Below are 57,671 nucleotides of genomic sequence, written 5' to 3' on the forward strand. Positions count from 1 at the left end.
CACAAAAAAAGACTGCTGTCTTGCTTTTTGGCAAGATCGCAGCCTTTTTTCTTGGGGACTTTTTTTACAGCCCCTTTGTTATATTTCAAAGACGCATGGAATATTCCCGTAGGTCTATTTCACCTGATTTTCTTTTATTATCCTGCCACGCTCAAAAGCACAAGCATTCTCAAGCGTTGTGCGGCTTATGGCGGCTAGGGCTTCTTCGGTGAAAAAGCCCTGATGAGAGGTGACGATAACGTTAGGAAAAGACAGAAGCCTTGCGGTCACGGAGCTTTCTAGGATATCCTCCTGTCGGTTTTCAAAGACGTTCTCTGTTTCTTCCTCATAAACATCAAGACCCACTCCGTGGAATTTTCTGCTTCTGATACCTTTTATAAGGTCTTCGGTATTCACAAGCGCACCTCGGGAGGTATTTACGAAAACAACATTCTCTTTCATAAGGGAGATAGTTTCAGTATTGATAAGATGATAGCTTGATTCTGTCAGTGGGCAATGGAGCGAGATAAGGTCGCTTTCTCTCAGGACTTCGCTAAGGGGATAATATTTCACGAAGTCAAGGTCAGGGTTTTGATAAACGTCATAAGCTATAACACGCATACCAAAGCCGTGGCATATCCTGCACATTGCCGCACCTATCCTGCCTGTGCCTATTATACCAGCGGTCTTGCCATGGAAATCAAGTCCCATAAGACCATTCAGGCTGAAATTGTTCTCTCTTACCTTTATATAGCCCTTGTGTATTCTTCTTGTGACTGCAAGCGCAAGCGCCATGGCGTGTTCTGCCACGGCTTCCGGAGAATACCCAGGCACTCTAAGCACTGTTATGCCGTATTTATCGGCGGCTTTTATATCAACATTATTATAGCCTGCACATCGCATAAGAAGAAGCTTTACACCGTGTTCATGGAGCCGTCTAAGCACTGAGCCTGTTATCGTTGAGCTTACAAAGGCACACACGCCCTCACAGCCCTCGGCAAGCCTTGCTGTGTCTTCCGTCAAGTCGGCTTCAAGGTAAACGCTTTCTATATCGGGATAGTTTTTTCGCTGCTTTTCAAATGAATCTATATCATACTGCTTTGCGTCATAGAATATTATTTTCATGAAAACTCCTCCAAATTTTAAAGTATTCCAGTTTACGCTTGTATTTTTTGCAGCTGTTTATAAAAATATACGGTTTTTGCCTTAATAAGATAAAATTATCAAAGGTTGACAATTGTGCATAAATAGGATATAATATAGGTATCGGTATGTAAAAATATACTTTAAATATACTTTAAATGCCTGTTTTCTACAGAAAGGATATGATGCCAATGTCACAATTTTCGGAACTTCTCAAAGAATACATAAAGAAAAAAGATATTACTATAAAAGCCCTTGCCGAAAAATGTGGTATCGACAGAACATATCTTCATAAGATACTCAAAGGTGAAAGGAAAGTGCCAAGCGTAGATTTTGTAGAAAATATAAGCTTGCAGCTCATGCTTTCCACAGAGGATAAAAGCAGGCTCATGGAGCTTTATAACATTTCTGAGATGGGGGAAGATGTCTACAATCGCCGTAAGCAGGTGTCAAAGATAATACACGATATGGCAAACACCAACATGGAAGATCCTGACGCTCTGACTTTCAAGACAGAAGTTGATATTGACTCTGTGCCTGAGATATCCATCTACACCGACAAACGTGAGCTTAGAAAAAACCTGCAGGTGCTTATATGCAGCGATGTTCATAACGGTTCTGACATTCAGGTCATCGCTCAGCCAACAGAGTTTCTTACCAATCTGCTGTCCATTGCCGCAGAAGGCAGCGAGTCTGCCATAAATCATCTGTTCTTCTTTGACAACACCTCAGGTGAAAAAAACACCGCAAAATACAATCTGGATATTTTTCCGTTCATATGTCACCTTGCGCAAAAGCATGAAAAATATGAGGCTTTTTATTATTATGAGGGTGCGTCGGCATATTTCAACTCCACGAACATCATGCCAAACATAATGATAACGAATAATTTTCTGATCAGAACAGACAGCGATTATTGCGAGGGAGTTATATACAGATCTAAGCCTATGGTAGAATTTTATATGCGGCAGTTTGAAAAGTTCAAGACAAAATGTGCAAAGCTTCTCGACCACGCCGTGGATATTTTGGAATATGTTTACTTTTGGTACGATGACAACGCAAATTTCATCGGCGTAGATTTTCAGCCATGCACCATGCTTTGTCTTACAGAGGATATATACAACGCCCATGCACTTTTGCCAGCTGACGCAAAGAAATTTGTAAAAGCAAAGCTCACCATGGGCAAGAAGGCTCTTTCTGAACACAAATTTGTAAATCTGTTCAGTGAAAAGGGTCTTGCAGAGTTTATGACGACGGGAGAGATTTTTGAGCTTCCGAGAAATTCATATACTTTTCCCACTCTTGCAGAACGCAAGATAATGCTACAGATAATGATATCGCTTTGTGAAAACGGCATGGCAGACTACAGGATAATAAAGAACGACTATTTTGCGGTGTCGAAAAATCTTTGTATCAACATTTCTGACAACACAAGTCTTAACATCATTGCCAGAAACAACTGCTTCTCTGATTTTTCTTATTTGAAGATAAGCGAAACGAGCCTTGTTCAGGCTTTCTGGGATTATTTTCAGCACTTTATAGATTCTGACGCTGTTTGCTCACATGAAGAAACTATCGAGATACTCAGGTCTTATTTGTAAAAAAACGGGCGACCAAAAGCCGCCCACTGTAATGATATTATTTAAGCTGTTCACGCATTAAAGTGAGCAGCTTTTTTTCTCGCCTTGACACCTGCACCTGCGACATACCAAGTTGTTTTGCCGTTTCCATCTGAGTTTTATTCTGAAAATATCTCAGGTATATAAGCTTTCTATCCTCCGCTTCAAGGGAAGCTATGACCTGACGGAGAGAGAGCCTGTCAGCAATTTCTATGTCAGGAGCATCAACAGGGATATCTATTTGTCCGTGGCGGTCGTCTTCATCTGAGCTTTCAGTAAGACTAACAGGGGGCAGGGCGACATTCATGGCTAGAGTAACGGCTTCTTCGCTTTCTCCTGACAGCTCACAAAGCTCGCTTACTGTAGGTTCTCTCCCCTGCTGTATGGAAAATCGCTCACGCTCTCTTACAAGGCGCATGGAAAGCTCTTTTATGCTCCGTGACACTTTTATCGTGCCACCGTCACGGAAAAGCCTTTTTATCTCCCCTAATATCACTGGCACTGCATAGGTGGAGAATTTCACACCACGGTCGCTGTCAAAGGCTTTCGCAGCTTTTACAAGACCTATACAGCCTGCACCGTAGAGGTCGTCATACTCTATGCCACGATTGCGGAAGCGGTTTGCGCACAGGTGAACAAGCCCCAGATTTTCTTCTGCAAGAGGGGTCTCGACTATGCTGCTCATTTTATACTCTTTCTTTCAAGGTTTTTTCAAGGATAAGGGTAGTTCCTTCTCCAAGCTTGCTGCGCACCTTCACTTTATCCATAAAGCTTTCCATGACCGCAAAGCCAAGGCCTGCTCTTTCCTCCTCAGGTGCAGTGGTGAAAAGCGGCTGCATGGCCTGCTCGATATCGGCGATACCGCAGCCCTTATCCCTTATTTTTATGTAGACGTGTCTGTTCTCGAATATCCTTATCTGCATGAATATCTCCCCTAGGGTGTTTCGGTATCCGTGGACAATGGCGTTTGTGACTCCCTCTGACACTGCGGTCTTGACATCTGCAAGCTCGTCGATCTGAGGGTCAAGCTGAGTAAGGAAACCGCTGACTGCAACTCTAGCAAAGCGCTCATTTTCAGAATAGCTGGGAAAACTGACTTTCATTTCATTAAGGGGTTTTCGTTTCAATTTTATCACTCTCCTTTGTTTTGTCATCGGGGCTTTCATTCTGTTCCTGAGCTGCTTTCTTCTCTTGTATATACGGGGTCATATCCGTGACTATCTTTGTGAGTCTGTGCATACCTGCAAGCTGCAAGACCTTTCGGATATAAGCAGGAGGCGACGCCACTATCACCTCGCCACCCATTTCTGACATTATCCTGTATCTGCCCATAACAAGTCCGATGCCTGAGCTATCCATAAAAGTCACCTGAGAATAGTCGAGGATAAGGGTAAGAGGGTTATGGCTTCTAATGGCTTTATCTATCTCTCCCCTGAAATATTTTGCTGTATGGTGGTCGATATCGCCGCATATCTCTGCCACAAGAGTTCTGGCTGACGGATAGTTTTTTATCTCCACATTCATGCTTTATCATTCCTTTCATCTTTTCGTTTTATCCGCTGAAAATATATTATCACTTACAGTGGGATTTTTTTGTCGCATTATCGTATGGGTGAAAAAAGCAGGAACACACTTTTTTGTGTGTCCCTGCCTAGGAAAATTATTATGTTCTATGCTTATGTATTAAAGTCCGTTAGGATTATTCTTAATGAAGTTCCAGCTATCTGCTGTCATTTCATCAAGACCATATTGAGCTTCCCAGCCAAAGACCTTCTTTGCCTTTGCTGTATCAGCATAGCAGGTTGCGATGTCGCCTGCACGTCTTGGCTTTACTACATATGGGAGCTTCTTTCCGCAGGCTTTTTCAAAGCTGTGAAGAACGTCATAAACGCTTGAGCCTTTTCCTGTGCCGAGGTTTACGGCTTCAACACCCTTGTTTTCCATTACATACTTGACTGCGCAAAGGTGACCCTTAGCAAGGTCAACAACGTGGATATAATCTCTTACACCTGTTCCGTCAGGGGTATCGTAATCGTCACCAAACACACCGAGCTTTTCAAGTTTTCCTACTGCTACCTGACAGATGTAAGGAAGCAGATTATTTGGTATACCGTTAGGGTCTTCGCCGATAAGACCGCTCTTATGTGCGCCGATAGGGTTGAAGTATCTAAGAAGTGAAACTGACCAGTCGTTGTCGGAAACATAAACATCTCTCAGTATCTGCTCTATCATTACCTTTGTATAGCCATAAGGGTTTGTTGCTGATGTAGGCATATCCTCAGTGTAAGGAGCTTTGTTTACAGGGCCGTAAACTGTTGCGGAAGATGAGAAAACTATCTTCTTACAGCCGTATTTCCTCATTGCCTTGATAAGCATGAGAGTGCCTGTGATGTTGTTGTGGTAATATTCAACAGGTTTCTGAACAGATTCGCCAACCGCTTTAAGACCTGCAAAATGTATAACAGCGTCTATCTTGTTTTCTTCAAATATCTTCTCAAGTGCTGCAAGGTCAAGAAGATCTGCCTCATAAAAAGCAAAGTCCTTGCCTGTTATCTTCTTTATTCTGTTAAGAGCCTCCGGCTTTGAGTTTGAAAAGTTATCAACTATAACTACTTCATAGCCTGCTTCAAGAAGCTCAACGCAGGTGTGGCTTCCGATAAATCCTGCTCCGCCTGTAACGAGTATTTTTGCCATATTCTTTACCTCCCAAATATGTCAGGTTTTTTCTTACACTTACATTATACCATATTTTCACGTTTTTGCAATACCATTTTTGTTTCAAACGCATGGATTTTTGTTGCAAAGAGAATAAAAATATGCTATCATATCTATAACAGACCATCTCACAGAAAGGAACACACAGAATGAATACAGACCGCCATTCCTTTAAATCAGACCAGACGGACGCACTTTCACTGTCAGTATACAACGTGGGTTATGAAAAATGTCAGGGGCTTCACAGTTGGGGAAGCGGCGTTCGTGACCATTATCTTATCCACCACATCATAAGTGGCAAGGGCGTATACAAAACACCGCAGGGAGAGTATCACCTTAGCGCAGGGGACACCTTTCTCATTTACCCCTACACTGTTATAACATACACTGCCGACAAGAACGACCCATGGGAATACTACTGGGCAGGCTTCAACGGTTCTGACGCTGAATTTATCCTTGATCGTGCAGGCTTCACAAGAGAGTGTCCCGTTATCTCCGCAGACTTTGGAAGCGAGCTTAAAGACAGTCTTGAACGCATTTATCGTCTTAGCGGAAACAGAAGCTCAGACCTTGTGAAAATGACAGGTCAGCTTTACATCACGCTGGGCATTCTTATGGAACGCTCGGGAAGTCAAAGCCGTTCGGGGAGCACCGCAAAGGGATATGTCACAAAGGCGAAAAACTACATTGCACACAACTACACCCTTGGGATAGGGGTCGAGAATGCCACCGATTTCGTTGGCGTGAGCCGTGCCACGCTATATCGAGCTTTCATGGAATACGAGGGGCTTTCTCCTGCACAGTATATAACTGATTTCCGTGTGAACGCCGCCTGTCGTTTGCTGGAAGAAACTGAGCTTCCTGTGTCGGCTGTGGCAAGGTCGGTAGGGTATAATGACAGCCTTTATTTTTCAAGGATATTCCACAAGACAAAGGGCATGTCACCTACGGAATACAGGGCTGACGCTTTGTGTACAAAAGGTGAAAACAAGGCGTTTTCGGTTGACAAGGGTATATAAATGAGATATAATAAATAGGTATAATCAGCTACGAAAGGGTCTTAAACAATGAATTTCTTTATGGTCGGCTCGTTTTTCATGCTTTTCATGCTAAACGCAGGCTGGACTTCTAATTACGTTATAAAGCTTGCAGGCTTTTTATTTTTCGCAGTGGGAACGGCTGAGGCTGAAGAACGCACTGACGCTTTCGCACATCTTAAAAAGCCTGCTTACACTTCTTCCGCTATGTGCGCTCTTGCGGTGGTATGTCAGCTTCTATTGAAACTTCTCTCCCCTGCGGCAATGGCGGCGAACGTTATAAGCATTTTGCTGTCGGCGGCAACTGTCTATATGTCACTGAACCTTATGAGAATGTTCCTTGTGGCGCTTGACAGCCACAGAGAGCTTGTGGAAGACGTTTCAAACATTGTAAGGCTTCAGGGCAGTTTCAACAAACTTGCTCTTATGACGTTTATTTACTTTGGGGGCGACCTGCTCAACAGGCTAATACCAATAGAGTTCGTCACCACCCTTGCAGGCGTTATTGCGGCAATAGCAAAGATACTTGTGTATATTTTCCTGCTCATCATGCTTTACAACTTCAACAAGCTGAGGACAGATTATGAAAAACGCCGTGAAAGAGAAAACAAATAAGGATATTTCAAGAACGTCATGTTCACAAATGGCGTTCTGTTTTGTGTATAAAGGCAACAAAGAATAGGAGAACGAAAAATGCTATCAATAATAATACCAAGCTATAACGAGGAGGGCAACGTTGCAAAATGTGCTTCTGTTGTTTCAAAGCTTCTCAGCGAAAACGGTATAGACTATGAGCTTGTTTTTGTAAACGACGGCTCAAAGGACAGAACATGGGATATAATCTCAAACCTTGCACGCAATGACGAGCATATCGTGGGCGTGAATTTTTCAAGGAATTTCGGCAAGGAGAGCGCAATTTTCGCAGGACTTGAAACTGCAAAGGGCGACGCTTGCGTTCTGCTGGACTGTGACCTGCAGTTCCCGCCTGAGGTCATAATCGAGATGTACAACATCTGGAAAAACAATGACGTTGACATTGTTGAGGGCAGAAAAAATTCCCGTGGAAAGGAAAACCCTGTATACAAATTTTTCTCTCTGTGGTTTTACAAGATGATAAACAAGTCAAGCGGACTCGACATGGAAGCGGCTTCCGATTTCAAGCTTCTTGACAGGGCTGTGGTAGATTCACTGAATGCAATGCCTGAAAGACTGACGTTTTTCAGAGCAATGTCAAGCTGGGTAGGCTACAAGACGGAGCGTGTATATTTTGACGTTGCTGACAGAGAGATAGGCGAATCAAAGTGGTCTGTAAAGGGGCTTTTCAAATTCGCCATAAACAGCATAACCTCTTTTACCTCTGCGCCTTTGCAGATAGTGACAGTATGCGGTGTTATAACCTTCATATTCTCAGTGATATTAGGACTTCATACCCTTATCAAAAAGCTTATCGGTGCGTCGGCGGTAGGATTTTCAACTGTCATAATCCTACAGCTTCTCACATCGAGTATAATAATGTTCAGTCTTGGAATAATAGGCTTTTATCTCTCAAAGATATACGAGGAGATAAAGCAGCGACCTAGATACATAATCCGTGATATCATAAGAAAAGACGACGAGGAGAAAAAGAATGGAAAAGACTAAGACATCTCCCCTTTCATTTGTAAAGAAATGGTGCTATGATAAGCGGCTGTACTTTTTGGTGTTCTTTCTGCCTGTGGCAATAATGTTTTCTGCCTATGCTTTTTTCAAGATTCACCCTATCGGCGACAGCTCGGTGCTTGTGCTTGATTTGAACGGTCAGTATGTTTACTACTACGAGCAGTTCCGTGACGCTTTCCATGGCAACGGCAGTTTTATCTACAACTGGTCACGAAACCTCAGCGGAGAAATGTTCGGTGTGTTTGCATATTATCTTGCAAGCCCTTTTATGCTGATACTTGTGCTGCTGCCGAGAACGATGATGGCGACCTCTATCCTTATTTTACAGCTTGCAAAGATAGGCACAGCGGCTGTGACGTTCATGTTCTTCTTAAAAAAGATATCAGTGCAGAAGCCTAAAACTATCTCACTTATCATATTCCCTACCATGTATGCTCTTATGTCATACATGGTGGTACAGCTTATGGACCCTATGTGGCTTGACGGACTTATCTATCTGCCGCTTATATGCTGGGGCGTTCACAGGCTCGTTGATGAGGGCAAGCTTGTGCCTTATATAGTGCCGCTGGCGCTTATGTTCATTGCACATTTCTACATCGGCTATATGGTGGGAATTTTCACGTTTTTCTACTTCTGCTGGTACTGCCTTTCAAGAGAGGGCAGGATATTGCCAAAAAAGTTCTTCTCACGCTGTGTGGCTTTCGGTATCGGCACGCTTGTTGCGCTTATGTGTGCGGCGTTCGTTCTTATAACCGTTTACAATTCTTTGAAGCTTGGCAAGTTTGAGTTCACTGACCCTGATTTTTCTCTTGCAACACAGTTCGATTTTCTCACGTTCATAACAAAGCTTTTCCCAATGTCATATGACACTGTTTACCCTGAGGGTATGCCTATGATATACTGCGGAACTGCTGTATTGATACTTGTTCCGCTGTTCTTTATGAACGACAGGATAACAATGAAAGAAAAGACCTCCACAGGTCTGCTCACTTTCCTGCTTGTTATATTAATGTATATAAAGCCTGCTGATATGGCAATGCACGGCTTCCAAGTGCCGAACTGGCTGCCTTACAGATATTCTTTCATATTCTCATTCCTGATGATAGTAATGGCGTTCAGGGCGTTTGAAAACCTCGAGGGCATAACGGCAAAGAACATCGGCGGAATTTTCTTTGGACTTATGGTATTCCTCTTTTGGTGTGAGCGTGAGAACTACTCTCACTTCCAGCTTTTTGAAACAAAGACAAGTGAAACAGGCGACACCACAAATGTGATACAGGGCATATGGGTATCCATGATAGCTCTGGCGGCATATTTCGCACTTATCTATCTTATCAAGAAATATCCAAAATCAAAGGCTGTTTGTATCGTAATGGTAGGCGTTCTTGCGGTTGAGCTTTTTGCAAACAGCGCTGACACTATCGACAAGATAGACACTGACGTTGCATACAGCAAATACACTTCTTATGAACCTTACATGACGCAGACGAGAAACGCTGTGTCAATGATGAAGGAATATGACCCGTCGCTTTTCTACCGCATGGAGGCAACTTTCCACAGAACCGTAAACGACCCTATCGGAACAGGCTACAAGGGCATTTCACATTCAAGCTCAACGATGAACGCACCTGCCCTTATGATGCTCCACAAACTTGGATATGCTTACGGCGGTCACTACACAAAATATGACGGCACAACTTTCATGACGGACGCTCTGTTTGACATAAAATATCTTATGGACAAAACAGGCGACACCTCTTTTGTTGGCACAAGAGTTAAAGTTCCAGAGGAATACAAGCTCACAACAGAATACACAGAAGATGTTACAACATACAAATTCTACAACAACCCTAACGCTCTTGGTCTTGGCATGGTATCTTCGCCTAGTATTGAGGACGTGTCACTTTCTGAAGATAATCCTTTTGAAAATCAGAACATGGTATTCAACGCCCTCGCAGGCACAACAAAGGAATATTTCACAAAGATACCTGTTATAAACAGCGAAATGGAGAACGTTTCTACATCTCAGCTCACTGACGGACACACGAAATACTTCCCTACAGACACTTCCATTGCAGAATGTCACATTGACTATGTTGTGAAAATGGATAAGGACTCATATCTTTATATGTATCTTCCAACCAAATATGAGCGTTCCTGCAACGTGTGGATACAGGACGAGGACGATTATATGGACGGCTCTGAGCCTATGGAATATGCAGGTCAGTTCTTTGTGGGCGACAATTATTCCATTATGAATCTTGGCAAATTCTATGAGGGGCAGGAGCTTCGCATACGCATAACGGTGGCAAATGACGATAACGAAGCTTACTGGAAAGACCAGCTTTTCTACACCTTTGATTATGACAGCTTTGCACAGACCTGCGCTGATATGCAGAAAAATGTGCTTGAGGTCACAAGCTTTAAGGACACTTATCTTGAGGGCACTGTTAATGCTGAAAATGACGGCTCTGTACTGTTCACAACCATACCATATGAAAACGGCTGGACTATCACTGTGAACGGCAAAAAGGTGACGGCTGAAAAATCTCTTGACAGCCTTATAACTATCCCTTTGGAGCAGGGTGAAAACAAGATAACAATGAAGTTCTCCCCTGACTATTGGAAGGTATCTCTTATCATAACGGGCTTTGGTGTTGCCCTGTTGGTGCTTATATTCCTGTTTGAATATAAGCGTGGAAAAGTCATGAAAAAGGTGCTTGCAAAAGCTAACTTTACGGCCGAGAGCAGTGAGAAAGCCACAACCCCTGTGATAAATGACACAACTGATACAACGGACGAGCCGCTGAGGATATACCGACCTGACAATGATGATGACGAAAAGCTTCGGCACATAAACGAGATGATGAAAAATATTCTCGGTGAGGACGAGGATAGTGGCAAAAACGATAAATAGCGACGAAAGCTGCGAAAAAAATCTATTGACAAGGCTTTTATAAAATAGTATTATAATAGGGACGGAAATTCTATCCGCCCCTATTTTTTCGGACAGCGGATAAAGACTTCACAAATGAAAGGACTAATCAAAATGGCAAAAAAGATCTACACAAAAAAGCTTACATATGCAGGAATGTCCCTGTGTCTGCTGAGTTTTTTCGCATTCATTCTCTCGGCAGCAGGCGCTCTTGCTGACCCTGTGGGAAAGCTCGTTTACAACAACGTTTTCACAAACAAGATAGACTTTTTGTTCACCCCCGACATTTTCGCTTATGTGAACACCTATGGTCTTTCATGCGCACTCGCCATATTCAGCCTTGTGGCGTTTTTCACATCTGCAAGAGCAAAGGGCAAGAAAAAGCTTGATGGTGCATTCGCAGGCTTTCTTATCCTTTTCCCGCTTGTTGTGATGATAACAAAGGGCATAATGATATACTATGTTACAGTAAAAGGTCACTTCTCAAACGCTATAACAATGGGCTATGACAATGACAAGTTCAGGGTAGCCCTTTCACTTGCTGATGATGTTCTGCCATTTATTGCGGCTTTCCTGCTTTTTATCGGTGGACTTGTTATTGCAGGCAGACTTATGGGCGAAGATTTCGCCGTTGAGATACCTGTTGCCGCAAAGACGCCTGACAATGCCCCTGCGCCTATCCCAATGACTACACCGCAAGAACAGAGTTTTGCTCAGCCTGATATGTCACAGTTCAGAAAGCCCGACAATGCCGAGCCTGTTATGTCACAGAGCGTAGTTGAGCCTGAGATACCACAACAGACAGAGCCTATAGAACCACCTACAGAAACGGCTGAACAGCCTGTCGAGCAGACCGCACCTGAAAAGTGTCCTCACTGCGGCTCAGAGCTGAAGAGCGGAGCCAAATTTTGCAGCGTTTGCGGAAACAAGGTCTAAAAAGCTACACCAATACACTTCCATAAAAAATACGGCATATGCCACTTTTTCGGTGACATATGCCGTGTTTCATTTTTACTGTTCTGATACGCTAGGGCTTGCAAGACCATGCTTTACTCGGTCACGGACCTCCGCTCTCTTTGCGTCGTTAAATCTGTCGAGAGTTCCAACAAGATAGCCTGTTATTCTTCTTATACGCTGAAAAGGCACGTCTGCAAAGTGATAATCAACGTCAACAAAGTCGCCGTCTATTTTTAGGTCGATAGTCTGGATAGTCTTTTCAGGGTAAAGCTTCTGCGCCCTGTCGATATATGAATTTATCTCTGCCTGGGACATCTCCCCGCCTGTTACGTTCACATTTACCATTTTACATTACCTCCATTTTTCTTTGTTATACATATTGTTGCCACAATAAAAGGATACCACAATATCTTGTATTTGTCAATAGTTAATACCTACAAAGCACATGAGTATATTTTGTAGGGTATGCCTGCATGGTCAGCCTTTCATTTCTTCTCTTATACCTCGCCAATCGGGACAGAACTTGCCCACCAAAGCCCAGAAATCCTTGCTGTGATCCATAAAGACCAAGTGGCAAAGCTCGTGGAGGCAGACATAATCTATGCACTCTCTGCGGAAAACGATAAGCTTTGAGTTTATGGAAATATGCCTGTTTGAGATACATCTTCCCCAGCTTGCTGTCAGCGGTTTTATTGTGACCTTTTCAGGCACAAGCCCTGTGGAGGCAGACATTTTCTGCATACTTTTTGTTATCTCCGCCACTGTGAGATCGTTTATGAACTTGGTGGTCTGCTCTTTTACATAGGTCTGGTCGCTGGTCTTGTTCACGGCAATGAGAAGCTTGCCGTCCTCTATCTTGGGAGAAAAATACTTATCAGCTTGAACAAGGGTCAGGGTAAGCTCGTTCCCCAAAAGTCTGAGCCTTTCGCCATGGCAGAAATCTTTCGGCAGACCCACCGTCGCCTTGTCTTTTTGCTCTTTTATCCAGCCCAGATTGTTATTAATAAAGCTTTCAAGCTGCTGCTTTGAACAGCCGTAAGGCACACGCACTGTCAAAATGCCGTCACGCATACCCATATTAAGGCGACTTCTTTTGGCAACGTCAAGGATAAAGTCTATGCGCTCTCCGTTTTTATCCTCGATAAAAGTATTATATTTCGGCACTTCAAAGCCCCCACATCCAAAAACGCCGCACATTCTTTTGTGCGGCGCTGTATTTTTTACCACTGTACTGCTATAGAGCTGTCTGTTGTAAGATAATCCTTATAAATATATCCTGTGAGTGGACCGTCTATGTTCATGAAATTTATCTTAACATATCCGTTATCCTCATATTCAAGAACGTTTACCTGAACGCCCGGTGACATACAAACGATATTCTCAGCGTCATTATCAGGTGCCACATGAAGATAAGCATACTCTGTGACATACATTACCTCAAGCACATCTGTCTGGCTAGACTCGTCGCTGGACACATCTGTTACCGCACCGCTTTCGTCCACACTGCTGTTATCAGTAACGGACGTATCCGCAGGGGCGGTACTGTTCACTGGCTCAGCCACAGACTCATTTGTATTTATGGTGGCAGTATTTATACCCTTTGGCACTTCTGAACTATTGCTTGCAAAAAGCCCCTTGGCAAGCAGAAGTATCACGCACAGCACAAATATGCCCACAACTATTATTGCGACAACGCTCGCCGTATTTCCCGAAGCCTTGCGGGAAACGTTATTCTTGTTATTATCCATATATTGCACGGCACAAGCCGTCACATTTCGCCTCCTTTTGCAGGAACACACCTGCACACCTGCAAACAAAGCACAGGTACATAAACATATTATAATATTTTTTATCATCAATGTCAATGACAGTTTAATTACAATATTGTCACATTTCACTCTTTAAGCCCTCTTCTTGAGATATTTGCCATATTTACACCGATATTTTGACATTATAGCCAAATAGACGTTTACTAATTTGATTAAAATACATATTAACAGAATCAACAAAATGTGATATAATGAGATTTAAGGGCGTGCCTTGGAAGGCGTTGCCCTTATAGTATAAAAGCAAGGGGGGCAGGAAGTTGCATAAAAAAATTATCTGCGGTGCATTGTCTGCTGCAATGTTCCTGACCCTTTTTTCAGCCTGCGGTCGATCTGAAGAGAGCGTGGTCAATACTAAAAACTCCTCGTTTATCGAACAAGAGGAAGTCGTTGACAGCCCTGCAAAGATATTTTTCTCAGCATGGAACGGCAGTGAGATAACCGCTGACACGGCTAGAGAGCATGGTATGATTTTCATGGACTCTTCGGAAGAAAGTGATATGCGCTGGGCTGAGTTCTGTGAGTGCGTAAAAAGCGGCACTGAGGCTGAGATAACAGTATGCACAAGCACGCAGGTGATACATGCTGAAAGCTCTTTGGAGGGGGACAGCGGTGTTCTTACCATAGAATCTGAGGACTTTTCTGAGGGCAGCATGAAGCTTTTCTCAAAAAAGCTTTCTGCCGACAGCTTTTACAGCGTTTGTGAAAACGGATTGACGGTATATTACGCAGGAAGCAACAAGCTTTATCAGACAGAGAATGTAACAAGTGAGCTTACAGACGTTCCTTTTGAGCAGAAGATATACAAGTGCAGCAGTGAAGCCAACATGACATTCCCCTATCAAAAAATGTTCTCAAATTATGATGATTTCAGTGAATATTATTTAAAATACAATGGTGAACTGCAAATTCAGGAAATGAAAAAGGATATGGAAGCTTTTGAAAACGAAGGCGGCTTCAACAACCATGTTATTTTTCTAAAAGGAGAGCTTTCGGGATATGAGCATATCGACTACAAAGCAGTAAGGGCGGTCAAGGACAAGGATTCCCTTTTCATATATGTGGCTAAAGAGATACCTGAGAACAAGGCAGGGGCGACTTCAAAACGGCAGATAACTGTCACAGTGCCGTCAGAGTATCTTGACGAGATAAGCCCCAAAAACATAAAATGGATAGTTTTCACACAAGAGTGACAAAAGGTGGACAAGGTGTCTGCCTTTTTTTATTCTGAAAGTTGACAGATAAAAGCATTAGTATTATAATAAGGTCAACACCTCATAAGGAGATATTTATATGAAGCTTTTTTACCCTGAGATATTTGATGAATTTGTCTGCACAGGCTCGCAGTGTTCTGACAACTGCTGTATGACCGATTGGGATATCGAGATAGACGAGGACACCTACGGCTTTTACAAAAAGCTTGACAATAATATAGGCAGGAAGTTTGTGAACTCAGTTACGGAAGACGAGGGCGTGAAATATCTTGTCCACTGCGACGGCAAATGCCCTATGCTCAACGAAAAGGGGCTTTGCTCTGTTCAGCTTGCTTACGGTGAGGAAAACATCTCAGACATATGCCGTGAACACCCGAGGTTTTACGAGTGGTTTGGAGATTACAAGGAGGCAGGCGTGGGACTTGCCTGCGAAGAAGCTGTGAGAATGTATCTTTCTGACGATGAGCCTGTAAGATTTTTTACCAAAGAGATAGATGAAGAGCCTGACGACCTTGAGTTCGATCCCCAGCTTCTTGAAACCATGCTTTTTGCACGAACGGCTTTCATTGACCTGCTTCAAAACAGGGAATATTCTCTCCATGACAGACTTGTGAACGTTCTTTCAGCGTCAGCGGAGATACAATATGCTCTTGACGAAGAGGATACAGAGGAGATAAAAGCCATTGCCCAGGAGCTTTCCCAACCTGAGATAATTGCAGAGCGTGTGGAGAGTTTGAAAAAGGCTTTGCCTGAAAAGCCTTTGGAAAATGCCGAAAATATGCTTTTGTATCTTGAACGTCTTGACTTTATAGGCGACATTCTCCCACAGCAGATAAAGGACGCAAGCCGATTTGTGAAAAAGCTTTCCGCACCCTTAAAGGCTCAGACGAGCGGTGAGTACGAAAAGCTTGCGGTGTATTTTGTATACAGATATTTTCTTAAAGCTGTGAGAGATTTCGACCTGCTTTCAAAAATAAAGGCTATGATAGTGTTCGTTTTTGTCGCAGAGGTCATAAACCTCAGTCGTGAGCAGGACGCTCACGCACGCTTTGAAACCGTCAAGGAGCTTTGCAAGGAGATAGAATACTCAGGTGACAACATGGACAGGATATATGATGACAGCTATCTTTCCGATATTTTCTCCGACACTTCTATGCTTGCACTTCTTGAATGGACGCTTTAAAGAAGAAGGTAGCCAAGTGCCAGAAGAAGCTTTATGTCTGCGCCCTGCTTGTATAATATGTAAATAAGCAGACCGATAAGGGCTTTTTCCTCGTCTATCTTTATATCGCCTAAATTCCCCCCAAGCAGACCGCTCAAAAACGAACTGCTCTGAGGGGCTTTTTGTGGGCTATGAGCATTCTGAGTGCGAGGGGTTTCCTCTGCTTTAGGTGGTGCAGGCTCGCTATTAGGGCTTGCGCTCACAATGCTTCGTGAACGCCTTTGCATTTCTCTCACACGGCGAATGGCTTCCTCCTGCATGGTGGTGAAATTATTGTCATCAGAATAAGCCAAGCAGATCACCTCCCAGAAGTCCGCTTTCTTTCAGTGCGGGATAGACCGCAAAAAGCTTGAATATTTTTATGAGCCTGTCTATTTTCGCCTGATTTTCTTCTTTCAGCAGAGGTCGCAAAGCAAGAAGAAGCTGGATATTTTTATCGGGCTTTGAAGCTGACTGCATAATGCTTTGTATCTTCATAAGCTTTGCAATATCAAGACCCCCTGTCTGTGTCGCTTGCGCAGGCTTGCTTTCCGCAGGCGGAGAAACGCCGCCTAGGCTTTGGAGAAGCTGAGAAAAGTCCATGTTCCGGGGGCTTTGTGGAGCTTCGCTCTGACCGCCCTGTTCTCCCTGTCCGCCGTTATCCGCCGTGAGCATATCCGCAAGCTCCTTTATCTGTTTCATGCTTTCCTCGTCATTAAGCACATTCTGTATTTTGTTCATCAGATCGTCCAATTATTTCACCGCCTGTTCAAGCTTTTGCCCTGTAAAATACTATTTTCCCTGAAGCTTTTTGAATATCGCCCTTGCCTGTGGTGAGGACAATATTTTCTCGGCAGTTTTCGGATCTGACAAAGCCTTTTGAAGCATCATAGCCTCGTTTTGTGGCATACCCTGAAGCGCCCTGTCATAAACTCCGCTTTCAAGCTGACCTTTCAGCACATCAGGAGTAGTGCCTAGCTTTCTTGAAGCCACTGCAAGAAGCGCCTGCATGGCTTTTGGATCCATAGAATTGAAGCTGTTTTTTGCGCTCATAAAAAATTCTCCTTTTTTCTATAGTATTTATAAATATTTATGTTATAATATTGCTTGTTATAACTGGTAAAGGGGTGTAACTATGAGAATAATCGTTTTTTCGGATACTCATGGAAATTATTCTGCAATGCACAAAATATTCAAGAGAAACGGCGACGCCGACCTGTTTATTTTTCTTGGTGACGGTGAACGTGACCTTGACAGCCTGAGAGTGCAGTATCTTGACAAAAAGATAGTAAACGTATCAGGAAACTGCGACTTTGCCTCGCTCACTCCCGAAAATGACATATACATGACCGATGACGGTATAAAGATATTTTTCACACATGGCCACAAGTGGGGCGTGAAATACTCTACCGACAGACTTTTTTACAAAGCCAAGGAAATAGGCGCACAGATAGCACTTTTCGGACACACACACTGCCGCTACTATGCCTATGAGGAGGGTATCCACATTTTAAACCCCGGCAGTGCAGGTCAGCCGAGAGACGGCAAGCCTGCAAGCTATGCCTATATTGACATTACAAAGGACGGGGGCATATTCTGTAGTCACGTTGACCTATAATATGCTCAGAGCTTAGATCTTGTTAAGGCAATACCGCACAAAGATTGTGCGTCAGATGCGTAGTCAGATTTTTTGTCAGATTGCATAAAAATTCCGCAGGCATACTGTCGTATGTCAAGGGATTTTTGTGTGATATGACGGAAAATCTGCAAGCAGATGGCGTGCAAAGCCGTCAGGCAGGCTTTGTGCGGTGTTGCCTTAAACAAAAAGCGGACGAACACCTTTCATGTTCGCCCGCATTTTTATGCTAAAAATTATTCTGATATCTCTTTTCTTACCCTTTCAAGCTCATCGAGGAACATCTGATCCGCATGGCTAAGGCGGTAATTGCTCTGATAGATAAGAACGTCCTTATTGGTCTTTTTGAAGCTATGACAAACTCTCTGCACAAGGCCATAACGCTTCAATATCTCCTTTGGCAGAGGACTTACCCACATGAATGAGTCTGGACAAGCCGAGAGGATATCGAACTGACTTCCTCTCTCATAGACGTAAATATGCCTGCTGTGATTATTAAGCTCAGCGTTTTTCTTCTGATAAGTCGCTGAGATGTTCGGCACGATATTATCGCCGTGCAATACCTCTATGTATTTATCAAGGACAGTTTCGTTTATCTCTTTTTCTTTAGCAAGCTGGCTGTTTTCGCTTGTGATAAGTACATAATCGAACTCCCACACGTTATGATATTTCAGATTTTTCTCTTCTATCATAGACATGAAAAAGCTCTCATATGCCACAGGATAACGGATTATACCCATGTTATATTCGCATTCCACCACTGCGTTTATGGCTTCCATGGAGTTTGTTTCCCTTATTTTTGCGTCAAGCTCCACATTCGTGCCTAACTTGTTCACAAAGCAAGTGAAAGCGTGGGTTATATAGCTTGCTCTTGGCAAAAGCAGAGAGAAGTTCACAGCGTTTTCACCATTATCCTTATAAAGGCTCTCCATTTTATCCATTTGCACAAGTATGGCCTTTGCATACTGCAGGAACTGCTTACCCTTTTCTGTGGCAACAACACCCTTTGCACTTCTTTTAAAAATCGGTATGCCAACTTCTCTTTCCATTTCCTTTATAGCTTTTGAAAGGTTAGGCTGACCCATATAAAGTGCTGAAGCTGCTTTTGTGATAGACCCAAGTCTTTCGACCTCTACCATATATCTGAGATGAGTTAAATTCATAGTTTCCCCTTCTTTGTTATCGGTATATAAAATTTTAAGGCTGTCATATAATATTATATATGCTTTCTGTCAATTTCATTATAAAGCTTTGTTAAAAACTTGTCAACCGCAGAGAGCGTTTTTTAACATTTATTTAACATAAAGCGAAGGCATTCACCTCTTGACAATGCCTTTACACTCTGTTATAATCTTATATGTTTAAGGCTTACTTCTGCCGCCGGGTAGAAGTTTTGCGTCGGACCTGCTGTCGTTAGGCTTTAAAAGACAGCGGTGTTCGGCGTTTTTTTGTGGGATAAACGGAGGGTAAAAATGAAGAAAAATTCACATCTTAGGGACTTTGCCAGATACGCTTCTCTGAACGTTCTTGGAATGATAGGTGTATCGTGCTATATCCTTGCGGACACGTTCTTTGTCGCAAAGGGCATGGGTGCAGACGGTGTTACTGCACTGAATATCGCCATTCCAATATACAGCCTTATCCACGGAACAGGTCTTATGATCGGCATGGGCGGAGCGACAAAGTTTGCAATATACAAAAGTCAGGGACGTGACGAAGCAGGAAGCAGAGTTTTCACCTGTGCACTGCTTATGGCTCTGGTGATTGGAGCGATATACTTTTTGGGCGGAGCGTTTTTCTCAATGCCACTTGCAAAGCTTCTTGGTGCAAAGGGCAGCGTTGTGGGCATGACTAATACCTACCTAAAAGTGCTTATGATGTTCGGACCGTTCTTTGTGCTTAACGACACTTTCAACTGCTTTATAAGAAATGACGGAAACCCAAAGCTTTCAATGGCGGCAATGCTTACAGGAAGCTTTTCAAACATAATACTTGACTATGTGTTCATTTTCCCGCTGGATATGGGCATTTTCGGAGCTATCCTTGCAACAGGGCTTTCGCCTGTCATAAGCCTTTGCATACTGAGCATATACAAATTCCGCAAAAAGAACAGCTTCCATATCGTCAGGACAAGGCACGAAGGAAGAACTTTTGGCGGCATATTGTCCATAGGCGTGCAGTCGCTTATAACTGAGCTTTCATCAGGCATCGTAGTGCTTGCGTTCAATATAATAATACTTGGTCTTGCAGGCAACACAGGCGTTGCAGCTTATGCAGTGATAGCGAATACTTCCATTGTGGCTGTATCCATATTCACCGGTATCGCACAAGGCGGTCAGCCGCTTATCAGTGCTGCTCACGGCATTGGCAACAAAGACCGTCTTAGAGCAGTGCTGAGATATTCTGTTATATCACAGCTTGTGATTGCGCTTATGGTTTACCTTGCTATTGCATTTTTCACAACGCCTATCGCCGCTATATTCAACAGCGAGCATATCGACTCTCTTCAGCGCATGGCAGAGGACGGCATGAAAATATACTTCACCGGATTGTTTTTCTCAGGCTTCAATATAATAATATCTGCATTTTTTGCGGCTTCTGAAAAAATCATACCAGCCCAGACCATCACCATATTAAGGGGCTTTGCTCTTATCGTGCCAATGGCTTTCATTATGTCCAAGGCAGCAGGATTAACTGGCGTATGGCTTGCTTATCCTGTCACGGAATTTATCGTAGCGGCAATATCCATAATATTCTATATAAGAAACAGACACAAGACATAAAACAAAACGGCAAAGTATCAGGCTTTGCCGTTTTATTTTTGCGTAAAGCTTGAAAAAAGTTGATTTTTATGCTATCATAAAGAATAGTGATAAATTTTGCGGAGGTCAACTGACAAATGATAAACACAAGCGGCAACACGCTGATAATAGATATAAGGGACGAGCTTTCTTTTGAGTATGGTCACATTGACGGAGCAGTGAACATCCCTGCCGAAAAGCTTGATAAAAGCGACCTGCCAAAGGACAAAAAGCTTCTTATCTGCTGTAAAAGCGGACTTATAAGCGACACTGAGGCAGAAAAGCTTCGAGAGCTTGGCTATGACGCTGAAAACCTAGAGGGTGGCTACTATGGCTGGCTGAGAGAAAAGCTTTCCAAAGAGGTCGTAGAAGATATCTCACAGGACGCTGAGCGGAGCATACAAAAGAAATTCCGCAAGGAGATATGGAACAGATTCACACAATCTGTGAACGAATATGAGCTTATAAAGCCTAATGACAGGATAGCGGTGTGCATATCGGGCGGCAAGGATTCAATGCTCATGGCAAAGCTCATACAAATGCTTCACCGCCACAGCAAGTTCCCTTTCGAGGTAAAATTTCTTGTTATGGATCCGGGCTACAGCCCTGCAAACCGTGAGATAATCGAGCGCAACGCAAAGCGGCTTGGAATACCCATAACAGTGTTTGAGTCTGATATTTTTGACTCTGTATACAATGTGGAGAAAAATCCATGCTATCTGTGCGCACGAATGAGAAGAGGTCATTTATACAGCAAAGCACAGGAGCTTGGCTGTAACAAGATCGCACTTGGACATCACTATGATGATGTTATCGAGACCATACTTATGTCAATGCTTTACGGCGGACAGATACAGACAATGATGCCAAAGCTCAACAGCACGAATTTTGAGGGTATGCAGCTCATAAGGCCGCTCTATATGGTCAGAGAGGACGATATCAAGCGCTGGCGTGACTATAACGGGCTGCGTTTCATACAGTGTGCCTGCAAGTTCACCGACACCTGCACCACCTGCGCACCTGACAGCAGGACAGTATCAAAGCGTATGGAGATAAAACAGCTTATTGCAAAGCTAAAGCTTGTTAATCCGCAGGTAGAATACAATATTTTCAAGAGTGTGGAGAATGTTATGCTCAATCAGGTCATTGCATACAAAGACGACGAGGGCAGACACAGCTTTTTGGAGAGATTCAAAGAGGAATAAAAACTCATCAGCCACAAGCGGTGAAACAGGCGAACAAAGGTCGCCCCTACAAAAAAGTCATCGCCGCAGGCGATACCTTAATTCCTCATTCCTCACTTATCTATAAGGTGGCATAATAATGATATTTCTATTTCTTCTGCCCTTTTATCTGGGCGTATCATCATACATGATGTTCCGATTTTTCTACTGGATGAAGCACTGCAACCACAGATTTAACTGGCTGCGTTTCAAAGTGCCTTTTGCAGTGGTCTATCTTTTCATGGCGCTTTCGCCTGTTATAGCTTTTCTGCTTCCAAAATCCGCCGTTGCTATCGTCATAAGGCGAATTTCTACATACTGGATAGGCATTATGCTCTACTCACTCTTGTATGTGGTGCTTTTTGACCTGCTAAGACTTATCGCAAAGCACACGAAGCTCAAAAACACGCTGCTTTTTTCCCGTGGAAGCGTTATTTCCATAGGTTCGGTGGTTGTGGCTTGTGCGGTGGCGACCTGTCTTTACGGCATTTTCAATGCACGAAACATCAAAGTGAATGAATACAGCGTAACTGTCAACAAGTCATGTGGCAGTGACAAGCATTTAAAAGCTGTGCTTGTGGCTGACCTGCACATGGGTTACGCCATCGGTGTGGATCACATCACCAACATGGTTGAGAAAATAAACCAGCAGAACGCTGACATTGTTATAATAGCAGGAGATATTTTTGACAACAGCTATGACGGCATGGACGATCCCGAAGGTATAAAGGCACAGCTCAAGTCCATAAAGAGCAAATACGGCGTTTATGCTGTCTATGGCAACCACGATATAGATGAAAAAATTCTCATGGGATTTACCTTTGACTGGGGCGGAAAACAGCTCCACAACGAGAAAATGACAAACTTTATGAAAGAGTGTAACATAAAGCTTATCAACGATGAGTCTGTTTTGATAAACGATGAATTTTATCTTGTGGGCAGGCGTGACACTGACAAGCCCGGTACTGAGGACGGCACTCGTGCAGAGATATCAGAGCTTACGAAGGATCTTGACAAGACCAAGCCGATATTTGTGCTTTCCCACGAGCCTGACGAGCTTCAAAAGACCGCTGACGCAGGTGCAGACATAGATTTCTCAGGTCACACACATGACGGGCAGCTTTTCCCAGGCAATCTGACAATAGGTCTTTTCTGGGAAAACCCATGTGGCATGATAAAGAAAGATAACATGTACTCCATTGTCACCTCTGGTGTTGGTGTATACGGCACTTTCATGAGGGTAGGAACTGACGCTGAGATATGCTCTGTAGATATTGATTTTGCAGGTTAAGTTATATAGTAAAAGGTCTGTCACTTGATTTTGGTGACAGACCTTTTTTATGCTAAACAATATCTTTTTCAAAAACGGCTTTGATATTCATATCTCCATTCACCTTAGCCTTTATCTCCGATTGGGTATTATCGCCCTTTACGCCCTCCCAATGGTCAAAATGCCAGCCTGATTTTGCTTGTGCGCTCAGTTTTATCTCACAGCCGTCAAAATATGTGCCGCTATAATCACTTTCTATTTCAACGCCCCCTATCAAAACGCTTCCCTGCTCGTTATCCGCTGATATATTCAATGTTCTGCGCTCATAATAGTCAAACTCTCTTTCAAGATAGCCAAGCACTTTATCATATCTTCCCTCAATAAAATTCTGCCAACGTATTATCATAGGGTCTGTAGCTTTCGCAAGGTTTGCCCATGTTGGAAAACGGTCGAAATAATTATCAAGCTCGCCGTAATAGATATTCTTATAATATTCGAGATACTCCCCGAACCGCTCCGCAGTAAAGTTCACGCTTCCAAGCTGACACATTGCCGAGGTGAGCTTCAAATCAAATTCCTCGTTATCTATAAGGCTGCAAAGTATTCCGCCAAACTTTGTATAGCTTTGGCTTCTAAGATACGAGAACATATTTGTTTCCAGATCCTTCTCGTTATAATGCGAGCATGACGATTCCGTATCGAAAAGCACAAAGCGCCATCTGCCATCTGCATAGCTATTGCCCTGCTCTATGGTTCTTGTGCGCCAGCAAGCATAGTTGTTCTGCGGCCAATCGTCATTGAAGATATACATTTCCGTGGCGGCATACTCCACAAGGCTATCCATATCTATCATTGCGCAGGCTTTGCGATAATTCTCCTCAATGGACATATCGTTTTCTGTGATAAACTTATACATATCATTGAAAAGCTTTTCGTCCTCAGCCTCACCCTCGCTCAGCTCATCATTTTTATACATGACAACGTTGCTTTTTGCTACATTGTATCTATCCGCAAAATATCTGTCGCTGTAATCGGATTGGAGAGTATAAAGTCCCCAGTATTCACCGTCTATAAACACCACGCAGGCTGTTCCCTGCTGAGTTTCAACACCTCTGCCTGACACCATATTTTGTATCATCATGTCCTTGAATTTTGAATAATTGGCGTCATTCCCGCCGTTTCTAAGCACAAAGGTCTTGCATGAGGTGATAGCCTCGCCGTTTACATCTGTAAAGCTATCCCAGAAAACTGTATCAAAAGAGCTTTTGCCGTAATCGTTTCGAGCATAAAGCCTGAACGACTTTTGATAATCCGCCCTAGACCAGCCGCCTTGTATCCTTATGCCGCAATCCTGAGAAATAAGGCTGTTGCCCTCACTGTCGAAATACTCTACATAACATTCCTTTTCCCACTCTCTGCCACGCTGATTGTAGTTTGCAGGGATAGAGCCGTTCCAAGGGTGGTCGGGATTTTCTTCGTCATATTCTTTGTATACGTCCCCAAGACAGTAAATGCCCGTTTTTTCGTTGAAAAGCCCATCAGGATCGGTGGTAATGGATACTATAGGCAGATCGTTATGATCTGCACTTGAAACGTCCACAAAATAAGTGGCAGTAACAGTTTTTCCGCACTTTCCGCTTGTACCCTCTGCGCAGGCTCTTATGACAGTGCCTTTATCAACTGCACTTTTGGCAGGCAGTTTTATGCTGTCACGATAGTCAAGCTGTATTTTCATAGGGTCATAAGCCGAAAGGACATTTTCATCATCTGACCTGTCGTCAATTCTCAGGGCATTTTCATAGACCTTTCTTGTGTCCGACGTGGCAGGGTCGGTGCCGTCGGTGGTATAATACACCGTCTGACTCTCTCCTGCGGTTATCTCAAGGTCAAAAGCCTTTTCATAGCTACCTGCCGCCTGAGAAAACACAGGTGTATCTCCGATAGTTTTCTCTGCATTCGCCGTAAGAGGTGTAGGCTCTGAAACGTACATTTCACCCTTGACATTTTTAGAATAGCTCACGCCCTTGTTAAGCTTAGGCATTTTTATGCTCTCACACTGGAACGAGTCATATTTCAATATTATCTCCGCTTCGCTGACCTTGCCTATGCTGAAATCAGCGTGGGGAAAATCAGCATTTTCAAAGCCTGCTGACGAGCAGTATACTATTATATAGTCATGGGCTTTAATGACATATCCGCCCAAAGGCTGATCTCCACCGCCATTTTTTGAAAGTGAAAATCCCGTAAGTGAAATATCTTTATTTGTAGGATTATATATCTCTATCCAATCGCTTGGTTCTCCGTTTTTGTCCTGCATAGCTGTTTTCTTAGATGTTTCGCTGTTTGAGGGGCATATCTCGCTTATATATATTTTCGGCGGTCTTATTATCACCGCAGCGAGCATTACCACCGCTGCCACCGCCGCAAGACAAAGCCCTATCACGAAAGCCCTTTTTAGTCCCAATACAAAACCTCCTGCTCTGCAATACTACAGATATCATTATAGCCTTTTTTCACATTTCTGTCAACCAACTGCAAAACATACAAAATCCATGGGGATTTTCTCCGTGGCTTTTACTATTTCTACAATCCTTTTAACTTTTACTTGACAAACTTTTACGGCTGTGCTTTAATAGAGTAGTAGGGTAAAATCCCCGTAAATACGAAAGGAATGGTACATATATGAAGTTAAGAAAAGTTCTGGCACTTGCCGCTGCAGCGGTAATGGCTGTGGCTGCTCTTGCGTCATGCGGCGTTAAGGAGGACTCCTCCAACGATTCAAAGGCAGGCGGCTCATCAGAAAAGCACTATAAGATAGGCATTGTTCAGATAATGGAGCATACATCTCTCAACACTATCAGAGATGCTGTTATTGACAGACTTGCAGAGCTTGGCTATGTTGACGGCAAAAACTGCACTATCGACGCTCAGCAGGCTAATAACGAGTCAACAACTGTTCAGCAAATACTCGACCAGTTCAAGGCTGACGGTGACGATATCATCATCGCTATCACAACACCATGCGCACAGCTCGCAGCTCCATACTCTGAGGAGATACCTGTAGTATTCTCCGCAGTAACAGACCCTATCGGTGCAGGTCTTTGTGACTCGCTTGAAAGCACAGGGGCAAACATCACAGGCACATCTGACAAGCTCGCTATAACAAAGATACTTGACTTTGCGCTTGAAATGAAGCCTGAAATAAAAACTCTCGGTTATCTTTACAACACAGGCGAGGACAACTCAGTTTCTACCCTTAAAGAAGTAAAGGCTTACTGTGAGGAAAAGGGCATCGCTGTTATCGAAGGCGCTGCTTCAAACACATCTGAGGTGCAGGAAGCTGCTCAGAACCTTGCCGCAAAGTGCGACGCTGTATTCTCACCTAACGACAACACTATCGCAGGCGCTATGGGTACAGTAACAGAAGTTATGAACAAGGCGAAGGTTCCAATGTTCGTTGGCGCTGACTCAATGGTAATGGACGGCGGTCTTGGCACTGTTGGTATCGAGTATTCCGACCTTGGTAAGGAAACTGCAAACATGGCAGCTCAGATACTCAGCGGCGAAAAGAAAGCGTCCGAGATACCAATAAAGGTGTTCAACGAGGACCTCAGCACTTATATCAACAAGACAACTGCTGACGCTATCGGCATCACTATTCCTGACGATATTGCAAACGGAGAAAAGACAGTTTACTTTGATTAAACTATTGCAAAATCAAATCAAACATAGTATAATAGTAGGGAGCGGGACTTTCGCTCCCTGCTATTTTTTATTGAAAGGAAAATTATATGAAACTGAATAAGAAAACAGTTATCTCGCTTATACCGAAAGCTGTGCTTTTGATCTTACTTCTTGTGATAATAAACACTCAGCTCACGGAAAGCGTTGTTACGGGAACATTTGAAAAGGGTCTTGTTTTTTCTATCCTTGCACTTGGAATATTCATCTCATTCAGGATACTTGATATCCCTGACCTGTCGGTAGACGGAACTTTCACCCTTGGCGTTGCAGTATCAGTTATGCAGGCTTTCAACGGCGACCCTATCAAGGGCATACTGCTGTCAATAGTTGCAGGAGCTATCGCAGGAAGCGTGACGGGAATACTTATCACAAAACTCAACGTTCAGCCTATACTTGCGGGAATAATCACAATGACGGCTCTTTACTCCATAAACCTGAAAATCATGGACAGACCTAATATTTCACTCTATAAGAAAGATACTATATTTACAATGGCACAGAAATATTTCGGCGACTATTACAAGCTTGCGGCGGCAGGTATCGTGCTTGTTATTGCGGCTGTTCTGCTTTTCTGGTTTCTTAAAACTCAGGCAGGAATGTCACTTAGAGCCACAGGCGACAATGAATACATGGTAAGGGCTTCTTCAATAAACTCAGACAGAATGAAGATAATGGGCTTTGCCATTGCAAACGCTTTGGTATCCCTTTCAGGCGCAATGTACGCTCAGTATTCCTCGGCAGGCGACTCAAACAGCGGTACAGGTATGCTGGTGGTAGGCCTCGCTTCTATCATTATCGGTGAGATATTCTTCAGCAAGCACTCGATCCTCTGCGGAATACTTGCGGCGATATTCGGTGCGATAGCATACAGATTTGTTCTTGCTTTTGCAATGAATCTTGGTATGGACAGCAACTACACAAAGCTTTTCTCAGCCTGCATAGTTGCCCTTGCTATCTCTCTGCCTGCTATCAAGAAGTATATCACAAAGGCATACAAGCGTGTATGCAGTGACAAATAGGAGGTTTAAAATGCTTAAGCTTGAAAATATAAACATAACCTTCAACAAGAACACTGCCAATGAGCGTAAGGCGCTCCAGCACATAGACCTTGATGTGGCTGACGGAGATTTCGTTACTGTAATAGGTTCAAACGGTGCAGGAAAATCCACACTTATGAACGTTATCAGTGGTAGCTACGAGGCTGACACCGGCAAGATATTCCTTGATGGAAAGAACATCACTCACCTAAAGGAGCATCAACGTGCAAGAACTATAGGCAGGCTTTTCCAAGACCCGCTGAGAGGAACTGCGCCAAACATGACCATAGAGGAAAATCTCGGCCTTGCCTACAGTCGTGGAAAGCGTCGTTCGCTGACTATCGGTATCAGGAAAAAGGACGTTTCAGTGTTCAGAGAAAGGCTCAAGGAGCTTGACTTAGGTCTTGAGGACAGAATGAAAATGCCTGTGGGCTTGCTCTCAGGCGGACAGCGACAGGCGCTCACATTGCTTATGGCGACTATCGTTACACCAAAGCTTCTGCTTCTTGACGAACACACTGCGGCACTTGACCCTAAGACCGCAGAAAAGGTCATGAGGATAACCGAAAAGATAGTAAAAGAAAACGCGCTGACTACTCTTATGATAACACACAACATTTCAAATGCCATTGAATACGGCAACAAGACTATCGTAATGAGCCAAGGCAAACTGCTTCTTACTATCGAGGGCGAGCAGAGAGCAAACATGACGGTGGAAAAGCTTATGAAGCTTTATTCCGACACCGCTGAGGACGAACTTTCAGACAAGATGATACTTCAAGAATAATCAGACACACAAAAAGCTGCGGAGGGAAAACTCCGCAGCTTTTACTTTTGTTCTTTCACATAAGACTAAACATATGTTATATCTATTCCTGCGATCTTTGCTCTGCCCTTTATGATAAGGATCTTTTCTTTTTCATCATAAGCTCCGTTAGGCTGGTCTATTCCGCCAAGAACGCAGTCGGCTTCCACCTTTATGCCCCAGTTCTTCGGGATATAAAGCTCCACTCCGCCGCAAAGCACATCAACATTCAGCTCGACTTCGTTTCCTGCCATATCGGCAGAATCAAAGTACACCTCCATACCGCTGTAACGGCAGCTTATGTCAACTCTTTTTAACACCTTTGAGGTTATATACTTTGTGCAGCCTGAAAATTTTGCGTCGATACGCACATATTCCCCGTTGTCTGAGGATTTATCCCATGCAGGATTATCGGTAGTGTGGGTGGTCCACTTGCTTTGGGTAAACCTGTAGCGATAAGGGAAAATAAATGAAAATCCCACGCTGAGAAGCAGTGCCGCACCCAAAACAGGCCATGGGGTGAACTTCTCGATACCGAGAGTTTCGTCAAAGAGTATCGCCATAATAGCCATAGGGAAGAATATTCCCCAGAAGTTAAGGTGTCTGACGCTCGTTACGATAACAGGAACGAGGAGCAGTGAGATCACAACGCTCCACACGCTTACACTTCCAAGCAGACCTGTGCGGTCAAGGATAAGCGCAACGCCTGCAAGGATAAAGAACAAGCCCCATATAAGATTTTTGTTTTTCATAGAAATCTCCTTTCTCCAAGTCTGAGCTTCAAAAGCTTGTAAAAGCTTCGTGAGGCGTAAAGCTGTTTGTGAGTGCCTGCAAAGCTTATAAGGCTTGCAGAGGTTATGTTTCGTTCAACAGAATAGATGTGCTTTACGTTCACGATAGCAGATTTTGACACCCGCACGAACTTTCGTGGAAGTATCTCTTCAAGCTCAAAAAGCTTCATTTTGACCTGAAAAACGTCGTCAGAGGTATGAGCGTTAAGATTATGTTCCCCTGTTTCAAAAAACAGTATGGAATCAAGGGGAGGATAGAACTGAACTGCGTCTTTGAAAAAAGCTATCTCAGGCTCGCCCTCTGCCGACTCCGCCGCCCTTTTCATTTTAAGCACACGTTCATCGGGCTGGGCGCACCTTATGACTATCTCGTCTTCAGACATATTCTCGTCTATCTCTATCCTGACCTTCACGCTTTCACCCCCGTTTTATCTGACAGCCTTATTATAATCTATTTTTCTTTTCATGTAAACCTCTTTTGGCTGACAGGTGCAGATTTCTATGCAAGAGGTAAATTTTATGGTCCAAAGGGGTGCTGACCATGCAACACCCCTCAATTTAGTTTTTTACCAGTAGCTTGCCTCGCTGCCTGTGCCGTTCTGCATATATTTGTATATAAGCTCGAAAAGCTCGCTGTTGTCAACTCTGTTTTGCTCCATATAATCCACAACGCCCTGAGCGGTAAGACCGCTTGCATAGTCGCTGTTTCTAAGCACCATTGCAAACTCTGCCGCAGAGCAAGCCTTAGCAAAATTCTGTGACACAGCCTCTGTATAGTCAGAACACATAACAGACTTGTCTATAAGCTTGCTTTCGCTCGCCTCCGGGTCTTTATATCTCACTGAAACTGTGAGCATTTCGCCGCTGAGTTCGCTAGTTTCAGCCACCTTGCTCTCGTTATCCTGATATTTCAGAGACTTTTCATTGCCGTTATTTGGCACTATCTCATACAAAACCGTGACCTGCTGCCCCGAGCCGATATCGCCTGCGTCCTTTGTATCGTCCTCAAAGTCCTCGTCATTAAGAAGCCTGTTTTCATAACCCACCAGCCTGTATGCTGAAACATTTTCAGGATTGAACTCTATCTGCACCTTTGCGTCCTTTGCAACAGTGAAAAGCGTTCCGCTCATTTCTGTAACAAGCACCCTTTCTGCTTCGTCAACGCTGTCGATATAAGCATAGTTTCCGTTGCCGTTATCAGCAAGGGCTTCAAGCCTGTTGTCCTTATAGTTTCCTGAGCCAAAGCCAAGCACTGAGAGATAGACCCCTGAGTCACGCTTTTGTGATATAAGGTCAGTAAGCTCTTCTTCACTTGACAGACCAACGTTCAGATCGCCGTCAGTTGCAAGGATAACTCTGTTGTTGCCGCCCTCTATGAAATACTCCTCTGCAAGCTTGTAAGCTGTGGTAATTCCTGCCGCACCTGCTGTCGAGCCGCCTGCTGACAGGCTGTTAAGTGCTGAAACTATCTCGTCGCTGTTGTCACCGCTTTCGCCCTCAAGAACAACGCTGTCGCTGCCTGCATAAGTGACGATAGAAACTCTGTCATCAGCCCCGAGGTTTTCAGCAAGCATTGAGAAAGCCTGCTGAACAAGAGGAAGCTTATCCTCGTCCTCCATTGAGCCGCTCACGTCTATGAGGAAAACAAGGTTTGTAGGCACGTCCTTGACCTTTGCTTCTCTTGCCTGAAGCCCCACCAGCATAAGCTTTGACTCACTGTTCCAAGGGCAATCTGAAAGCTCTGTATTTATGGACACTGCACCCTCTGTCGGCTTTTCATAGTCATACTTGAAATAGTTTATGAACTCCTCTGTTCTCACAGCGTCAGGGTCGACCTCCCAGCCGTCGTTTATCATTCTTCTCACGTTTGTGTAGGAAGCCGTGTCAACGTCTGTGGAAAAGGTGGAAAGCGGTTCGTCTGAAACAAGCTTATAGCCGTTTTCGGTCAGATGGTTATATTCCTCGGTATTGTAACCCCCTCCTGTATTCGCCGTGCCGTCAGTATCTCCGGCTGTAACATTGCTGTATCTGTAGTTTTCCGCAGTTGTTCTTTCATTGTTATAGCTGCCGCTCTTTCTGCTCTCCGAGCCGTCATAACCGCTTCCGCATGAAGCAAGCATTGTCGCCGTCATCATAAGCGACAGAGTCATGGTCAAGTTTCTTTTTATGCTGTTTGAAGTTGTCTTTTTCATAGCTGTCATCTCCCGTAAAATAGCGTGGGCGATATGCCCTTGCGTTGTTAGCTACATAGTCCTCCACTTAGCAAGCAGGTCTTGCAGATCGTTTTTCGAGGAATATCTCATTCGGTCATAGAAATAATCGTTCTTGCTTTTCTGCGAGTCTTTAAGAATACCCGAGTCATCGTCAAGACTTTTCCAGCCGTTTTGAAAAACGATATCCCCGTCAAGAGAAATTTCTATCTGAGGTGCATTTTCAAAGGCCATAGAATAAGTGCCGTTTTCTTTCCTCAGTGGTATGAAATATTCTCTGTTTTCCTGCATGATATAAGGGGTAGAGCTTTCAATGGTGATATTTGTTTTGCTTTCTTCTCCTGTTTTTGATACAAGGCTGTTTATTCTCAGGGTGTAATGTGCGCTGTCGCTGTCGAGCCTTGCTGAAAGCACTGTCACATCTGCAAAGAAGTCTGTATCTTCCAGAACGCTGTCCTCTGTGAAATAATCATCGCCCTTTGGAATGTAGCTGTCCTCATAAGCCTTTGTGTCTGTGTGGCTGAAACTGAGCTGTTCGTATGTCTTTTCTTCTCTGTTTTCAAGCCTAGCCTTGTCAACCGTTTCTATGCTATGCTTTGAAACACTGTCCGACTCTGAGCGGATATCGGCGTAAAGGCTTACGCCGCCGATAATAAGCACGAGCGAGGCTGCTGCCGCTGCAAATTTTCTGTAATTTCTACGGCTTACTTTTATCTGTGTCTGATCTTTGTCCGTTTTGTTTTCAAGCTGTCCCTCTATCCTGTCCCAGAGCTTTTCCATGTCAGGGGCAGTATCAGAAATATGCTTTTTGTAAAGAAATTTTATGTTCTTAGCCATAGATACTGTCCTCCTTTATGGTCTTTTTTAGTTTGAAAACAGCCTGACGGTATTTCCATGTGACAGTACCCAGCGGCTTTCCCACTGCCCGACTTATCTCACGAAATGTCATATCCATTCCAAGCCTCATGTTCAGGATATCCCTTTCGCCCTCTGAAAGCAGCTTCAAAGCCTCCTCGAAGGTGAGCTTTCCAATCACATCGTCGTCTACCCGCATACTGTCCTGCTGTTCTTTGTGCCCTGCTTCTTCATCATCAAGGCTCGGCGTTTCGTGCCGCCTTTTTTTGATAAAGTCAAGAGCGAGATTTTTCGCCATTACAGTCAGATATCGCTTATGCCCCGTTCCCTTTCGGTACTGACCTGCGGTGTCCCATAGCTTTAGGAAAAAATCTGATGTGAGGTCCTCAGCGTCCTGAGGACTTTTCACAATGTCAAGCATGATGTTATATATCACCTTGCCGTAGCATTGATAGATCTCCCTAAGCCCGTTTTTGTCATTTTTCAGGATCAGCTCCACCCTGAAATCGAACTCAGTGTCGGTCAAGTCTTTCACACCCCTCGATAACTTATATACGATTCTGCACGGGAGATTTTATGGCAAAATAGTATACAAATTTTACTTTTATTTTTTGTGCATTGATAACAAACTTATGTGCAAACACGATTGTGCCGATAAGATATTTTAGCACATTAAAGCATATCTGTCAAATAAAAGAACACACCCCCGTCCATATGAACGAGGGTGTGTCCTTTGCGTGAAGATCTATGAGAAATCATTTGGAGAGGTCAATATTTCTTACAGCGTCCCTTACCTTAAGAACAAAGGTCGGAGAAACTGAAAGCTCGTCAATGCCCATTCTCAGGAAGGTTTCTGTGAGAGTAGTGTCAGCCGCAAGCTCACCGCATATACCTATCCATGCGCCGTTCTTGTGGGCATTCTCTGCAGACATTTCAATAAGTCTAAGTATAGCCTCATGGTGAGTGTCGCAGAACTGCTCTATATCAGGGTTCTGTCTGTCGCAAGCAAGGGTATACTGAGTAAGGTCATTAGTGCCAACGCTGAAAAAGTCCACAAGCTTTGCAAGCTTATCGCTTATGATAGCCGCCGCAGGGGTCTCTATCATGATGCCAAGCTCAACACTGTCAGAAACTGTTATACCCTGTTCTTTAAGCTCAGCCTTGACTTCGCCACACATAGCAAGGGCTTTTTCTACCTCTGAAACGCTTGTTATCATAGGGAACATTATGCCCAGATTGCCGTATACGGAAGCTCTGAAAAGCGCTCTGAGCTGAGTTTTGAATATCTCAGGTCTTGTAAGACAAATTCTTATTGCTCTGTATCCCAAAGCTGGGTTTTCCTCTTTTTTCAGACCAAAATAATCCACCTGCTTGTCAGCACCGATATCGAGCGTTCTTATGATGACCTTTTTCCCTGCCATGCTCTCAAGAACACGCTTATAAGCATGAAACTGCTGTTCCTCCGTAGGGAAATCTGAATTTTCAAGATAGAGAAACTCGCTTCTGAAAAGACCTATTCCTCCTGCGTCATTGAGAAGTACAGCACCGATGTTGTCAACGCTTCCGATATTTGCATAAATGTTTATCTTTCTGCCGTCCTTTGTGACATTCTCCTTGCCTTTGAGGGTCTGCAAAAGACGCTTTTTCTCCTCGTCTGCTTTCTGCTTTGCGGTAAGCTCAGCGGTGGTCTTTTCATCAGGGTCAACGAATATCTCCCCTGTGAAACCGTCAACTATAGCAAAGTCGCCGTCCTTTATTTCTGACAGGAATTTGCTTCCTACGCCTATTACCGCAGGTATGTTCATATTTCTTGCAAGGATAGCTGTATGTGAATTTGATGAGCCATGTGCAGTAACGAAGGCAAGCACCTTGTCTTTATCAAGAGATATAGTTTCGCTTGGTGCAAGATCATCGGCACAAACTATCATCTTGTCGTCACCTGCTGAACCGTCGCTGACATTGCCCGTGAGGTTTGCGATGATCCTGTTGGAAATATCCTTTACATCTGCGGCTCTTGCCTGCATATAAGGATCGTCCATAGAAGCAAACATCTCCGCAAAGTTGTCTGCCGTCACTGCCACTGCATATTCTGCGTTGACCTTCTGGCTGTCGATGATATTCTCTATAGACTCGTTGTAATCATCATCTTCAAGCATCATCATGTGTATCTCAAAGATCTGAGCATTTGTTTCGCCCACCTCCCTGAGTGCCTTGTCATAAATGCTCTGGAGCTGTTCTGTGGCTGCCTGCTTAGCTTTGGCAACTCGCTTCTTTTCTCCCTCGCTGTCTTCTGTGTGAATACGTTTTATAGCGGTATCCTGCTTTTTGAATACTGAGATCTTACCCATTGCTACCGCACCGTAAACGCCTTTTCCTGTATACTTAGTCATAAATATCCGCCCCTTTTCTCATAGATCTTATTATTTTTCACGCTGTTTCCAGCCGATGGGACGCTCCTGCGAACACGCCGCAGAAACGTCCCGCCGGCTAAACGGCTTTGACCGCCCAGCTGACGAATGAAATCTTACAGAGTTTCCTCAAAAAATGCCTTGAGTGCTTCGGAAGCCTTGTCCTCGTCTGCACCCTCGCAGGTAACAGTAACAGTGTCGCCCTGCTTAACGCCAAGACCCATAAGAGCCATAAGCTTTGTGATGTTCACGCTCTTTCCGCCCTTTTCGATAGTGCAAACGCTCTCGAACTCCTTTGCTTTCTTTGCAAGAAGTCCAGCCGGTCTTGCGTGGATACCAACTTCGTCTGTGATAGTGTAGCTAAATGTTTTCATGATGAATACCTCCAAATAATTATTTTATCTTCAAAATTATATCTCCTGCCGAAACGCTGTTTTGTGCAACAGGTTCAACAGACGCATAATCGTCCGTGTTGCCTATTATCAAAGGCGTTGTCACCTTATAGCCTGCGGCTTTTATCTTATCCATATCAAAGCTTATGAGCAGGTCGCCTTTCTTGACCTCCTGACCGTCACTGACATGGGCTTCAAAATACTGTCCGCCAAGCTTTACAGTGTCGATACCGATATGGAGAAGTATCTCCACTCCATCGTCCGATACCATATTTACGGCATGCTTTGTGTCAAAAACGCTGTCTATTTTTCCGTCGCATGGAGCGTAAAGCTTGCCCTCTGACGGCTCAACGGCTGCGCCCTCGCCTAGTATCTTTTGTGAGAACACCTCGTCCTCAACGTCCTCAAGCTTAACGGCAGTGCCGTTCATGTGGGAGTAAAGCGTTATTGTCTTGCCGTTAGTTTCTGTGTTTTCTGCGCCCTCGGTCTGCGGTTTTTCTTCTATTTTATCAGAAGCTTTCTCAGTGCCGATAATGCTGTCAGGGTCATCGCTGTATGGCGAGTCGATAAAGTCCTCAAGATCTGATTTTATAACTGAGACCTTCGGTCCGTAAATGACCTGAACGCCGTTGCCCTTGTGGATAACGCCTGAAGCACCGCTGGCCTTGAGCATATCGTCCATGACCTTTGAGGCGTCATTTACTGTAACTCTAAGTCTTGTTGCACAGCAGTCAACATCTGAAAGGTTATCTTTACCCCCAAGACCTTTGAGTATCATTGCGCTTACAACGTCTGAAGCTCTCTTGTCTGTGCTCTTTACCTTCGCCGCCTTAGCCTCGTTCACGTCGCTTCTGCGATAAAGCTTAGGTTCAACGTCATCAGGCTCTCTGCCAGGTGTTTTAAGATTCATCTTTGTTATCATAAAGTAGAACACAAAGTAGTAAACAACTGCATAGATAAGCCCCACAACAACTATCCATATCCAGTGGGTCTTTGCGTTGCCCTGCAAAATTCCGAAAAGGGTCATGTCTATAAGTCCACCTGAGAACGTCATTCCAACGCCAACGTTAAGAATGTGCATAAGCATATAGGAAAGTCCTGCCAATACACAATGAACAGCGTACATAAGAGGTGCAACGAACAGGAATGTGAACTCCAAAGGCTCTGTTATACCTGTAATCATTGAAGTAAGAGCCGCTGACAGAAGCAAGCTTCCTACTACCTTTTTCTTTTCAGGACGAGCAGTTTTGTACATTGCAAATGCTGCAGCAGGAAGACCAAATATCATGAACGGGAATTTTCCTGCCATAAATCTTGTTGCCGATACTGAGAAAACTTCTGTTGACTTTGAAGCAAGCTCTGCAAAGAATATGTTCTGTGCGCCTGCTACCATGTTGCCGTCTATCATCATCGAGCCGCCAAGCTCTGTCTGCCAGAAAGGCATATAGAAAACGTGATGAAGTCCGAACGGGATAAGAGCACGTTCAAGTATTCCATATATCCAAGTGCCTGCATAGCCTGAGTTGAGTACAAGCACGCCAAGCTTTGAGATACCAAGCTGTACTATAGGCCACAGATAGAACATTATGATACCAACGATAAGGTATGTGACAGTTGAAACGATAGGAACAAATCTTGTTCCGCCGAAGAATGAGAGCACCTGCGGAAGTTCTGTTTTATAGAACTTGTTGTGCAGTGCCGCAACGCCAAGTCCTACAAGGATACCGCCGAAAACGCCCATTTGCAGCGTGGTGATACCAAGCACTGACGTTGTGGAGTTTTCTGCCATTGCCTCAACGCCGCCCTTTGCGGTGATAAGTGCGCTGATAGTGGTGTTCATTACGATATAGGCGATAGCACCCGAAAGAGCAGCGACTTCTTTTTCCTTCTTTGCCATTCCGATAGCAACGCCCATTGCAAACAGAAGCGCAAGGTTATCGAAAACGGCGCTTCCCGTTTTGCTCATTATGTCGAGTATAGTGTAAAGCACACCGCCCTCATAGATGAATTTGCCAAGATGATAGGTTTCGATAGTTGTGGCGTTGGTGAAAGAGCTGCCTATTCCAAGAAGCAGACCCGCCACCGGCAGCAGTGCGATAGGGAGCATGAAAGAGCGTCCCACACGCTGCAATACGCCGAAAATTTTATCCTTCATAATAATAATATCCTCCAAAAAATTATATCTCAGTCGAATTATCATTATGGTACCGTTAATGATAATACCGCAGCGAATACATTATATATAAGCTGTGGCAATAATGCCTATACGCTTATTTTTTTCAGATGAATAGTAAGAGTTATCATTTCATCTTCCGATATAGTTTTAGCATAATTCTTCAAAATATGATCCTGCATATGCTTTGCGCATTTATACTGCTTTTTGAATTTCTTTTTTATGATATCAGCGAACTCCTCGTCCCTGCTGAGAACATTAGGAAGCTCCTGAGATTTGAAGAGTCTTTTCGCAAGATATTTTAAATGCACAAGAAATCTTTCATATGCAACAGAGTTCTTGTTTATCTTCCCTGCCAGGCAAGCGTCTGCTATCTCAGCACAGCTGTTCACCATTTTAGTGATATCCTGTATCTGTTCCATTTTTGTGCCGAGCCTTGCGTTTATGATGTGCATTGCGATAAAGCCCGCTTCATCACCCCTCAGCTCAACGCCCAAACGCTGATATATCTCCGCCACGCAATATCTTCCAAGAGCAAGCTCCTTCGGGAAACAGTCGCTTATGGCGTCCATGAGAGGATTATCAAATTCAAGTCCCTGCTTTTTTCTTTCAATGGCAAATGAGATGTGGTCTGAAAGTGTTATTATGAGCGACTCGTTTAGCCGTCCGTCGATATGTGAAGAAATATAGTCCACAAGATCTGCCGTAAGCTTTATATGCTCATATGGTATCTCGGTCAGGCACTCGATAAGCCTTTTTCTAAGCTCTGAGTCTGTGACAAGATACATTTTCTGAATCTTATCCTTATCAGGCTCGTCGCCGTATTTTTTCCCAAAGCCTATCCCCTTGCCTGAGATTATCTGCTCTTTTCCTTTATCGTCTATAACGCTTACGGTGTTATTATTTATCACCTTGATTATTTTCATTAAAAATCCCCCTATAAAATAAAAAAAGCCAACCTTAATACGAACCCACACAATATGTCCGTACAAAGTTGGTCATGCCCAGTCTATAAATGAAAGGTAACACTCCAATAAAAGATGTTATGTATCAATTTCACTATAATTATATTAACACACCTACATTTATTTGTCAACAGCATACATAAAATTTGTTTTCTGAATCTGTTTTTTTAACAAATAAACTTATTTTGTTTTGTATAAAACCTACAATTATCAGCCTGAAAAGCACAAAAAAGCCGTGGAAACACTGCTGTTCCCACGGCTTTCGGTATGTTAAGAGAGTATCTGTATAGCTTTATTACTTTGTCATAAGCTCGCAAACAAGGTTTGCAAACTCAACAGGGTTGTCGATAGACATACCCTCGATAAGCAAAGCCTGATCGTAAAGAAGCTTTGCATAGTCTTTCAGCTTGTCCTTATCGTTAGCATAGAGGTCTTTCAGCTTCTCAAAGATAGGGTGATTTGGATTTATCTCCAGTGCCTTTTCAGCCTTTACCTTATTGCCGTCATTCTGAGGCATAGCGTTGAGTACCTTCTCCATTTCGATAGTTATGCTGCCGTCTGATGAAAGACAAACAGGGTGAGTTTTAAGCTTCTTTGAAAGACGGACAGTCTTTACCTTGTCAGCGATAGCTTCCTGCATGAAAGCGAACATATCCTTGTTCTCTTCGTCAAGCTTTTTAGCCTCTTCCTTTTCTTCCTCTGTGTCAAGGTCGAGATCAGCGTCGCTTATGGACTTGAAAGGCTTGCCGTCATAGTTTATCATCACCTTGATAGCGAACTCGTCAACGTCCTGTGTAAAGTAAAGAACTTCATAGCCCTTATCCTTGATCTTTTCAAGCTGAGGGAGCATTTCGATCCTTTCCTTTGTTTCGCCGCAAGCATAGTAGATCTCTTTCTGATCTTCTTTCATTCTTGAAACATACTCTTTGAGTGTAACGTTCTTGCCGTCAAATGAGGACGGGAACATAAGGAGATCTTTCAGAGTTTCGTTTGCAGCGCCGTATGACTGATAAATGCCAAACTTAAACTGAAGCCCGAATACGCTGTAGAACTTCTCATACTTCTCACGGTCGTTTTTCAGAAGCTTTGCAAGCTCGTTCTTTATGGACTTTTCAAGGTTCTTTGCGATTATCTTGAGCTGTCTGTCCTGCTGTAAAAGCTCACGGGAGATGTTCAGTGAGAGATCCTCAGAGTCAACAACGCCCTTTACAAAGCTGAACCAGTCAGGAAGCAGGTCTGCACACTTTTCCATTATCATTACACCGCTTGAATAAAGCTGGAGTCCCTTTTCATAGTCCTTTGAGTAATAGTCAAAAGGCGCACGGGCAGGGATATAAAGCAGTGCATCATATGTTGCAACGCCCTCGTTCTTTGAATGGATATGTGCAACAGGTGGCTCATAGTCGCCGAACTTCTCCATATAGAAGTTGTTGTAATCCTCGTCCTTTAGCTCGCTCTTGTTCTTCTTCCAGATAGGGGTCATGCTGTTAAGAGTTTCGATAGCCTTGTGTACCTCAGGCTCTTTGCCCTCCTCATTATAATGAGTATGCTCGACTTCCATTCTGATAGGGAATCTGATGTAGTCAGAATATTTCTTTACAAGTGACTGTATCTGATACTGATCAAGATATGTTGAATACTTCTCGTCATCAGTATCGTCCTTGAGTTTAAGTGTGATAGTTGTGCCGACGCCGTCAGGCTTGTCACACTCTTCTATTGTGTAGCCCTCAACACCGTCAGATGTCCACTTGTAAGCCTGATCGCTGCCAAAAGCCTTTGTTACAACGGTAACTTCCTTTGCTACCATAAAAGTAGAATAGAAGCCTACACCGAACTGACCGATGATATCAACATCGTCTCCAAGGTCATTGTCTTTCTTAAAAGCAAACGAGCCTGAGTTTGCGATAGTACCAAGGTTGTTTTCAAGATCCTCCTCGGTCATACCGATGCCGTTATCAGAAACTGTAAGCGTTCTGTTTTCCTTGTCGATAGCGATATTGATAGCGAAGTCGCTCTTTTTTATTCCCACAGAAGTGTCTGTCAGGGACTTGAAATACAGCTTATCAATAGCGTCGCTTGCATTTGAGATTATCTCTCTGAGAAAAATCTCCTTATGAGTGTAGATCGAATTGATCATCATATCAAGCAGTCTTTTGGATTCTGCCTTAAATTCTTTTGTCTGCATAAAACCTCGACCTTTCCTTATTTTTTTACTTTTCAGTATTGTTAGCAATATAATTAGCACTCTATCTATTTGAGTGCTAATTATATTATACAACAAGGTTGATAAAATGCAATAGTTATCACAAAATTTCTCTTATTTATTTACAAATCCATAACATTTCATCACATACCTGACAAAATACCATTTGCAAAAGCACCATGTTGTGTGTTATAATATATAGACAAGACCGAACAAGGGAGGAATAATATTTGACTACCAAAAAGTCTGTTTCTCTGCTGACCCCTGAAAAACAGCAGGAAAAGAAACTTCTTACTATAGATTGCGTGAAAATTTCACTTCTGCTCATTTTATACAACCTGCTAAACAGGATATTCGCAGTGTTATTCTTTTACGTTGCATACACTTACCACTCAGGAAAATTCACTCTTAGCTACTCGGCAGTTCTCAGCTATCTGAAAAAGCAGACCGCTTTTATAAGCTCAACTACTTTTTCCATGACGGCAAATTTGTTTATCACTCTTATGAGCGTGCTTGTTTTTGGGATAGTTTTTGCTATACTTTTCCGAAAACGAGAATCAAGCTTCATAAAGCCGAAAAAAGGCACGGCAGTAAAAGGGCTAAAATGGTTTTCAGCCTGCTTTGTGATAAACATTCTGCTGTCACAGCTCATATCTATCCTCACGGGTATACTTGGTCAAAACGGAGTGACAGTTCCCACAAGCGATTTTTCCATTCATCAGCCCTCTGCCCTTGCAGTAATAGTGCAGTTCTCATACGTTGTGATAATAGCCCCTATCGTGGAGGAATTTATCTACCGTGGAGCGATCCTCACGGCTCTAAGCCCATACGGAAGGGGTGCGGCGGTGCTTTTCTCGGCACTTGCATTCGGACTTATGCACGGAAATATCCCTCAGGCGGCTTCGGCATTCGGCACAGGACTTGTTTACGCTATTATCGCCGCAAAGTGCGGCTCGATACTGCCAACAGTTATAATACACTGTCTAAACAATCTGCTTGCAAACTTCTCGTCCATATCTGATGCAATAGGGCTTGAACACTATGAGACCTTCATGAGCGTTGCTGAGATAGTCATAGGTCTGGTGGGCTTTATGGTGCTTTTCACAAGCCTTAAAAAGCTTCTCATTGATGACAGCGAAAACGTGCTTACACCAAAAGAGTGCCGCAGATATGTTTTCACAAACCCTGCCACAATAGTCTATATGCTCTGCCTTATCATACCGATAGTAAAGAGCCTTGTCCAGGCAAACAGCTAAAAATCACAAACAAAAAACGGGTGACTGCCAATTATTTGACAGCCGCCCGATATTTTTATATCCAAAGAGCCTATTAATAAGCCTTGCCCCAAAGCACCATATGCTTTGCTGGCTTTCCACAGCATACGCAGGTATCTGCTATCTCCTCCTGCTCAAATGGGATACATCTTGAGCCTACTCCTGTGAGTTCCTTTACCTTATCCTCGCAAGCTTCATCGCCGCACCACATTGCCTTAACAAAGCCGTCGCCCTTTTCCTCAAGAGCCTTTGTTATCTCGTCAAGTGTCTTGCAAACATAGGTGCGTCTTTCTCTGTTTTCAAGTGCCTTTGCATAAAGACCATCATGAACAGCCTGAAGTCTTTCATTTACTGTTTCAACAAGCTCACCAAGCTTGCAGAATACCTTTTCTCTGTTGTGTCTTGTAACAAGCACACACTGATCGTTCTCAATATCCTTTGGACCAATTTCAAGTCTTACAGGAACGCCCTTCATCTCATACTGTGCAAACTTCCAGCCAGGTGACTGCTCTGAATCGTCGAGCTTAACTCTTATGCCTGCATTTTTAAGCGTGTTGTAAAGCTCGTTAGCCTTGTCAAGAACGCCCTCTTTGTGCTGTGCTATAGGTACGATAACTACCTGAACAGGTGCAACAGCAGGTGGCAGAACAAGTCCGTTATCGTCGCCGTGTGTCATTATAACTGCACCGATAAGCCTTGTCGTAACGCCCCATGATGTCTGGAATGGGTGTGCAAGCTTATTATCTCTTCCAGTATAAGTGATATCGAAAGCCTTTGCAAAGCCATCGCCAAAGTAATGCGAAGTGCCTGCCTGCAAAGCCTTGCCGTCGTGCATAAGAGCCTCGATAGCGTATGTTGCTTCTGCACCTGCGAACTTGTCGCTCTCTGTCTTTCTGCCCTTTACGACCGGCATAGCAAGCTGCTGCTCGCAGAAATCAGCGTATACGTTGAGCATTCTCTCTGTCTCCTCGATAGCCTCCTCAGGTGTCTCGTGGATAGTATGACCCTCCTGCCACAGGAACTCTCTTGAACGAAGAAATGGTCTTGTTGTTTTTTCCCAACGTACAACAGATACCCACTGATTATAAAGCTTAGGAAGATCTCTGTAGGAATGAACTATATTAGCATAATGCTCGCAGAAAAGCGTTTCAGACGTTGGTCTTACGCAAAGTCTGTCTTCAAGCTTTTCACTTCCGCCGTATGTTACCCAAGCTACCTCAGGAGCAAAGCCCTCAACGTGGTCTTTCTCCTTCTGAAGCAGGCTCTCAGGAATAAACATAGGCATACAAACATTTTCATGACCAAGCTCCTTGAACTTTGTGTCAAGTATATGTTGGATATTCTCCCATATTGCGTAGCCGTAAGGTCTTATTACCATACAGCCCTTTACGCTTGTGTATGAAACAAGCTCAGCCTTCATACATATATCAGTATACCACTTTGCGAAATCCTCATCCATGGAGGTTATCGCGTCAACCATTTTCTTATCCTTAGCCATTTATAAAACCTCTTTCTTATATCATTCAGGCATTGTCATTATTCTTGTTGCCGTCGTCTTTTTTAACAGCTTCACTGCTGACATTCTTCTTTTTCTTTTTAAAATTAAGAGCATAGATATCCTCGTTATATATCTTATAGTTAGGATCCCAGCCGTCAATGTGGGACTTATCAAATATGCCCTGTACCTTATAGTTCTCAGGATCATTCCCTGTATTCTCACCGTCCACCCTTTCGGGATCGTCCTTTTCGGCAAGCTCAGGGTGACGTTTTTCAATAAATCGTGCTATTTTTGGAGTGATAAGGCAGGCAATGACGATAAAGGTCATTATTACGACACAGCCTGCTGCCAGCTTCAACAGCAATAGCAGTAATTCTTTATTCAGACAAGTCACCTCTTTTCGCAAATATAAAGTTATTATAGCACAATTATTATCCAAATTCAAGAGGTGAAATATGAATTTACCGCCATTTCTGACCTTTAGCACGAAAAAAAGGCGGAACAAAGTCCGCCTTAAAGCATTTTCTTTCGTTTGAAAAAGATTATACACACTATCACTACTATTACACTAAGGGCTATAACACCCGGATACCCCTCTTTAAGTTCGGGCATATTCTGAAAGTTCATGCCATACCAGCCTGTGATAAGGGTCAGAGGGAAAAATATAGTGGATATGACCGTAAGAAACTCCATATTCTTGTTCTGCTGAGCATTGACATGGGACTGATAAGCGTCTCGCACCTGCGTTGCATATTCAAGAAGATGTACAGTCCTGCCCATGAGCCTGTCGGCACGGTCTGAGATAGTGCCAAAATATTTTTTCTGCTTTTTCTCAAAGAAGCCGTTCTCGTCCTCTTCAAGCTCTCTGCCCAGATCCATTATTTCATCATAGTAGCTTCTCAAAATAAGAAGCTCTTTTCTGATAGGCGTTATGGTTTCAAGAAAATCGTCCGTCTTGCCATCGTTTACGTTTTCCTCAAGCTCCATAAGCTTTTGCTCATGTTCCGCAAGAAGCTCGGTGTCACGGAGCATAAATTCGCTGAAAAAATTGTAGATAAAATGCTCCCTGCTCTCTCCCTGATTATGCCTGCTTCTCTGTATGCGTTGGACTAACCTGAGCGAGAACTCCTCATCGTCTATTATCACCATGTTTTTGTTGTCGATAAAAAACTGTATCCTGTGGCGGCTTCCCTTTATGTCAAGAAGCTTGGGGATAGAAAGCGTGCCTGCCAAACAGAAAGGCTGTGATTCTATCTTACAGAACACAACGTCACGCAGGGATATCACGCCCTCGTAGGTTATGTTCGCCGTTCTGAGGGTTTCCTCTGCGTGAGCAGAGTCGGTAATAAACACAGCTGAGCAAGTTTGTTCGCGTAGCTGTGTCGGTGTTATTTCTTCAAGTGAACCCTTCAGGGCAAATATTGTCATTTATCCTCGACCTCCGCCTTTGAAGCTCTTTCATAGGCAAGGTCATAGAAAAGTTCCTGAGAATTGAGCGGCTCTTTGCCGTCTGAAACAAGGGTATATTCCCCGTCAGAATCAAGCTCTCTTGCCTGACAATTATCTGCAAGCATTTTGTCGAACATCATGCTTATCTGAGCCTTGATATCCTCGTCAAGAATAGGTGTAGCGACCTCAACACGTCTGAGGGTATTTCTTGTCATAAAGTCTGCGGAAGCAATATATATCTTTCTTTCCTCGCCCTTGCCAAACATATAGATACGGGAATGTTCAAGAAAACGTCCTACAATGCTTATTATCCTGATGTTGTCGGTTTCGCCCTCAACGCCTGGGATAAGACAGCATATGCCTCTTACCACAAGGTCTATCTTAACGCCGGCTCTTGAAGCTTCGATAAATCTGTCGATTATCTTCTTATCAGTGAGAGAATTTATCTTCACGCCTATATAGCCCTCTCCTCCTGATTGTGCTATGGCTATCTGCTCGTCTATCATATCAAGCACCTTGTTTTGCAGACAATTCGGTGCAACAAGAAGCTTGTCAACGCTCTTTACAGTATCGTCAGAAGCAAGAGCATTGAACACGTCTATAGCGTCCTTTGCGATGTCCTTATCGCAGGTCATAACAGACAGGTCGGTATAAAGTCTTGAAGTTTTCTCGTTGTAGTTTCCGGTGCCTATCTGAGTATAATACTCGGTCTTTGTGCCTGAACGCTTTGTGATAAGGCAAAGCTTTGAATGTACCTTATAGCCCTCCAGACCATAGATAACAGTACAGCCAGCCTTTTCAAGTCGGCGTGACCACTCGATATTATTTTCCTCATCAAATCTCGCTTTAAGCTCCACCAACACAAGAACGTCCTTGCCGTTCTCTGCGGCTTCACAAAGGGCTTCGACCACCTCACTGTGCTTTGCCACACGATACAATGTCATTTTTATAGACACAACATTTTTATCGTCAGCCGCCTCACGGAGCATATTGATAAAAGGCTTTATGCTATCAAAAGGATAAGAAAGCAGTCTGTCTTTCTTTTTTATCTGCGGCAGGATCGGCTTGTTATCGTCAAAGGCAGTAAACCTCTGCGGAACTCTCTTTTTATAGAAAAGCTCGGTTTTCTGTCTGAGTATATCCTGTATCTGGAACAGGAATGACAGATCAAGAGGAGTGCTGTTTCTGAAAACAGATTTTTTATTCACTTCAAGCTGTTTGCAGAGCAGGTCAACGATATTGTTATCAAGCTGCCTTGAAAGCTCCAGTCTGACAGGTGCAAGACGTTTTCTTTTCTTTATAAGGTCAGCCATGAACTCACGGTAATCAAGATCTTCGTCGTAAAGTGCGTCAGCGTCGATATCAGCATTTCTTGTAACTCTTATAAGTGACTTTGACTTGACGGTGTAGCCCTTGAAAATTTTAGGTACATAGTGGAGGATAAGCTCTTCAGAAAGCATATACTTGCCTGTTGAACCGACCTTTATAAGGCGTGGGAAGACATCGCTTCCGCAGGAAATAACGCCCAGTTTCTCCTTGGAATTTTTGCTTTCAAGGACAACTGCGGCATAGATATCCTTATTTTTAAGGAAAGGGAAAGGCTGTCTTTTTCCCACCACCATAGGTGAAAGCAGCGGTGCTATCTGATTAATAAAATACTGTTCCAACTGAGAATTTTCCTCCGCTGTAAGCTTGGAAAAATCAACAAGAGCAACGCCCTGCTCAGCTATTTTCTCCATAAGGTCAGCATACACCTTATTTTTACGCTCGTTAAGCTCGCCCACTCTAGCAATAACGGCTTTGAGCTGTTCCTTAGCGGTCATATTTGTTTTATTTTCCCTGCTGTCTGGATCGACCTCCATCTGGTCAGTAAGCGAGCCTACACGAACCATAAAGAACTCGTCCAGATTGCTCTGATAGATAGAAGCAAAAGAAAGTCTTTCACAGAGTGGCACGCACTCACGCTCAGCCTCCTCAAGGACTCTTTCATTAAATTTCAGCCATGACAGCTCTCTATTCATAAACACATTTTTCATTGTGCCATACTCCTTTTATTATGATATCAAAACATCTATACTGATTCAATATATTATATCACAAAACGGCAAATTGTTAAAGAGTTTTAAGCAAAATTCATGTAAAATATTCTTATTTTACACTTCCTATATTGTAGCTGCGCACAAAAATTATGCAAAATGACGCATTTGCTTTTTTAGCAAAAGCATAATACTGTGCAAAAAGGCAAAAATCAAAAAAGTCCAAACTTTTTGCGCAAAAAAGGTTGACAACGGGGCATAAATAGTGTATAATAATCAAGTCGCTATGAGAAACGCATATGGCGGTATAGCTCAGTTGGCTAGAGCACTTGGTTCATACCCAGGGTGTCACCGGTTCAAATCCAGTTACCGCTACCACATTTCTCATAGCGAAAAATCGGCCCGTTGGTCAAGAGGTTAAGACGCCGCCCTTTCACGGCGGAATCATGGGTTCAATTCCCGTACGGGTCACCAGATCACTTCCCTGAAAATAACGCATTTGCGTTGTTTTCAGGGATTTATTTTTCCCTAAAATCTCCTCAACCACTTATCTGCCACTTATTTTGAAAATAACCGCTTTCGACTACCTCTTGGCTGTGTTCTATGTACCCCGCAAGGCTTGCGCCCTGCGGTTGTTTTTATGCCCCGAAAACTTGTCCGAACTGTTCTTCTTCCTGCTCGTCCTCATCTTCGTAGGTGCCCTCTGTGCTGTCCTCGGAGTGCTTTTCTTCTTTCACTTTAACCTCGTTTGTGAAGCTTAGAGCGTTGCTTATCGCATCGCAGTTGCGTGCTCTCGCCTCTTGGAACATATGGGAATATAAATTTAAGGTCGTTCCAACAACGCTATGTCCCATATCTGCGGACACCGCTACAACGTCCACACCCTCAAAAATCAGTAGCGAGGCATGGAGGTGACGTAGAGAGTGAATATTTCGAAACGGTATTCCGATGCGCTCGCAGTAGCCCTGAAGCCACTCAAAGGGAGTCTGCGGATTCATAGGTGCGCCGTTCCATTTGGTGAACAGCCTGTCGTGGTCCTCCCATTTTGTACCGAGCTGTTTCGCTTCCTTGTCCTGCTCTGTCTTGAACTGCTTTAGCAGATTCATTATAGACGGTGGAAACTTTGACACACGCTTGGACTTTCGCGTCTTGGTGGTGTCGGTGTATATGCCCTTTTCCTTTGTATACTGAGATGTTCTGCGGACATGGATCAGGCTGTTCTCAAAGTCGATATCTTTCCATTCCAATCCCAGCATTTCGCTGCGCCTGAAGCCGCTGTATATCGAAAGCAGAAGGTACACCTGGTATTTCATAGGCTCGTCCCTTAAATGTTCGTAGAGTGTTTTTACCTCGTCCAGCGTATATATCTGCTTTTCCTCTTGCTCGGATTTTGGAACAACCACCCGTCTGCAAGGGTTGTCAGTCAGCATTCCCATACGGATAGCGTAGCTGAACACATCGCTGATAAGGCTGAGATGATGCACCGCTGTTTTGCGTGACAGCGGCTTTCCGTTGTTCATGTTCTTGCCGTTGATAAGCAAGTCAGTCACAAATTTCTGAATATCTCGACTCGTTATTTTGTCAAGTCTTTTATGACCAAGTGCTGGGTATATGCGTTTGGTGAGTTGTTTCATTCTCGAATATGATGTGGAACGCAGATTGACCTTTGCATATTCTTCAAACCACTGTTCGGCAAATGTCTCAAACTTGACTGCCGCAGTTATCTGTCCTCGCTTGCAGTCCTCCTCGAAAAGTATTGCTTGACGCTGCACCTCCTTTTCGATCTGCCGAGGTGTCATACCAGGCTCAGGTTTGTAGCTCTTGTACTGGTTGCGCTGCTTACCGTCTACGCCGTAGCCGCATGATACCTTTATTTCGTAAGTCCCATTGGGACGCTTTCTAATAGTCGCCATATATATTAAAACCTCCGTTTCAAAACCATGGCGCATTTCTACCGACAACATTTTACCACATCTCGGTGGAAAAGTCCAGAGAAATGCGCCGCCGTATACTTGTATCTTTCCTATGAGCTAATTTCTTACGATGTTTTTCCACGGAGATAGTTCAGAAAAATATCTTTGTTAATGAGATACTTTCTGCCGGCCATTATGTGCGGAATTTGATCGTTGATGCACATCTGACGTACTCTGTACTCGGTCATGCCGTTTACAAGAGCAGCCGCCTCCTTGATCGTAAGCATGGTGATCTTTGTGTTGTTATCCATTCTGTTATCCCCCTCCTTGTTGTCTTTCCGATTGTTCTGCCTTTGATTTTTCTTCCGGTCATTTTAAACAGTCCTTTCCTGATATTCTCTTAGACGTCATCGACAACGCCTGTAATCACGCCGATTTTACGCACTTTTCAGCCCTTGCGACCCCTGAATCATTCAAAGCTCAAATTTATGACCCCATAAAAATTATGCACAATCAATTTGCTGAAACTGCGTATTTTCGGCACTTTTGCGGCGAGCTTTGCTCGTCCGCTGTGAGTGTTTCGGGGGCTGCGACCCCGAAACTTTAACTTGCAATCTTATTCCTCTACGTCATAACCGCTTGGAATTTACCCGGCCCGTGCAATATGCCGACAGCCGATTTTACTCCATTTTTCTCATCTTCCTTCTGCAAAAAATATCTTGCTGTACCTCGCTCACAAACGCCGACAAATCGCTCACAGCGGCGTTTTGTTGGCTCGTTGGTTAAACTATCCGACCTCGGCTGTGGGGCGGTACAAATCGCCCGATAGCCGTTCTTCCATCTTTAGCTTATTCAGCATCGCCACATTCACTACTGTGTTGGAGTTATCCCTGACCGAGACCGTGTTGCGGCTTGTCCTTGACAGCAGCAAGCCCTCTTTACGAAGCTGACGGAGTAGCTCATTTTTGCTAATAGAAAAATGCTCGCCCTGCTCGGCGCACAGCTTTCGCACCTCGGAGTGTGTTGTGTCTGCGAACAGGTAGTAGTGCTCATCGTCCTGCAAGCCGATGCAGTTTCTCTGACGGGGCGTGGAGTCAAGCCCTTTTGTTTCTACATAGCACCTGCCGCTGTCCAGCAGACTTTTCAGCTTCTCACAGAAGCGAGTGGTCGGATTTTCAAGCTCGATGATTTCTGCGTTTGCAGACACAGCTTTCAAAACGATCTCGTCGAACACCTTTTCAAATTTATCAAGCTCCGACTTGTTGATTTGATTTTTCGATTTAAGAAACACAAGCAGAAATGCAAACCCGATTTTCAAGTGTGCAAGCATGTCGGGTGTGCGGTTGTGAAACTTAATTCTGTTTGCACACAGCCTGTCCAGATAAAACTTGCGGTATTTCAAAAACACATCTTCGAGTGTTTTTACAAAAGCACTTTCATCATCAAGATACACATTTTTAATCCACTCAATGTAGCTTTGCATAATCCCACACAGCACTCCGTCATTTGCTAACTGCTGATATTCTGACAGGTCATCAAGCTGAACATCGTTTTCATTAAGTTCAATATTGAAGTATCTCGCCGAACCCGACACGGAAATTTCAGGAGTGTACTCCGCTGTGATAATTGCATTGCCTGTAGGCGGTTTTGAAGATTGTAACTCCGCTTTTGAATTTAGTCGCGCACGACCAATTCTATCACCGTAGTATCGCGAAATATTCTGCGCAATGCTTTTCATCTCCTGTTCGTGAAACATTCCGCTCGGATGAAAATCGTCAATGCAAGTCAACACGTCTTTTAAATAGTATATGTTGCTCAAAATGCTATTCGCTGTGTCGTGGAATGACATCGGTAGGTCGCTTGCTGAAAACTTTCCGAAGAACGAAAGAAACAGCGCTGCAAGTGTGGATTTACGACTACCCGTCTTGCCTATGAGTGCGGTCACGAATTTAGGCTCACAGCCTGCACTTTTCAGAAAGTGATTGAGCGGACACAGAAACGTTACCGCCAGCAGCGGTAGCATAACACACTGCGGTGCAAAACTGTTTTCAAGCATTGCAGACAAGTAAATCAAGTCCTCCTGCGAACCCTTTTCAGTGAAAGAATAGTTTTTCAGCTTGCCCTGCAGTTCAACGGTAAACGGACTGTTCTGCGTCGGCATCAGGAACACATACTCACCGTTTATCTTCTTCCAACCAGTTTGGAGATACATAGTTTCAAATTTCACCTCACCTTTCGTTAACATAATTGCGTGGCAGATTTTACTTAGCACGTTTTGCTTAGGCTGTGCAGCACCCAATGCGCCCCAGCGGTTTAAGAGCCATTTCATGTTTTGCATTTCGTCTGCGGAAACAATCTGCTCCGACAGTTTAATTCCCGATTTGTGAACCGCACCGACCTTGAACATTTTCTTTTGCTCTGTGCCGTCATCTCTGGTGATTTCCGAAATAAGTATGGGAACAAAGTCTGCAAGTTTCATTGGAACGACCTGATCTTTCACCTGAACCATTTCATAAAGGCAATTGCTTTTAACAACGTAGGGATCATTGTAGACTGTTTCATCAATCAGTTTTGCTTTTTTTCCTTCTGTCATGATTTCTGACATTGGCATCACTCCTTTTTTAATTTATGTAGTTGTTGTGGTGTGTCCTGCGCTTTCAAACAGTAGCCGAACGCCAGACAGCTTATCAGGCTCATAGAGCAGCGTTCCTATTGCTTGCGACGGTTGGTATCACGATTGAGAACGTGCAATGTCAGCAAGCTGAAACGTAAGTATCCGTTTCTGATTTTCATCGCCAACTGCAGTTGCTAGATGCAGGTTGAAGATTGTATTTGTCGCTCGTTTTGAAATACAAAAGTCATGGCGTACATCTTCAGCAGCTGGAACAGTTCATCACCCCTCCGTCAGAAATAACGTATTCGGTTACCGATTATTCAATTTTCAAGATTCCGTCAATCATTCGCTCTGTATATTAATTAGGCGAATTTTTTCTAATTTATCAAATCGCATTACAGGCAAAAAATCCATTCACTACATGGTTTCAAATGCTTATATCAATTGTACAATAAAAGTTACCACAAATCTGAAAAAGTGTGATATAATAAATATAGGTTTTTAGAGCTGACCTATAAATACACTTTTGAGGGGTACTTGACATGAACAATGCAATTTCAAACAATCCGAATTACGATATGCCCGACGACAGTTTTTTTAATTTCTATTTTCTGATTCACAAGAATAGAATTTTCACAACAAAAATAGCTTTGAAGGTTGGCGAAATCACAACGGCTCTGCTGAATATGAAAGCTGAGGACATGAAAAAGATTTATGACTTAACCGTCTCTTTTGCGCGGTTTGCAGATAATAATATGGCGATGAAAAACGAGCAGACTATGACGGAATTTGTTGACCGCATAATCGAAATCGAACAAATTGCGGTGACTTTACCACCGTACTGCTATGTGAATATTGACCTGGAAAAAGAAAAACAGCGTGCCGAAATAATGAAAAGCAAGGCTTTCTACGGCAGGCTGTATGATATGACGTCGGAGGAGTTTGCGGAGTATGAGAGGTACAAAAAGTTGTTTTCGGGGTACGGGATTGGGCTTTACATAATTGCCTGCTGTATAGCCGAAATGTCAGATGAATATTTTACACGGCTTAAGAAACGTGACGAAAGCAACTATGCGATTGCGTGGGGTGCGTTTAACGAATATTCCACTCTTTCGAGTGAGCTGATGGCGAGCGTGCCGTACTATGAAAAGGCAAGAGTTCGTGAAACCATGGACGTAAATATCGGCGTTTCGGGAATGATCGATCCCGATGATAAAGACAAGACATGGGTGGTTGATACCTGCGAATTTCATAATGCGCAAAGCGTTATTCAGTACGATTTTTTCAGAGGAATGCAGTATGGCAGAGCGCCTTTTCGCTGTCACCACTGCGGACGTTTTTTCCTTGCGACTGACAGCTACAAGACGTTTTACTGCAATGAAAAGTCTCCCGAAAATCCCAACAGAACCTGCCGTCAGATTGGCGCGAAAAACAAGCACAAGGAAAAGGCTGAGAACAATCCGATTATCCAGACCTACCACAAGGCGAGGAACAAATATTATCAGCAGAAATTCCGAGGAAGTATTTCGGATGCGGATTACGACAAAATTCTGCACTACCTTGAAACCATGCGTGACAAGGCAATTCGGGGCAAAAGTGACGAGAATGGAAATCTGATAACGTACAAAACGCTCGAAGAGCTTTTTGAAAAGCACACGCTTTACAAGACATTAAATATCGGGGAAGAACAATGACCAAGAACACAAATGAACAGCTGATTCAGGATAATTACCGCAACGTATACGCACTTGCACATTCTCTTGCAAAATCATACAATCTTGCATTTGAGGCTTTTGAGGACTTGCAGAAGGTCGGCTACATTTCACTGATTGAGCAGTCGAAGACCTTTGACGAGAACAGCGGTGTGCCTTTTTGGACATATGCCTGTAAGGGTGTTAAGTTGAAAATGCTCGAAGAACTCCGCTTTATTCTCGATACGGTGAGTATTTCGCCTTATTTGAACAAGCAGATAGGAAAGGTGAGGAAAATCGTTTCAGCCAATGCCGAAAGCAACACATCCGAACTTATTGAAATCGTAAGTCAAATACTCAAAATATCAGCGGACAAATCCGAGGAGTTGCTGATTTTAAGCACAAAAGAGAAAACAAGCATTGATGAGTACCAATCAATGCTTGAAAGTGGTGAGGGTATGCAGGATGACAAGCTTGAAGATAAGCTTAGGTCCGATTGTCTGAATCCCGAAGATCTAATGCTGGAGCAGGAAAATCAGGCTTTTGCCATGCTGTTGGCGGACAGTCTGGACGACATTCTAAGTCATCGGCAAGCGGAATATATCCGAATGTATTTTGGCATCGGGTGCGCTCCGCAGACCTTTGAACAAATTGGGGAGGAGTTCTGCGTTAACGCCGGCACGGTGGAAAAGGGCGTTAAGTCGGCTCTGAAAAAGTTGAAAGAGTATATTGACTGACCTATGTTCTATCGAGTTTCCAGAATGGGAATTCAGGTAGTATGCGTACTCCATTTTTGCTCCGTATTACCGCATTACAAAGAGCTATTTGCCCAGTATTCTCAGCGTTTTGCGAGGTTTCGGCTCGCATTACATTTGCATAACACAAAACAAACAAGCATATTACAACGGAGTGGCTGTAGTACGCTTGTACGCTATTGTATGCTTTTTTTGAGGCGTGGTATTACTCATAAAGTGCGGGTTTTACGGCACTTGCGAGAATGTAAGCTTTGTACGGCAGATTTTGACGGAGAGCTACACCTTACTCAGATTTTCATTCTTGCCGAGGAGCACGTCAATCATCAGCTTTTCGCCGTCACGGAATCCGGCTGAGTAGTTATCCACGGACATTACATCGTTAAGCTAAAACTGGGTGTCACATATCTTTTTGAGCAGTTCACCGTTTTCATCTCCGAGAATTTTGATTATCTGGTCATACAGATCAGCCTCGGTTTTCATCAGCTTGGCATACTGCGAATTGTCCCGAATTTTTGCGTCGAAAAGCCTAAATTGCCGTAGTAAAGGTCTTTTATATAGTTCATTTTTGATACCTCCGTGATTGGTTTGGAAGTACGGTATATCACAATTATTCGTGGAATGGTAGTGGCAGATGTGATGAAAATTGAGTGGTGGATTTGGGGAGAAGTGATAAATTAGAATCATTTTACTGTTCAACTGGCGTTTTAGCCACTGTTAAAGGCAGGTGTGTGTTACATTTACGTTAAAAAATGTAAACATATATTGAAAAAATATGAAAAGTATGCTACAATGAAATGAATGCAAAAATGACTTTTTCAAGCTTACGCTGATGAAGGGTGATAAGGCGGTCGAGGTTTGCAAAAAAAGAACCTATCATCTTTTGCTCTAATAAAGTCGGAACCATAATTCCAAAATTCTTAATGTCATTTAAACTTAAATGCGGAACAGCGGTTTCCGTCTTATTCATGCTTATATATGTTAGAAAATCACGTTGAATTGTTTGATACATGAAGTCAGAATCAGCAATCTCATTGTTTATTCTTGCTCTGGTTACACGTTGCACCAATAATGCTGGTAAGTGTTTTTTCTTGATTATACCGTAGCTTTTTCCTATTAAAGCTCCGTCCATTTGAATTATTATATCGTTTTCTTTCAGCAAATAACTTTCTAATCCTTTTGAAGAAGTCCATTTCACACAAATATCATTTGATAAATCAATATAACCTCTTTTTACATTCATTCCTCGGATTAAGTTTATACCTGTTTCAGAAAAACAATCACTTTCAAATGGGTAGCCAGTTATCAAATCATTCTCGTCCCCAAACTCACGCTGTTCCCAAGTATCAGTGAAATCCTTGAATCTTATTGCTGGAACGTTCGATTTTTTCGTCATTTTACACACCTCCCAGCAGTTTTTTCAGTTCTGCCAGACCTTGCATATCAAAATCGTTGCCGACTAAATCGTCAATCATTGTACAAAGTGATTTTTCGGTCTCTTTGATTTCTTCGTCAACCTCTTCAAAAGTGGTTTCATATTTCTTGGAAAGCACCTCAAGCTTTGAAATCAACTCGTTTACAATATTAACGGGTAGCTTAAAAAGCTCGGTCACAACAGGGGTGATCCATTTTGCTTTCAGGAATTCTCTGATCTGCTCGTCGGTCAGCTGTTCGATCGCCGCCTTTGTTTTTATAATCAAAGCCGCATTGTCTTCCTTGATTTGCTTTTTCAAAGTCTTTTCCTCTTTGGCAAGATCGGTATATTTCTTGAGTACAGCAATGATCTCGTCTTCAACATCTCTCACCTTTATTGACTTTTTAACCTCCGCCGCAACAAAAGCAGTTTTGTCATCATTTACGAAAGCCCTTGACTTGTCCTCTTCGCTAAGTCCGTCAAGCAGTTTCTCATATTCGGATGCAATTTTGGAGAGCCTTGTTTCATATTCATTCAGCTTTGAAAGTTCATCGAAAAAATACGCAGACTGAACAAGACCGAACGGAATAACGTGTCCTATCCAGCCTTCCTGAACTTCGATTTCTTTATTGTCTTTCCTCTTGATAACCATATTGGGATCGACCTGTCTTGCAGCACCAAATCCCTCTGTCTGAATGATTTCAAGGTCAATTGCGATTCTGCTCCACTCGTTATCAAGTATCTGGTAAGCCTCATAAACGTCCACTAGAGGAATGTCAGCAAGTCTTGCAAAAATATTGTCAGAAAGAGTGCTTTCTTCCTTAGATGTGTTAATTGCGGTCTGGTCACAGCCGATCAGTTCATCATAAAGATAAGTATCAAGATCTGCAAAAGCTGTTTCAAACAAGCTTGCAAAGCCGGTTACATCGGAATGTTCGTGTACAGCCTTTTTTATGTCCTCTACAGAAAAGTGGACATACTCCGCACCGTTATCACCAAACAGCGCACTTCTCAGGTTCGGAAAAGCATTCCAATAAGTCGAAAGTCCATCAAGCTCTTTGGCAGGAATTCCACCGAACATAGACGCATAAATATCCCAGCTTTCAGCATTCTCGGAAGAATCCACATAACGTGGGATGTTCAGGTTATAATCATTTTTTCTGATTTCTTCACGGCTGACAGTCCTTGAAAACTTGTCCACATTCTTGCGTGCACTTACGGTATCAACAATACGCTTAATATCAGATGAACGCAGTTTGTTGTTCTTTCCAATCTTTTCAAAGCCTTTTGATGCGTCAATAATCAGAACGTCGTTGCAGTCGCCACGCTGTTGCTTCAGAACCATAATGATTGTCGGTATACCCGTTCCAAAGAATATATTTGCAGGGAGTCCGATAATTGTGTCGATCTGGTTCTTCTCGATAAGGTTCTTACGGATTTCACCTTACTCACCGCCACGGAACAGAACGCCATGTGGCAGAACAATTGTCATAATTCCATCGGGTTTGATATGATACAAATCATGCAGTAAAAACGCATAGTCCGCCTTGCTCTTTGGTGCAAGACCGTATTCACTATATCTAGGATCGGAGTCCTTTCCTTCGGGATTCCACGGCTGAGAGTATGGCGGATTTGAAACAACGGCGTCAACACGCAGTACAGGCGGATAGCTGTCCAAATCAATCGGCCAGTCATCTTCAAGGGTGTCCGCATTTCTTGTAAAGATGTTTGCCGGTGTAATTCCGCGCATTACGAGATTCATTCTTGTCAAGTTGTATGTATTCTCTTTCAACTCCTGCGCATAATACTGAACCTGCTCGCTATCCATATATTTTGCGGCACTGCGTCCAATATTTATAAGGAGTGAGCCTGAACCGGAGGTTGGGTCATATATAGCAATATTTTCCTTGCTTTTAAGGTGATTTGCAACGATTTCGGACATAAGCAGCGACACCTCGTGCGGAGTATAGAATTCGCCTGCCTTTTTTCCTGCGTTCGCTGCAAAATTGGAAATCAGATACTCATAGATGAAACCAAGCACGTCATATCCCTGTCTTTCATCCATCGGGATATCCTTTATCAGTCCAAGCAAGTCACTGATTGCCTTTGTTCTTGCACCGCTTGTCTCACCTAGTTTAGAAAGTCCGGTCTGCAAAGTATCAAAAATCTTGTCAAAAACTTTTCTGTGAGTGCTGTCAATCAGACGGTCAAACGCCGATAATGCATCTGTAA

49 protein-coding genes, 2 tRNA genes and 1 pseudogene (1 of these 52 running past the window's edge) are annotated in these 57,671 nt (G+C 43.4%); 20 read left to right on the forward strand and 32 right to left on the reverse strand.

All coding sequences use genetic code 11. The features are described 5' to 3' along the window. Positions 1-114: 114 nt before the first annotated feature. On the reverse strand, positions 115-1,104 hold the full coding sequence (locus AB5123_RS03625; protein WP_117928106.1) for a 2-hydroxyacid dehydrogenase: 990 nt from the start codon (positions 1,102-1,104) through the stop codon (positions 115-117). Between the two features lie 209 nt (positions 1,105-1,313). Here AB5123_RS03625 and AB5123_RS03630 point away from each other — a divergent pair, with 209 nt between their 5' ends. Next, positions 1,314-2,723, forward strand: a complete 1,410-nt coding sequence (locus AB5123_RS03630; RefSeq protein WP_181982792.1) for a helix-turn-helix domain-containing protein — start codon at positions 1,314-1,316, stop codon at positions 2,721-2,723. Positions 2,724-2,760: 37 nt separating this feature from the next. Here the strand turns inward: AB5123_RS03630 and AB5123_RS03635 are convergent, their stop codons facing one another. The 4 genes from AB5123_RS03635 to galE form a co-directional block, all read right to left on the reverse strand. Further along, on the reverse strand, positions 2,761-3,426 hold the full coding sequence (locus AB5123_RS03635; protein ID WP_022286525.1) for a sigma-70 family RNA polymerase sigma factor: 666 nt from the start codon (positions 3,424-3,426) through the stop codon (positions 2,761-2,763). 1 nt (position 3,427) lies between these two features. Continuing rightward, positions 3,428-3,844: an anti-sigma F factor gene (gene spoIIAB / locus AB5123_RS03640; RefSeq protein ID WP_117863155.1), complete on the reverse strand. Its 417-nt coding sequence runs from the start codon at positions 3,842-3,844 to the stop codon at positions 3,428-3,430. A gap of 4 nt (positions 3,845-3,848) precedes the next feature. Continuing rightward, positions 3,849-4,265, reverse strand: coding sequence for an anti-sigma factor antagonist (locus tag AB5123_RS03645; protein WP_195551838.1), 417 nt, complete (start codon positions 4,263-4,265; stop codon positions 3,849-3,851). A 159-nt stretch (positions 4,266-4,424) separates the two neighbouring features. Continuing rightward, a complete protein-coding gene (galE, locus tag AB5123_RS03650; RefSeq protein WP_038670643.1) occupies positions 4,425-5,435 on the reverse strand; it encodes a UDP-glucose 4-epimerase GalE in 1,011 nt (336 codons plus the stop codon). 170 nt (positions 5,436-5,605) lie between these two features. Here galE and AB5123_RS03655 point away from each other — a divergent pair, with 170 nt between their 5' ends. The 5 genes from AB5123_RS03655 (at position 5,606) to AB5123_RS03675 (ending at position 12,023) form a co-directional block, all read left to right on the forward strand. Continuing rightward, on the forward strand, positions 5,606-6,475 hold the full coding sequence (locus AB5123_RS03655; protein ID WP_337811987.1) for an AraC family transcriptional regulator: 870 nt from the start codon (positions 5,606-5,608) through the stop codon (positions 6,473-6,475). 48 nt (positions 6,476-6,523) lie between these two features. Then, entirely contained in the window at positions 6,524-7,108 is a 585-nt protein-coding gene (locus AB5123_RS03660) for a hypothetical protein (protein ID WP_046440943.1), read from the forward strand. Between the two features lie 78 nt (positions 7,109-7,186). Further along, positions 7,187-8,134, forward strand: coding sequence for a glycosyltransferase family 2 protein (locus tag AB5123_RS03665; RefSeq protein WP_022286531.1), 948 nt, complete (start codon positions 7,187-7,189; stop codon positions 8,132-8,134). Continuing rightward, positions 8,121-11,069, forward strand: a complete 2,949-nt coding sequence (locus AB5123_RS03670) for a YfhO family protein (RefSeq protein ID WP_368364534.1) — start codon at positions 8,121-8,123, stop codon at positions 11,067-11,069. The genes AB5123_RS03665 and AB5123_RS03670 overlap by 14 nt, the downstream gene beginning before the upstream one ends. Before the next feature lie 132 nt (positions 11,070-11,201). Then, positions 11,202-12,023 carry a zinc ribbon domain-containing protein gene (locus tag AB5123_RS03675; protein WP_181984014.1) on the forward strand — a complete coding sequence of 274 codons (822 nt, stop codon included), beginning with the start codon at positions 11,202-11,204 and terminating at the stop codon, positions 12,021-12,023. Positions 12,024-12,098: 75 nt separating this feature from the next. On the opposite strand, the gene nrdD is transcribed toward AB5123_RS03675, so the two are convergent. From nrdD to AB5123_RS03690, 3 genes are all read right to left on the reverse strand, one after another. After that, the gene (gene nrdD, locus AB5123_RS03680; protein ID WP_117857504.1) at positions 12,099-12,389 is read right to left on the reverse strand and encodes an anaerobic ribonucleoside-triphosphate reductase; all 291 of its coding nucleotides are present in this window, start codon (positions 12,387-12,389) and stop codon (positions 12,099-12,101) included. A 132-nt stretch (positions 12,390-12,521) separates the two neighbouring features. Further along, complete coding sequence (locus AB5123_RS03685; RefSeq protein ID WP_278339663.1) at positions 12,522-13,208, reverse strand: M48 family metallopeptidase; 687 nt, start codon at positions 13,206-13,208, stop codon at positions 12,522-12,524. Positions 13,209-13,264: 56 nt separating this feature from the next. Then, a complete protein-coding gene (locus AB5123_RS03690) occupies positions 13,265-13,792 on the reverse strand; it encodes an SH3 domain-containing protein (protein WP_038672938.1) in 528 nt (175 codons plus the stop codon). 338 nt (positions 13,793-14,130) lie between these two features. Here AB5123_RS03690 and AB5123_RS03695 point away from each other — a divergent pair, with 338 nt between their 5' ends. Then, positions 14,131-15,063, forward strand: coding sequence for a hypothetical protein (locus tag AB5123_RS03695; RefSeq protein WP_138339422.1), 933 nt, complete (start codon positions 14,131-14,133; stop codon positions 15,061-15,063). A gap of 100 nt (positions 15,064-15,163) precedes the next feature. After that, positions 15,164-16,267, forward strand: a complete 1,104-nt coding sequence (gene fliB / locus AB5123_RS03700; protein WP_337811985.1) for a flagellin lysine-N-methylase — start codon at positions 15,164-15,166, stop codon at positions 16,265-16,267. On the opposite strand, the gene AB5123_RS03705 is transcribed toward fliB, so the two are convergent. The 3 genes from AB5123_RS03705 to AB5123_RS03715 are packed head-to-tail and all read right to left on the reverse strand — an operon-like array spanning position 16,264 to position 17,338. After that, positions 16,264-16,599 carry a hypothetical protein gene (locus AB5123_RS03705; protein ID WP_368364535.1) on the reverse strand — a complete coding sequence of 112 codons (336 nt, stop codon included), beginning with the start codon at positions 16,597-16,599 and terminating at the stop codon, positions 16,264-16,266. The two genes, fliB and AB5123_RS03705, sit on opposite strands and share 4 nt — an antisense overlap. Beyond that, complete coding sequence (locus tag AB5123_RS03710; protein WP_278339965.1) at positions 16,586-17,038, reverse strand: hypothetical protein; 453 nt, start codon at positions 17,036-17,038, stop codon at positions 16,586-16,588. Before AB5123_RS03710 ends, AB5123_RS03705 begins: the two co-directional genes overlap by 14 nt. Positions 17,039-17,077: 39 nt before the next feature. Then, a complete protein-coding gene (locus AB5123_RS03715; protein WP_022286541.1) occupies positions 17,078-17,338 on the reverse strand; it encodes a hypothetical protein in 261 nt (86 codons plus the stop codon). A gap of 82 nt (positions 17,339-17,420) precedes the next feature. Between AB5123_RS03715 and AB5123_RS03720 the strand changes: the two genes are divergently transcribed. Beyond that, the gene (locus tag AB5123_RS03720; RefSeq protein ID WP_022286542.1) at positions 17,421-17,903 is read left to right on the forward strand and encodes a metallophosphoesterase; all 483 of its coding nucleotides are present in this window, start codon (positions 17,421-17,423) and stop codon (positions 17,901-17,903) included. 254 nt (positions 17,904-18,157) lie between these two features. Here the strand turns inward: AB5123_RS03720 and AB5123_RS03725 are convergent, their stop codons facing one another. Next, positions 18,158-19,084: a LysR family transcriptional regulator gene (locus tag AB5123_RS03725; protein ID WP_022286543.1), complete on the reverse strand. Its 927-nt coding sequence runs from the start codon at positions 19,082-19,084 to the stop codon at positions 18,158-18,160. 309 nt (positions 19,085-19,393) lie between these two features. Between AB5123_RS03725 and AB5123_RS03730 the strand changes: the two genes are divergently transcribed. From AB5123_RS03730 to AB5123_RS03740, 3 genes are all read left to right on the forward strand, one after another. Further along, the gene (locus AB5123_RS03730; protein WP_117924376.1) at positions 19,394-20,704 is read left to right on the forward strand and encodes an MATE family efflux transporter; all 1,311 of its coding nucleotides are present in this window, start codon (positions 19,394-19,396) and stop codon (positions 20,702-20,704) included. A gap of 116 nt (positions 20,705-20,820) precedes the next feature. Next, positions 20,821-21,927 (forward strand): ATP-binding protein, encoded by a 1,107-nt coding sequence (locus tag AB5123_RS03735; RefSeq protein WP_038670627.1) that lies wholly within the window; start codon positions 20,821-20,823, stop codon positions 21,925-21,927. Positions 21,928-22,045: 118 nt separating this feature from the next. Further along, positions 22,046-23,236 (forward strand): metallophosphoesterase, encoded by a 1,191-nt coding sequence (locus AB5123_RS03740; protein ID WP_337811983.1) that lies wholly within the window; start codon positions 22,046-22,048, stop codon positions 23,234-23,236. A gap of 52 nt (positions 23,237-23,288) precedes the next feature. Here AB5123_RS03740 and AB5123_RS03745 read toward each other — a convergent pair whose 3' ends face one another. Continuing rightward, positions 23,289-25,679: a CotH kinase family protein gene (locus AB5123_RS03745; protein ID WP_368364536.1), complete on the reverse strand. Its 2,391-nt coding sequence runs from the start codon at positions 25,677-25,679 to the stop codon at positions 23,289-23,291. A gap of 218 nt (positions 25,680-25,897) precedes the next feature. Here AB5123_RS03745 and AB5123_RS03750 point away from each other — a divergent pair, with 218 nt between their 5' ends. The 3 genes from AB5123_RS03750 (at position 25,898) to AB5123_RS03760 (ending at position 28,783) form a co-directional block, all read left to right on the forward strand. Further along, on the forward strand, positions 25,898-26,920 hold the full coding sequence (locus AB5123_RS03750) for an ABC transporter substrate-binding protein (protein WP_270762434.1): 1,023 nt from the start codon (positions 25,898-25,900) through the stop codon (positions 26,918-26,920). An 86-nt stretch (positions 26,921-27,006) separates the two neighbouring features. Next, complete coding sequence (locus AB5123_RS03755) at positions 27,007-27,978, forward strand: ABC transporter permease (RefSeq protein WP_022286549.1); 972 nt, start codon at positions 27,007-27,009, stop codon at positions 27,976-27,978. 10 nt (positions 27,979-27,988) lie between these two features. After that, positions 27,989-28,783 (forward strand): ABC transporter ATP-binding protein, encoded by a 795-nt coding sequence (locus AB5123_RS03760; RefSeq protein ID WP_022286550.1) that lies wholly within the window; start codon positions 27,989-27,991, stop codon positions 28,781-28,783. Between the two features lie 65 nt (positions 28,784-28,848). Here the strand turns inward: AB5123_RS03760 and AB5123_RS03765 are convergent, their stop codons facing one another. From AB5123_RS03765 to htpG, 10 genes are all read right to left on the reverse strand, one after another. Beyond that, positions 28,849-29,553 carry a hypothetical protein gene (locus AB5123_RS03765; protein ID WP_022286551.1) on the reverse strand — a complete coding sequence of 235 codons (705 nt, stop codon included), beginning with the start codon at positions 29,551-29,553 and terminating at the stop codon, positions 28,849-28,851. Next, positions 29,550-30,005, reverse strand: coding sequence for a LytTR family DNA-binding domain-containing protein (locus AB5123_RS03770; protein WP_337811980.1), 456 nt, complete (start codon positions 30,003-30,005; stop codon positions 29,550-29,552). The genes AB5123_RS03765 and AB5123_RS03770 overlap by 4 nt, the downstream gene beginning before the upstream one ends. A gap of 153 nt (positions 30,006-30,158) precedes the next feature. Continuing rightward, positions 30,159-31,784, reverse strand: a complete 1,626-nt coding sequence (locus AB5123_RS03775; RefSeq protein ID WP_368364537.1) for a von Willebrand factor type A domain-containing protein — start codon at positions 31,782-31,784, stop codon at positions 30,159-30,161. Between the two features lie 51 nt (positions 31,785-31,835). After that, positions 31,836-32,639: a hypothetical protein gene (locus AB5123_RS03780; protein WP_117891209.1), complete on the reverse strand. Its 804-nt coding sequence runs from the start codon at positions 32,637-32,639 to the stop codon at positions 31,836-31,838. Further along, positions 32,632-33,192, reverse strand: coding sequence for an RNA polymerase sigma factor (locus AB5123_RS03785; RefSeq protein WP_256321776.1), 561 nt, complete (start codon positions 33,190-33,192; stop codon positions 32,632-32,634). Before AB5123_RS03785 ends, AB5123_RS03780 begins: the two co-directional genes overlap by 8 nt. A gap of 220 nt (positions 33,193-33,412) precedes the next feature. Then, positions 33,413-35,047: a phosphoenolpyruvate--protein phosphotransferase gene (gene ptsP / locus AB5123_RS03790; RefSeq protein ID WP_117857546.1), complete on the reverse strand. Its 1,635-nt coding sequence runs from the start codon at positions 35,045-35,047 to the stop codon at positions 33,413-33,415. A 134-nt stretch (positions 35,048-35,181) separates the two neighbouring features. Then, positions 35,182-35,439, reverse strand: coding sequence for an HPr family phosphocarrier protein (locus AB5123_RS03795; RefSeq protein WP_022286557.1), 258 nt, complete (start codon positions 35,437-35,439; stop codon positions 35,182-35,184). A 19-nt stretch (positions 35,440-35,458) separates the two neighbouring features. After that, a complete protein-coding gene (locus AB5123_RS03800; protein WP_288162780.1) occupies positions 35,459-37,612 on the reverse strand; it encodes a PTS transporter subunit IIABC in 2,154 nt (717 codons plus the stop codon). Between the two features lie 107 nt (positions 37,613-37,719). Then, entirely contained in the window at positions 37,720-38,556 is an 837-nt protein-coding gene (locus tag AB5123_RS03805) for a PRD domain-containing protein (RefSeq protein WP_038670605.1), read from the reverse strand. A gap of 334 nt (positions 38,557-38,890) precedes the next feature. Then, positions 38,891-40,780 carry a molecular chaperone HtpG gene (htpG, locus tag AB5123_RS03810; protein WP_278945819.1) on the reverse strand — a complete coding sequence of 630 codons (1,890 nt, stop codon included), beginning with the start codon at positions 40,778-40,780 and terminating at the stop codon, positions 38,891-38,893. A gap of 248 nt (positions 40,781-41,028) precedes the next feature. Between htpG and AB5123_RS03815 the strand changes: the two genes are divergently transcribed. Further along, positions 41,029-42,054, forward strand: coding sequence for a CPBP family intramembrane glutamic endopeptidase (locus AB5123_RS03815; protein WP_278945818.1), 1,026 nt, complete (start codon positions 41,029-41,031; stop codon positions 42,052-42,054). 73 nt (positions 42,055-42,127) lie between these two features. Here the strand turns inward: AB5123_RS03815 and proS are convergent, their stop codons facing one another. From proS to ppk1, 4 genes are all read right to left on the reverse strand, one after another. Then, on the reverse strand, positions 42,128-43,570 hold the full coding sequence (gene proS, locus AB5123_RS03820) for a proline--tRNA ligase (protein ID WP_038670602.1): 1,443 nt from the start codon (positions 43,568-43,570) through the stop codon (positions 42,128-42,130). A gap of 25 nt (positions 43,571-43,595) precedes the next feature. After that, entirely contained in the window at positions 43,596-43,934 is a 339-nt protein-coding gene (locus tag AB5123_RS03825) for a hypothetical protein (RefSeq protein WP_242843658.1), read from the reverse strand. Positions 43,935-44,083: 149 nt separating this feature from the next. Next, a complete protein-coding gene (locus tag AB5123_RS03830) occupies positions 44,084-44,998 on the reverse strand; it encodes a CorA family divalent cation transporter (protein ID WP_347503561.1) in 915 nt (304 codons plus the stop codon). After that, complete coding sequence (gene ppk1 / locus AB5123_RS03835) at positions 44,995-47,055, reverse strand: polyphosphate kinase 1 (RefSeq protein ID WP_347503560.1); 2,061 nt, start codon at positions 47,053-47,055, stop codon at positions 44,995-44,997. The genes AB5123_RS03830 and ppk1 overlap by 4 nt, the downstream gene beginning before the upstream one ends. Positions 47,056-47,356: 301 nt before the next feature. On the opposite strand from ppk1, the gene AB5123_RS03840 reads away from it, so the two are divergent. After that, positions 47,357-47,433, forward strand: a tRNA-Met gene (locus AB5123_RS03840). Positions 47,434-47,454: 21 nt separating this feature from the next. After that, positions 47,455-47,529: transfer RNA gene (locus tag AB5123_RS03845), tRNA-Glu, on the forward strand. A 164-nt stretch (positions 47,530-47,693) separates the two neighbouring features. Here AB5123_RS03845 and xerC read toward each other — a convergent pair. The 3 genes from xerC to AB5123_RS03860 form a co-directional block, all read right to left on the reverse strand. After that, complete coding sequence (gene xerC / locus AB5123_RS03850; RefSeq protein ID WP_368364538.1) at positions 47,694-48,968, reverse strand: tyrosine recombinase XerC; 1,275 nt, start codon at positions 48,966-48,968, stop codon at positions 47,694-47,696. Positions 48,969-49,093: 125 nt separating this feature from the next. Further along, positions 49,094-49,279, reverse strand: coding sequence for a helix-turn-helix domain-containing protein (locus tag AB5123_RS03855; protein ID WP_337811978.1), 186 nt, complete (start codon positions 49,277-49,279; stop codon positions 49,094-49,096). 476 nt (positions 49,280-49,755) lie between these two features. Further along, a complete protein-coding gene (locus tag AB5123_RS03860; protein ID WP_337811977.1) occupies positions 49,756-51,573 on the reverse strand; it encodes a DUF927 domain-containing protein in 1,818 nt (605 codons plus the stop codon). 551 nt (positions 51,574-52,124) lie between these two features. Here AB5123_RS03860 and AB5123_RS03865 point away from each other — a divergent pair. Together AB5123_RS03865 and AB5123_RS03870 are read left to right on the forward strand one after the other, a co-directional pair. Next, a complete protein-coding gene (locus AB5123_RS03865) occupies positions 52,125-53,276 on the forward strand; it encodes a DUF6076 domain-containing protein (RefSeq protein ID WP_337811976.1) in 1,152 nt (383 codons plus the stop codon). Next, positions 53,273-54,010, forward strand: a complete 738-nt coding sequence (locus AB5123_RS03870; RefSeq protein WP_022286572.1) for a sigma-70 family RNA polymerase sigma factor — start codon at positions 53,273-53,275, stop codon at positions 54,008-54,010. Before AB5123_RS03865 ends, AB5123_RS03870 begins: the two co-directional genes overlap by 4 nt. Before the next feature lie 802 nt (positions 54,011-54,812). Here the strand turns inward: AB5123_RS03870 and AB5123_RS03875 are convergent. Together AB5123_RS03875 and AB5123_RS03880 are read right to left on the reverse strand one after the other, a co-directional pair. Further along, positions 54,813-55,421, reverse strand: a complete 609-nt coding sequence (locus tag AB5123_RS03875; protein ID WP_117894212.1) for a restriction endonuclease subunit S — start codon at positions 55,419-55,421, stop codon at positions 54,813-54,815. 1 nt (position 55,422) lies between these two features. After that, a pseudogene (locus AB5123_RS03880) lies at positions 55,423-57,671 on the reverse strand (type I restriction-modification system subunit M) (it continues 250 nt past the right edge of the window).

Origin of the sequence: Ruminococcus sp. RTP21204st1_B2_RTP21204_210225, assembly GCF_040914135.1 — a bacterium.
GTDB classification, from domain to species: domain Bacteria; phylum Bacillota; class Clostridia; order Oscillospirales; family Ruminococcaceae; genus Hominimerdicola; species Hominimerdicola aceti.

Coding starts and splice junctions, on each gene's coding strand:
- xerC (WP_368364538.1), bottom strand. CDS start 48,968: ATGGCGACTATTAGAAAGCGTCCCAATGGGACTTACGAAATAAAGGTA.
- AB5123_RS03830 (WP_347503561.1), bottom strand. CDS start 44,998: ATGACAATATTTGCCCTGAAGGGTTCACTTGAAGAAATAACACCGACA.
- AB5123_RS03755 (WP_022286549.1), top strand. CDS start 27,007: ATGAAACTGAATAAGAAAACAGTTATCTCGCTTATACCGAAAGCTGTG.
- AB5123_RS03800 (WP_288162780.1), bottom strand. CDS start 37,612: ATGAAGGATAAAATTTTCGGCGTATTGCAGCGTGTGGGACGCTCTTTC.
- AB5123_RS03870 (WP_022286572.1), top strand. CDS start 53,273: ATGACCAAGAACACAAATGAACAGCTGATTCAGGATAATTACCGCAAC.
- spoIIAB (WP_117863155.1), bottom strand. CDS start 3,844: ATGAAAGTCAGTTTTCCCAGCTATTCTGAAAATGAGCGCTTTGCTAGA.
- AB5123_RS03875 (WP_117894212.1), bottom strand. CDS start 55,421: ATGACGAAAAAATCGAACGTTCCAGCAATAAGATTCAAGGATTTCACT.
- AB5123_RS03725 (WP_022286543.1), bottom strand. CDS start 19,084: ATGAATTTAACTCATCTCAGATATATGGTAGAGGTCGAAAGACTTGGG.
- AB5123_RS03865 (WP_337811976.1), top strand. CDS start 52,125: ATGAACAATGCAATTTCAAACAATCCGAATTACGATATGCCCGACGAC.
- fliB (WP_337811985.1), top strand. CDS start 15,164: ATGAAGCTTTTTTACCCTGAGATATTTGATGAATTTGTCTGCACAGGC.
- AB5123_RS03635 (WP_022286525.1), bottom strand. CDS start 3,426: ATGAGCAGCATAGTCGAGACCCCTCTTGCAGAAGAAAATCTGGGGCTT.
- nrdD (WP_117857504.1), bottom strand. CDS start 12,389: ATGGTAAATGTGAACGTAACAGGCGGGGAGATGTCCCAGGCAGAGATA.
- AB5123_RS03855 (WP_337811978.1), bottom strand. CDS start 49,279: ATGGATAACAACACAAAGATCACCATGCTTACGATCAAGGAGGCGGCT.
- AB5123_RS03760 (WP_022286550.1), top strand. CDS start 27,989: ATGCTTAAGCTTGAAAATATAAACATAACCTTCAACAAGAACACTGCC.
- proS (WP_038670602.1), bottom strand. CDS start 43,570: ATGGCTAAGGATAAGAAAATGGTTGACGCGATAACCTCCATGGATGAG.
- AB5123_RS03670 (WP_368364534.1), top strand. CDS start 8,121: ATGGAAAAGACTAAGACATCTCCCCTTTCATTTGTAAAGAAATGGTGC.
- AB5123_RS03740 (WP_337811983.1), top strand. CDS start 22,046: ATGATATTTCTATTTCTTCTGCCCTTTTATCTGGGCGTATCATCATAC.
- AB5123_RS03750 (WP_270762434.1), top strand. CDS start 25,898: ATGAAGTTAAGAAAAGTTCTGGCACTTGCCGCTGCAGCGGTAATGGCT.
- ppk1 (WP_347503560.1), bottom strand. CDS start 47,055: ATGAAAAATGTGTTTATGAATAGAGAGCTGTCATGGCTGAAATTTAAT.
- AB5123_RS03765 (WP_022286551.1), bottom strand. CDS start 29,553: ATGAAAAACAAAAATCTTATATGGGGCTTGTTCTTTATCCTTGCAGGC.
- AB5123_RS03625 (WP_117928106.1), bottom strand. CDS start 1,104: ATGAAAATAATATTCTATGACGCAAAGCAGTATGATATAGATTCATTT.
- AB5123_RS03665 (WP_022286531.1), top strand. CDS start 7,187: ATGCTATCAATAATAATACCAAGCTATAACGAGGAGGGCAACGTTGCA.
- AB5123_RS03645 (WP_195551838.1), bottom strand. CDS start 4,265: ATGAATGTGGAGATAAAAAACTATCCGTCAGCCAGAACTCTTGTGGCA.
- AB5123_RS03860 (WP_337811977.1), bottom strand. CDS start 51,573: ATGTCAGAAATCATGACAGAAGGAAAAAAAGCAAAACTGATTGATGAA.
- galE (WP_038670643.1), bottom strand. CDS start 5,435: ATGGCAAAAATACTCGTTACAGGCGGAGCAGGATTTATCGGAAGCCAC.
- AB5123_RS03660 (WP_046440943.1), top strand. CDS start 6,524: ATGAATTTCTTTATGGTCGGCTCGTTTTTCATGCTTTTCATGCTAAAC.
- AB5123_RS03730 (WP_117924376.1), top strand. CDS start 19,394: ATGAAGAAAAATTCACATCTTAGGGACTTTGCCAGATACGCTTCTCTG.
- AB5123_RS03655 (WP_337811987.1), top strand. CDS start 5,606: ATGAATACAGACCGCCATTCCTTTAAATCAGACCAGACGGACGCACTT.
- AB5123_RS03775 (WP_368364537.1), bottom strand. CDS start 31,784: ATGAAAAAGACAACTTCAAACAGCATAAAAAGAAACTTGACCATGACT.
- htpG (WP_278945819.1), bottom strand. CDS start 40,780: ATGCAGACAAAAGAATTTAAGGCAGAATCCAAAAGACTGCTTGATATG.
- AB5123_RS03690 (WP_038672938.1), bottom strand. CDS start 13,792: ATGGATAATAACAAGAATAACGTTTCCCGCAAGGCTTCGGGAAATACG.
- AB5123_RS03630 (WP_181982792.1), top strand. CDS start 1,314: ATGTCACAATTTTCGGAACTTCTCAAAGAATACATAAAGAAAAAAGAT.
- AB5123_RS03720 (WP_022286542.1), top strand. CDS start 17,421: ATGAGAATAATCGTTTTTTCGGATACTCATGGAAATTATTCTGCAATG.
- AB5123_RS03675 (WP_181984014.1), top strand. CDS start 11,202: ATGGCAAAAAAGATCTACACAAAAAAGCTTACATATGCAGGAATGTCC.
- AB5123_RS03780 (WP_117891209.1), bottom strand. CDS start 32,639: ATGGCTAAGAACATAAAATTTCTTTACAAAAAGCATATTTCTGATACT.
- AB5123_RS03715 (WP_022286541.1), bottom strand. CDS start 17,338: ATGAGCGCAAAAAACAGCTTCAATTCTATGGATCCAAAAGCCATGCAG.
- ptsP (WP_117857546.1), bottom strand. CDS start 35,047: ATGACTAAGTATACAGGAAAAGGCGTTTACGGTGCGGTAGCAATGGGT.
- AB5123_RS03795 (WP_022286557.1), bottom strand. CDS start 35,439: ATGAAAACATTTAGCTACACTATCACAGACGAAGTTGGTATCCACGCA.
- AB5123_RS03735 (WP_038670627.1), top strand. CDS start 20,821: ATGATAAACACAAGCGGCAACACGCTGATAATAGATATAAGGGACGAG.
- AB5123_RS03805 (WP_038670605.1), bottom strand. CDS start 38,556: ATGAAAATAATCAAGGTGATAAATAATAACACCGTAAGCGTTATAGAC.